Origin of the sequence: Sphingobium wenxiniae, from assembly GCF_007830065.1 — a bacterium.
Taxonomy (GTDB): domain Bacteria; phylum Pseudomonadota; class Alphaproteobacteria; order Sphingomonadales; family Sphingomonadaceae; genus Sphingobium; species Sphingobium wenxiniae.
Map to the genome: position 1 here is coordinate 54,804 of NZ_VLKK01000004.1, position 55,765 is coordinate 110,568.

At 65.0% G+C, this 55,765-nt stretch carries 57 protein-coding genes and 1 pseudogene (2 of these 58 only partly in view); 41 read left to right on the forward strand and 17 right to left on the reverse strand.

Features of this window, described 5'->3' with window-relative positions; all coding sequences use genetic code 11:
- Window positions 1-360: the 5' portion of an alkyl hydroperoxide reductase subunit C gene (gene ahpC, locus IQ35_RS06565; protein ID WP_021245608.1), read on the reverse strand. It extends 204 nt beyond the left edge of the window; 360 of the gene's 564 nt are visible here — the first part of the coding sequence; its start codon is at window positions 358-360; the stop codon falls past the left edge of the window.
- Window positions 361-565: 205 nt separating this feature from the next.
- Between ahpC and IQ35_RS06570 the strand changes: the two genes are divergently transcribed.
- Complete coding sequence (locus IQ35_RS06570; RefSeq protein WP_242003299.1) at window positions 566-1,018, forward strand: hypothetical protein; 453 nt, start codon at window positions 566-568, stop codon at window positions 1,016-1,018.
- Here the strand turns inward: IQ35_RS06570 and IQ35_RS06575 are convergent, their stop codons facing one another.
- Window positions 1,019-1,363: an ArsR/SmtB family transcription factor gene (locus IQ35_RS06575; protein WP_021245606.1), complete on the reverse strand. Its 345-nt coding sequence runs from the start codon at window positions 1,361-1,363 to the stop codon at window positions 1,019-1,021.
- A 288-nt stretch (window positions 1,364-1,651) separates the two neighbouring features.
- Between IQ35_RS06575 and IQ35_RS06580 the strand changes: the two genes are divergently transcribed.
- Complete coding sequence (locus IQ35_RS06580; protein WP_145072325.1) at window positions 1,652-2,776, forward strand: site-specific DNA-methyltransferase; 1,125 nt, start codon at window positions 1,652-1,654, stop codon at window positions 2,774-2,776.
- Between the two features lie 83 nt (window positions 2,777-2,859).
- Entirely contained in the window at window positions 2,860-3,984 is a 1,125-nt protein-coding gene (gene folP / locus IQ35_RS06585; protein WP_145072326.1) for a dihydropteroate synthase, read from the forward strand.
- Here the strand turns inward: folP and IQ35_RS06590 are convergent.
- A complete protein-coding gene (locus IQ35_RS06590; protein ID WP_031291495.1) occupies window positions 3,981-4,601 on the reverse strand; it encodes a hypothetical protein in 621 nt (206 codons plus the stop codon). The two genes, folP and IQ35_RS06590, sit on opposite strands and share 4 nt — an antisense overlap.
- Window positions 4,602-4,692: 91 nt before the next feature.
- Complete coding sequence (locus IQ35_RS06595) at window positions 4,693-6,135, reverse strand: sigma-54-dependent transcriptional regulator (RefSeq protein WP_145072327.1); 1,443 nt, start codon at window positions 6,133-6,135, stop codon at window positions 4,693-4,695.
- A gap of 153 nt (window positions 6,136-6,288) precedes the next feature.
- Here IQ35_RS06595 and IQ35_RS06600 point away from each other — a divergent pair, with 153 nt between their 5' ends.
- From IQ35_RS06600 to IQ35_RS06620, 5 genes are all read left to right on the forward strand, one after another.
- A complete protein-coding gene (locus IQ35_RS06600; protein WP_021245601.1) occupies window positions 6,289-6,414 on the forward strand; it encodes an aa3-type cytochrome c oxidase subunit IV in 126 nt (41 codons plus the stop codon).
- Between the two features lie 26 nt (window positions 6,415-6,440).
- Complete coding sequence (locus IQ35_RS06605) at window positions 6,441-7,562, forward strand: NAD(P) transhydrogenase subunit alpha (protein WP_021245600.1); 1,122 nt, start codon at window positions 6,441-6,443, stop codon at window positions 7,560-7,562.
- Window positions 7,563-7,636: 74 nt separating this feature from the next.
- Window positions 7,637-7,921 carry a proton-translocating transhydrogenase family protein gene (locus tag IQ35_RS06610; RefSeq protein ID WP_021245599.1) on the forward strand — a complete coding sequence of 95 codons (285 nt, stop codon included), beginning with the start codon at window positions 7,637-7,639 and terminating at the stop codon, window positions 7,919-7,921.
- 20 nt (window positions 7,922-7,941) lie between these two features.
- Entirely contained in the window at window positions 7,942-9,375 is a 1,434-nt protein-coding gene (locus IQ35_RS06615; protein ID WP_145072539.1) for an NAD(P)(+) transhydrogenase (Re/Si-specific) subunit beta, read from the forward strand.
- 85 nt (window positions 9,376-9,460) lie between these two features.
- Entirely contained in the window at window positions 9,461-10,168 is a 708-nt protein-coding gene (locus IQ35_RS06620; RefSeq protein ID WP_021245597.1) for an aspartate/glutamate racemase family protein, read from the forward strand.
- A 199-nt stretch (window positions 10,169-10,367) separates the two neighbouring features.
- Here IQ35_RS06620 and IQ35_RS06625 read toward each other — a convergent pair whose 3' ends face one another.
- The 8 genes and pseudogenes from IQ35_RS06625 to IQ35_RS06660 form a co-directional block, all read right to left on the reverse strand.
- Window positions 10,368-10,796, reverse strand: a complete 429-nt coding sequence (locus IQ35_RS06625; protein WP_145072328.1) for a DUF2147 domain-containing protein — start codon at window positions 10,794-10,796, stop codon at window positions 10,368-10,370.
- Between the two features lie 131 nt (window positions 10,797-10,927).
- On the reverse strand, window positions 10,928-11,917 hold the full coding sequence (locus tag IQ35_RS06630) for a type II secretion system F family protein (protein ID WP_021245595.1): 990 nt from the start codon (window positions 11,915-11,917) through the stop codon (window positions 10,928-10,930).
- An 18-nt stretch (window positions 11,918-11,935) separates the two neighbouring features.
- Complete coding sequence (locus IQ35_RS06635) at window positions 11,936-12,934, reverse strand: type II secretion system F family protein (RefSeq protein WP_021245594.1); 999 nt, start codon at window positions 12,932-12,934, stop codon at window positions 11,936-11,938.
- A 53-nt stretch (window positions 12,935-12,987) separates the two neighbouring features.
- Window positions 12,988-14,268, reverse strand: coding sequence for a pilus assembly protein CpaE (locus IQ35_RS06640; RefSeq protein ID WP_145072329.1), 1,281 nt, complete (start codon window positions 14,266-14,268; stop codon window positions 12,988-12,990).
- Window position 14,269: 1 nt separating this feature from the next.
- Window positions 14,270-14,929 carry a CpaD family pilus assembly protein gene (locus tag IQ35_RS06645; RefSeq protein WP_021245592.1) on the reverse strand — a complete coding sequence of 220 codons (660 nt, stop codon included), beginning with the start codon at window positions 14,927-14,929 and terminating at the stop codon, window positions 14,270-14,272.
- A 16-nt stretch (window positions 14,930-14,945) separates the two neighbouring features.
- A complete protein-coding gene (locus IQ35_RS06650; protein WP_059140349.1) occupies window positions 14,946-16,469 on the reverse strand; it encodes a type II and III secretion system protein family protein in 1,524 nt (507 codons plus the stop codon).
- 1 nt (window position 16,470) lies between these two features.
- Window positions 16,471-17,472, reverse strand: coding sequence for a Flp pilus assembly protein CpaB (gene cpaB / locus IQ35_RS06655; RefSeq protein ID WP_031291489.1), 1,002 nt, complete (start codon window positions 17,470-17,472; stop codon window positions 16,471-16,473).
- A 17-nt stretch (window positions 17,473-17,489) separates the two neighbouring features.
- Window positions 17,490-17,997, reverse strand: a pseudogene (locus IQ35_RS06660) (A24 family peptidase).
- Between the two features lie 41 nt (window positions 17,998-18,038).
- Here IQ35_RS06660 and IQ35_RS06665 point away from each other — a divergent pair.
- From IQ35_RS06665 to IQ35_RS06675, 3 genes are read left to right on the forward strand one after another with little or no spacing between them, the layout of a single operon-like run.
- A complete protein-coding gene (locus IQ35_RS06665) occupies window positions 18,039-19,001 on the forward strand; it encodes an alpha/beta hydrolase (protein WP_145072541.1) in 963 nt (320 codons plus the stop codon).
- Window positions 18,998-20,101, forward strand: coding sequence for an NAD(P)/FAD-dependent oxidoreductase (locus IQ35_RS06670; RefSeq protein ID WP_021245587.1), 1,104 nt, complete (start codon window positions 18,998-19,000; stop codon window positions 20,099-20,101). The genes IQ35_RS06665 and IQ35_RS06670 overlap by 4 nt, the downstream gene beginning before the upstream one ends.
- A 23-nt stretch (window positions 20,102-20,124) precedes the next feature.
- Entirely contained in the window at window positions 20,125-20,301 is a 177-nt protein-coding gene (locus tag IQ35_RS06675) for a YegP family protein (protein WP_021245586.1), read from the forward strand.
- Between the two features lie 187 nt (window positions 20,302-20,488).
- Here the strand turns inward: IQ35_RS06675 and rnhA are convergent, their stop codons facing one another.
- From rnhA to ispH, 3 genes are read right to left on the reverse strand one after another with little or no spacing between them, the layout of a single operon-like run.
- The gene (gene rnhA / locus IQ35_RS06680) at window positions 20,489-20,935 is read right to left on the reverse strand and encodes a ribonuclease HI (protein WP_021245585.1); all 447 of its coding nucleotides are present in this window, start codon (window positions 20,933-20,935) and stop codon (window positions 20,489-20,491) included.
- Window positions 20,932-21,909: a homoserine kinase gene (thrB, locus tag IQ35_RS06685; RefSeq protein WP_021245584.1), complete on the reverse strand. Its 978-nt coding sequence runs from the start codon at window positions 21,907-21,909 to the stop codon at window positions 20,932-20,934. The genes rnhA and thrB overlap by 4 nt, the downstream gene beginning before the upstream one ends.
- A gap of 4 nt (window positions 21,910-21,913) precedes the next feature.
- Window positions 21,914-22,873: a 4-hydroxy-3-methylbut-2-enyl diphosphate reductase gene (ispH, locus tag IQ35_RS06690; RefSeq protein ID WP_145072330.1), complete on the reverse strand. Its 960-nt coding sequence runs from the start codon at window positions 22,871-22,873 to the stop codon at window positions 21,914-21,916.
- A gap of 154 nt (window positions 22,874-23,027) precedes the next feature.
- On the opposite strand from ispH, the gene IQ35_RS06695 reads away from it, so the two are divergent.
- The 9 genes from IQ35_RS06695 to tatC all read left to right on the forward strand — a co-directional run bounded on the left by IQ35_RS06695 (window position 23,028) and on the right by tatC (window position 30,500).
- Window positions 23,028-23,636, forward strand: a complete 609-nt coding sequence (locus tag IQ35_RS06695; protein WP_031291482.1) for a hypothetical protein — start codon at window positions 23,028-23,030, stop codon at window positions 23,634-23,636.
- A gap of 123 nt (window positions 23,637-23,759) precedes the next feature.
- Window positions 23,760-25,487, forward strand: a complete 1,728-nt coding sequence (gene argS, locus IQ35_RS06700; protein WP_145072331.1) for an arginine--tRNA ligase — start codon at window positions 23,760-23,762, stop codon at window positions 25,485-25,487.
- Between the two features lie 20 nt (window positions 25,488-25,507).
- A complete protein-coding gene (locus IQ35_RS06705) occupies window positions 25,508-26,227 on the forward strand; it encodes an SPOR domain-containing protein (protein ID WP_021245580.1) in 720 nt (239 codons plus the stop codon).
- Window positions 26,228-26,438: 211 nt separating this feature from the next.
- On the forward strand, window positions 26,439-27,452 hold the full coding sequence (gene nagZ / locus IQ35_RS06710; protein ID WP_021245579.1) for a beta-N-acetylhexosaminidase: 1,014 nt from the start codon (window positions 26,439-26,441) through the stop codon (window positions 27,450-27,452).
- Window positions 27,453-27,657: 205 nt separating this feature from the next.
- Window positions 27,658-28,440, forward strand: a complete 783-nt coding sequence (locus tag IQ35_RS06715) for a segregation and condensation protein A (RefSeq protein WP_145072332.1) — start codon at window positions 27,658-27,660, stop codon at window positions 28,438-28,440.
- Entirely contained in the window at window positions 28,437-29,030 is a 594-nt protein-coding gene (gene scpB, locus IQ35_RS06720; protein ID WP_021245577.1) for an SMC-Scp complex subunit ScpB, read from the forward strand. Before IQ35_RS06715 ends, scpB begins: the two co-directional genes overlap by 4 nt.
- Window positions 29,031-29,058: 28 nt before the next feature.
- Window positions 29,059-29,295, forward strand: coding sequence for a twin-arginine translocase TatA/TatE family subunit (locus IQ35_RS06725; protein ID WP_021245576.1), 237 nt, complete (start codon window positions 29,059-29,061; stop codon window positions 29,293-29,295).
- A 27-nt stretch (window positions 29,296-29,322) separates the two neighbouring features.
- The gene (tatB, locus tag IQ35_RS21435; RefSeq protein WP_242003301.1) at window positions 29,323-29,727 is read left to right on the forward strand and encodes a Sec-independent protein translocase protein TatB; all 405 of its coding nucleotides are present in this window, start codon (window positions 29,323-29,325) and stop codon (window positions 29,725-29,727) included.
- On the forward strand, window positions 29,724-30,500 hold the full coding sequence (gene tatC / locus IQ35_RS06735) for a twin-arginine translocase subunit TatC (protein ID WP_021245574.1): 777 nt from the start codon (window positions 29,724-29,726) through the stop codon (window positions 30,498-30,500). Before tatB ends, tatC begins: the two co-directional genes overlap by 4 nt.
- Before the next feature lie 108 nt (window positions 30,501-30,608).
- Here tatC and IQ35_RS06740 read toward each other — a convergent pair whose 3' ends face one another.
- Window positions 30,609-30,737, reverse strand: a complete 129-nt coding sequence (locus IQ35_RS06740) for an entericidin A/B family lipoprotein (protein WP_021245573.1) — start codon at window positions 30,735-30,737, stop codon at window positions 30,609-30,611.
- A 323-nt stretch (window positions 30,738-31,060) separates the two neighbouring features.
- Window positions 31,061-32,002, reverse strand: coding sequence for a cell wall hydrolase (locus IQ35_RS06745; protein ID WP_145072333.1), 942 nt, complete (start codon window positions 32,000-32,002; stop codon window positions 31,061-31,063).
- 190 nt (window positions 32,003-32,192) lie between these two features.
- Between IQ35_RS06745 and IQ35_RS06750 the strand changes: the two genes are divergently transcribed.
- The 21 genes from IQ35_RS06750 to IQ35_RS06845 form a co-directional block, all read left to right on the forward strand.
- On the forward strand, window positions 32,193-33,188 hold the full coding sequence (locus IQ35_RS06750; protein ID WP_021245571.1) for a cysteine synthase A: 996 nt from the start codon (window positions 32,193-32,195) through the stop codon (window positions 33,186-33,188).
- Between the two features lie 43 nt (window positions 33,189-33,231).
- Entirely contained in the window at window positions 33,232-33,537 is a 306-nt protein-coding gene (locus IQ35_RS06755) for a hypothetical protein (RefSeq protein WP_021245570.1), read from the forward strand.
- A gap of 180 nt (window positions 33,538-33,717) precedes the next feature.
- Window positions 33,718-34,968 carry a Gldg family protein gene (locus IQ35_RS06760; protein WP_242003302.1) on the forward strand — a complete coding sequence of 417 codons (1,251 nt, stop codon included), beginning with the start codon at window positions 33,718-33,720 and terminating at the stop codon, window positions 34,966-34,968.
- A 220-nt stretch (window positions 34,969-35,188) separates the two neighbouring features.
- On the forward strand, window positions 35,189-35,686 hold the full coding sequence (locus tag IQ35_RS06765; RefSeq protein WP_145072334.1) for a division/cell wall cluster transcriptional repressor MraZ: 498 nt from the start codon (window positions 35,189-35,191) through the stop codon (window positions 35,684-35,686).
- Window positions 35,683-36,648, forward strand: a complete 966-nt coding sequence (gene rsmH / locus IQ35_RS06770; RefSeq protein WP_021247402.1) for a 16S rRNA (cytosine(1402)-N(4))-methyltransferase RsmH — start codon at window positions 35,683-35,685, stop codon at window positions 36,646-36,648. The genes IQ35_RS06765 and rsmH overlap by 4 nt, the downstream gene beginning before the upstream one ends.
- Window positions 36,645-37,286, forward strand: a complete 642-nt coding sequence (locus tag IQ35_RS06775) for a hypothetical protein (protein WP_021247401.1) — start codon at window positions 36,645-36,647, stop codon at window positions 37,284-37,286. Before rsmH ends, IQ35_RS06775 begins: the two co-directional genes overlap by 4 nt.
- Complete coding sequence (locus IQ35_RS06780; protein WP_145072335.1) at window positions 37,286-39,001, forward strand: peptidoglycan D,D-transpeptidase FtsI family protein; 1,716 nt, start codon at window positions 37,286-37,288, stop codon at window positions 38,999-39,001. The genes IQ35_RS06775 and IQ35_RS06780 overlap by 1 nt, the downstream gene beginning before the upstream one ends.
- A complete protein-coding gene (locus tag IQ35_RS06785; protein ID WP_021247399.1) occupies window positions 38,998-40,443 on the forward strand; it encodes a UDP-N-acetylmuramoyl-L-alanyl-D-glutamate--2,6-diaminopimelate ligase in 1,446 nt (481 codons plus the stop codon). Before IQ35_RS06780 ends, IQ35_RS06785 begins: the two co-directional genes overlap by 4 nt.
- 94 nt (window positions 40,444-40,537) lie before the next feature.
- On the forward strand, window positions 40,538-41,929 hold the full coding sequence (locus IQ35_RS06790; RefSeq protein WP_145072336.1) for a UDP-N-acetylmuramoyl-tripeptide--D-alanyl-D-alanine ligase: 1,392 nt from the start codon (window positions 40,538-40,540) through the stop codon (window positions 41,927-41,929).
- Window positions 41,929-43,002: a phospho-N-acetylmuramoyl-pentapeptide-transferase gene (gene mraY / locus IQ35_RS06795; protein WP_021247397.1), complete on the forward strand. Its 1,074-nt coding sequence runs from the start codon at window positions 41,929-41,931 to the stop codon at window positions 43,000-43,002. Before IQ35_RS06790 ends, mraY begins: the two co-directional genes overlap by 1 nt.
- Window positions 43,003-43,005: 3 nt before the next feature.
- A complete protein-coding gene (murD, locus tag IQ35_RS06800) occupies window positions 43,006-44,319 on the forward strand; it encodes a UDP-N-acetylmuramoyl-L-alanine--D-glutamate ligase (protein WP_145072337.1) in 1,314 nt (437 codons plus the stop codon).
- A 33-nt stretch (window positions 44,320-44,352) separates the two neighbouring features.
- Window positions 44,353-45,555: an FtsW/RodA/SpoVE family cell cycle protein gene (locus IQ35_RS06805; RefSeq protein WP_145072338.1), complete on the forward strand. Its 1,203-nt coding sequence runs from the start codon at window positions 44,353-44,355 to the stop codon at window positions 45,553-45,555.
- Window positions 45,552-46,718 carry an undecaprenyldiphospho-muramoylpentapeptide beta-N-acetylglucosaminyltransferase gene (murG, locus tag IQ35_RS06810; RefSeq protein ID WP_145072339.1) on the forward strand — a complete coding sequence of 389 codons (1,167 nt, stop codon included), beginning with the start codon at window positions 45,552-45,554 and terminating at the stop codon, window positions 46,716-46,718. The genes IQ35_RS06805 and murG overlap by 4 nt, the downstream gene beginning before the upstream one ends.
- Window positions 46,715-46,846, forward strand: a complete 132-nt coding sequence (locus IQ35_RS21725; RefSeq protein ID WP_260401421.1) for a hypothetical protein — start codon at window positions 46,715-46,717, stop codon at window positions 46,844-46,846. The genes murG and IQ35_RS21725 overlap by 4 nt, the downstream gene beginning before the upstream one ends.
- Window positions 46,843-48,264: a UDP-N-acetylmuramate--L-alanine ligase gene (gene murC / locus IQ35_RS06815; RefSeq protein WP_145072340.1), complete on the forward strand. Its 1,422-nt coding sequence runs from the start codon at window positions 46,843-46,845 to the stop codon at window positions 48,262-48,264. Before IQ35_RS21725 ends, murC begins: the two co-directional genes overlap by 4 nt.
- 144 nt (window positions 48,265-48,408) lie before the next feature.
- The gene (murB, locus tag IQ35_RS06820; protein ID WP_145072341.1) at window positions 48,409-49,323 is read left to right on the forward strand and encodes a UDP-N-acetylmuramate dehydrogenase; all 915 of its coding nucleotides are present in this window, start codon (window positions 48,409-48,411) and stop codon (window positions 49,321-49,323) included.
- On the forward strand, window positions 49,320-50,276 hold the full coding sequence (locus tag IQ35_RS06825) for a D-alanine--D-alanine ligase (RefSeq protein ID WP_145072342.1): 957 nt from the start codon (window positions 49,320-49,322) through the stop codon (window positions 50,274-50,276). Before murB ends, IQ35_RS06825 begins: the two co-directional genes overlap by 4 nt.
- Window positions 50,269-51,198: a cell division protein FtsQ/DivIB gene (locus IQ35_RS06830; protein WP_145072343.1), complete on the forward strand. Its 930-nt coding sequence runs from the start codon at window positions 50,269-50,271 to the stop codon at window positions 51,196-51,198. The genes IQ35_RS06825 and IQ35_RS06830 overlap by 8 nt, the downstream gene beginning before the upstream one ends.
- 6 nt (window positions 51,199-51,204) lie before the next feature.
- Window positions 51,205-52,491 carry a cell division protein FtsA gene (gene ftsA, locus IQ35_RS06835; protein WP_021247389.1) on the forward strand — a complete coding sequence of 429 codons (1,287 nt, stop codon included), beginning with the start codon at window positions 51,205-51,207 and terminating at the stop codon, window positions 52,489-52,491.
- A gap of 111 nt (window positions 52,492-52,602) precedes the next feature.
- Window positions 52,603-54,057 (forward strand): cell division protein FtsZ, encoded by a 1,455-nt coding sequence (gene ftsZ / locus IQ35_RS06840; protein ID WP_145072344.1) that lies wholly within the window; start codon window positions 52,603-52,605, stop codon window positions 54,055-54,057.
- A 254-nt stretch (window positions 54,058-54,311) separates the two neighbouring features.
- Window positions 54,312-55,765 carry the 5' portion of a tetratricopeptide repeat protein gene (locus IQ35_RS06845; protein WP_145072345.1) on the forward strand. It continues 445 nt past the right edge of the window, so the window shows 1,454 of its 1,899 coding nt (coding positions 1-1,454); the start codon lies at window positions 54,312-54,314; the stop codon falls past the right edge of the window.

Consider the following 55,765-nt stretch of genomic DNA (forward strand, 5'->3'; position numbering starts at 1 on the left):
GCGGTCCGCCAGGCCGACGCCTTCGCGCAGCACGCCGAACTGGTTCGACAGGTCGTGATTCTGGTCGCCCAGCATGTAATAGTTGATCTTGCCGATGGCCGGCGAGGTGTCATGCCAGGCCTTGTGACAGAAATGCGTGTCGGTCGACACCGAATAGACTTCCACGCCCATGCCCTGAAGGGTGGGGTAGATGTCGGCCAGATCTTCCAGTTCGGTCGGGCAGACGAAGGTGAAGTCGGCCGGGTAGAAGAAGAAGACGGCCCACTTGCCCTTCACATCGGCATCGGTGACATCGACGAACTTGCCTTCCTTGAATGCGGTTGCCTTGAACGGCTGGAGGGGGGTGTTGATAAGCGCCATGGGCTTTCCAGTTCCTTCTCTTGGGGTTGTCGTGTGAAGCCTATGTAGGGAAGGAGGCGAGTCGGGGGAAATTGGTTTTCTCGGACTTGTAGATAGAGAAAATCGATTACTGCACGGATTATTGATCGACCGGATCATTCCAATCTCGTGAACCAGGAACGATGTGGGGCGTTGCCGCCCTGTTCGCTTTTCGATGGAGAAGAAGATGGTGCGCCTCTATTTCATTCCCGTGGCTTTGGCGATCGCGCTGGCGGGCTGTGCCAAAAGCACGGAAAATGCAGCCGGCAATCAGGCGATCCAGGCGGGCGATGTGGAAACGATCGAGGATGTGGACGCCTTGGGCAACGGCGCGCCCGACGCGGCTCGCCTGCCGACCGACGATTGGGTGGGACGCTGGACGGGACCGGAAGGGCTTTTCCTGGATATCCAGCCTTCGCCCGACGGGAAGCCGGGCCATTATGCCATCGCCAATCAGGATACGCTCGACCGGAAAGAAAATTACAGCGGTCTGGCGGAGGGCGCGACGATCCGTTTCGTTCGCGACGGGCACGATCTGGCGATCCGTCCCGGTAAGGGCAGCGAAACCGGCTTCAAATATCTGGCGGAGAAGCAGGAATGCCTGATAGTCGTTCCGGGGCGGGAAGGCTATTGCCGATAGCTATTCGCCGTCGCCCAGACCCTCCAGCGCGCTGAACCGCTGCGACCAGAGCGCGCCATAGACGGCCATCCATTGAACCACGGGAGCAAGGCCCTTGGCGCGGGCGGTATAATAAGTCTCCCGCCCTGCCCGGCGCGCGGTGACAAGCCTCGCCTGCTTCAACTTGCCAAGATGGCGGGACACCATGGGTTGCGACACGCCCGATATGGCGGTGAGGGCGTGAACGCTTTGCTCCCCTTCGCGCACCAGATATTCGAGCAGGGCGCGCCGGGTGCCATCCGACAGCGCCTTGAACAGGGCGTCGCGAAGGACGGATCGGTCTTCCTGATAGGGAGGGGCAATCATCCGTATTGCATAATCAAAAGGTTATGAATAGGTCAACCCAAAGCCGGTTTTCGATCCGAAGCGGGCGTTAACCAAAAAAAACTTCGTGAACGGGACAGGCTGAGTCTTTTTCGCCACACTACCCGATATGGAGTCCAGTCGGCATTTGCAGACTCAATATCTCGTGGCTACCCTCTTCGTTCTCCATTCCGTTAACCTTTCTATGAGGGTTAACGGATAAGTTACTGATCTTGACGGTAGACTCCTGAGGACTCATCGCTGGGCCTCGAAACCAACGGGGGTTGCTGCATGGGTGTCATGGAACGCGTCGCGACGCGGCGGAAGAAGGCGGTCGCGCCGGTAGAGATTGAGGCGGACCGTCTGCTGCGGGGCGATTGCATCGCGGAAATGGCGAAGCTGCCCGATGGCTGCATCGACATGATCTTCGCCGATCCGCCCTATAACCTGCAACTGGGCGGCGACCTGTTCCGGCCCGAAGGCGGACGCGTGGACGCGGTCGATAATGATTGGGACAAGTTCGACACGCTGGGCGCCTATGACCGCTTTACGAAGGCATGGCTCAAGGAAGCGCGCCGCATCCTGAAACCCAACGGCACCATCTGGGTGATCGGCAGCTATCATAATATCTTCCGGGTCGGCGCGGCCTTGCAGGACGAAGGCTTCTGGATTCTCAACGACATCATCTGGCGCAAGGCGAACCCGATGCCCAATTTCAAGGGCACGCGCTTCACCAACGCGCATGAGACGCTGATCTGGGCCAGCCAGGGCGAGGACAGCAAATATACGTTCAACTACAAAGCGATGAAGACGCTCAATGACGAATTGCAGATGCGCTCGGACTGGGTATTGCCGATCTGCGGCGGGCAGGAGCGGTTGAAGCGCAACGGCACCAAGGCGCATCCGACGCAAAAGCCCGAGGCGCTGCTTTACCGGGTGCTGCTGGCCTGCACCAAACCGGGCGACGTGGTGCTCGATCCCTTCTTCGGCACCGGCACGACGGGCGCGGTCGCCAAGCGCCTGGGCCGCAAATGGATCGGCATCGAGCGTGAGGACAGCTATATCGAGGTCGCGCTGGAGCGGATCGAGGCCGCGCTGCCGCTCGACGAATCTGCGCTCACCATCATGCAGAGCGCGAAGGCCCAGCCCAAGGTGGCGTTCGGCACGTTGGTCGAAACCGGCTATTGCCAGCCCGGCACGGTTCTGACCGATGTGAAGCGCCGCTGGCAGGCGGTGGTGCGCGCGGACGGATCGCTCGCCATCGGCAAGGAAGGCGGATCGATCCACAAGATCGGCGCGAGCCTGCAAGGCGCGCCGAGCTGCAACGGCTGGACCTTCTGGCATCATGAGGTGGACGGCAAGCTGCAACCCATCGACACGCTGCGGCAGACCTATCTGCTGGCGAACGAGCCTTGATTTCTCCGTCCGTTCGGGCTGAGCCTGTCGAAGCCCTGTTGGAAGCGTGGCTCTTCGACAGGCTCAGGGCCAACGGAGTGTAGATGAACCTGTCCCATATTCCCGCCGACGCGCGCTTCACTCTCAAGCCGACATGGTTCGTGCCGTCGCCTATCGGATTGCCCGATGGCGCCGCCGCGCGCATGGGCAATGGGTTGATCTGGTTCCAGGGCTATGAACTGACGGCCCGCCGAGATGGCGCGCGAGCGGTGCGGGTGACGATCCCCGTGGAGGGATTTGCCGATATCGTGGCCCGCCTGCCCGACGCGCTGGCGGAACGGGCGCACAGGCTGGCCGCGCATATCTCTGCTCCGCGCCCGCCGCTGGCGCTTGGCGATCGGACGATCCGTTTCGATGCGCCGCAGGTCATGGCGATCCTGAACGTGACTCCCGACAGCTTTTCCGACGGGGGAAAGCATATCGGCGATCCCCAGGCGGCGGCGGATACGGGCTTCGCCATGGCGGCGGCGGGCGCGGCGCTGGTCGACGTGGGCGGAGAGTCGACCCGTCCCCGCGCCGCAAGACTATGGGAAGGCGATGAGATCGCCCGCATCGTTCCCGTGATCGAACGGCTGGCCGCGGCAGGCGTGCCGGTATCCGTCGATACGCGCAAGGCAGCAGTGATGGAGGCGGCGCTCGCGGCCGGGGCCAAGATCGTCAACGATGTGAGCGCACTGCGGCACGATCCGCGCAGCATGGAAGTCGTCGCGGCGGCGGGATGCCCGGTGATCCTGATGCATGCACCGTCGGCGGGGGATGATCCCCATGATAATCCGGCCGGCTATGCCGATGTCGTGTCGGATGTTTTCGACATGCTGGAAGAACGGGTTGAAGCCTGCGTCGCGGCCGGCATTGGCCGGGAGAGGATCATGGTCGATCCGGGACTTGGCTTTGGCAAGGGGCTGGCCGACAATCTGGCGCTGGTGAATGGATTGGCGGCATTTCAGGGGCTGGGCGTGCCGCTGCTCTTTGCCGGAAGCCGCAAGCGCCTGATCGGTGCGCTCTCCAATGAAGCGCCTGTGTCCGAACGGCTGGGCGGATCGATCGCCCTCGCTTTTCGCGCGGCCCAGCAGGGTGCCCAGATGGTGCGTGTCCATGACGTCAAGGAAAGCGTACAGGCGCTGCATCTCTGGCGCGGGCTGGCCGATGCGGGGCTGAGCGCGGTCTAGTTGGCCGCGTTGGATGCCTGTGCCGGCAGCCTGCCCTCGGGCGTCTCGCTCCTGGGCGCAAAGGACCGCAAACTGTCGAGCAGCTTTTCCGCGATCGCCTGATATTGCTCGCTCAACATTTCGGGATAGACGAAGGTGGCGGTCACGATCGACCCGTCCGGTTGCTTCAACAGGCGCACGGCGACATTGTTGCCCTCCCCGTCATTCGCCGTGCCGCGATATTCATTGTCCCCGATGAAGTCTCCGTCGACGCCTTCCGAACCGCTGCTCACTGCTGCCACGATCTGCTGCAATGTCTGATTCGCGTCGTTCTTCTGCCAGAAGACCCGGACATCCGCGCCCGCGCCCGGATCCTCGTAAACGACGCCGTCCGCGTTGCTGGCCGATGCATCCTTCACCCAGCCTTCCGGGAAGGTCACGGAAAAGCCGCGTTCCGCATTCACATAATTGAGGTTTTCCATGTCTTCCGCCTTCTGGCTGGCCATCGCGCTGGCCGCCGCCGCATTGGCCGCTGCCGCCAGCGCTTCCTGGCTGGGCATGTCCCCCACAGGTTCGGCCCGCCCGCAGGCGACAAGGGCGAGGAAAGGAAGACAGGCGGCAAGGGAAGCGGTTTTCATGCGTCGTTCAAAAGCATAGCCGCCGCCACTTTTCAACGGCGCAGCATGTTTCTTCGCGATGACGCGCCTTCATGCCGGGATGCGCAGGCTTTCAGGCGGCGTTGTCGATGCCCAGTTCGGCCAGTTTCCGGTAGAGGGTCGAACGGCCTATGCCCAGCCGCCGCGCGACTTCCGTCATGCGCCCGCGATAATGGCCGATGGCCAGGCGGATCACGTCCGCCTCGATCTCGGCAAGCTGGCGGACATGGCCGTCGCCTTCGAACAGCGTGATGCCCGCCCCCTCCCGGTGCGACCGGCGGGCGGCGGGGATAAGGACGGACGGCGTCGCATCCCGCGCGCCGATCTGCGCCGCGATCTGGGGAAAGTCCTGCGGCGTCAGGGCATCCCCTTCGCAAAGCACGGCGGCGCGGAACAGGGCGTTTTGAAGCTGGCGCACATTGCCCGGCCATTCATGCTGCATCAGCAGGGCCAGCGCATCGTCGGTCAGGCCCAGGCTCCGCAAGCCCGGCTGGTCCGCGATCCGCGCCAGCAGATGACGGCACAGTGCGGGAACGTCGCCGATGCGCTCGCGCAGCGGAGGGATGGTCAACTGCACGACGTTGAGTCGGTAATAAAGGTCTTCGCGAAAACGCCCCGCTTCGATTTCCTCCAGCAGCCGCTTGTTGGTCGCGGCGATGACGCGCACATCCACATGGACCGGCCGGCGCGCGCCGATCGGCTGCACCTCGCCGTCCTGGAGCACCCGCAGCAGCTTGACCTGCGCGTCGAACGGCATCTCGCTGATTTCGTCGAGGAAGATCGTCCCGGTTTCCGCCGCGACGAACTTGCCGATATGCCGTTCGAACGCGCCGGTGAAGGCCCCGCGTTCGTGTCCGAACAGCTCCGATTCGACAAGATTGGCGGGAATGGCGCCGCAGTTGACGGTCACCATCGGCTGCTTGTGGCGGGGGGAGGCCGCGTGGATGGCGCGCGCCAGGACATCCTTGCCGACGCCGCTTTCGCCTTCGATCAGCACGGGGACGCGCGCGCGGGCCGCCTTTGCCGCGACGGCGAGCGCGGCGCGGAAGCGGGGAGCCGAACCCACGACATCCTCGAAGGAGAGCGGTGCGGTGATCTTCTCCGTCAGCGGACGAAGCTCGCTGTTGATGTCATCTTCGCTCAGCGTGGCGTTGAGCGCCGCCAGAAGCCGTTCGGGCGCGATCGGTTTGGAGAGATAATCGGTGGCGCCCGCGCGCATGGATTCCACCGCGGCCGCGACATTGTCATGCGCTGTCAGTATGAGGATAGGCAAGGCCGGCCGCCGCGCGCGCAATTCCCGAATCAGTTCCGCCGGTTCATAGGACGGGCACCATTGGTCGAGCAGGATCGCATCGAGGCGCATCCCGTCCTGCGTGCCCAGCGTGGCGATGGCGGTTTCCCCGTCATTCACGAAAATCGTGCGCCACCCTGCCCGCGCCGCGAGCGCCGCCACAAGACGGCGCTGCGCCGGTTCATCGTCGATCAGCATCAACATGGGAACGCCGTCGCGCGTCATCCTGCCCCTCATTCCAATACAGGCGGCAAAGCTTAATGCAGGGGAGTAAAGGCGCCCTTAACCTGAAAGATTTTCTTGTTGCATTGCGGGTTGAGGGGCGGGCAGGCAGAGGATAAGAGGTTCGGCGATGACGTCGTCAGGAAGGAAGAGGGCATGGTCCAAGAGGGAAATATCAAAAGCGCGACCGAAACTTATGAAGGGTTCGTGGCCGTCATGAAATGGGGCACGGTCGCTTCTCTGATCGCGGGTGCGATCGTGGTGCTGCTGATCTCGAGTTGAAGGTCGGTTTGCACAGGGGGATGTCCATGAAAATTGCGATAATCAAGGAGCTTGCCGCTGGCGAGCGCAGGGTCGCCGGCACGCCGGAGACCGTGAAGAAGTTCAAGGCCCTTGGCGCTGAGGTGGCGGTCGAAAGCGGTGCGGGGCTGAACGCCTCGATTGCCGACGCCGATTATGCCGCGGCAGGGGGCGTGGTGGGTGATCGCGCCGCGACGGTTGCGGGCGCGGATATCATATTGGGTGTGCAGGCGCCCGATCCGGCGAATCTCTCCGGCGCGAAGCCGGGCGCGTGGATCGCGGCCAGCTTCAATCCTTTTGGCGAGCGTCCCCGCGTGGACGCTTATGCCGCCGCCGGGTTGGAGGCGCTGGCGATGGAGTTCATGCCGCGCATCACGCGCGCGCAGTCGATGGACATATTGTCGTCCCAGTCGAACCTGTCGGGCTACAAGGCGGTGCTCGACGCCGCCGCTGAATATGGCAAGGCTTTCCCGATGATGATGACGGCGGCGGGCACGGTGTCCGCGGCCAAGGTCTTCATCATGGGCGTGGGCGTCGCCGGGCTTCAGGCAATCGCGACCGCTCGCCGTCTGGGCGCGCAGGTGTCGGCGACGGACGTGCGCTCCGCAACCAGAGAACAGATCGAATCGCTCGGGGCCAAGCCGATCTTCGTCGAAAGCGTGAAGGGCATCGAGGGCGAAGGCTCGGGCGGCTATGCCACCGAAATGTCGGAGGAATATCAGAAGGCGCAGGCCGAACTGGTTTCCAGCCACATCGCCAAGCAGGATATCGTCATCACCACGGCGCTGATCCCCGGCCGCGCCGCGCCGCGCCTCATCACCGACGCACAGATCGCGACGATGAAGCCGGGCAGCGTGATCGTCGACCTGGCCGTCGAGCAGGGCGGCAATGTCGAGGGCGCGGTCGCCGGTGAAGTGGTCGAGCGTCACGGCGTCAAGATCGTGGGGCACAGGAATGTGCCCTCGCGGCTGGCGGCGGACACTTCGGCCCTGTTCGCGCGCAACCTTTACAATTTCCTGTCCGCCTTCTGGGACAAGGAAAAGAACGCGCCCGTGCTGGACGAAGAGATCGGCAACGCCATCCGCCTGACGCAGGGCGGCAAGGTCGTGAACGAACGCCTTCTGGGGTGAGGTAATGGCGCGCGGCCGGAGTGCTGCGCGCACCATGTCCCGCGGAAAGGCGGGACGAACGGGGAGTAGGAAAGATGGACTTCATCTCCATCCTGTCGATTTTCGTGCTGGCGTGCTTCGTCGGCTATTATGTGGTGTGGTCGGTGACCCCGGCGCTCCACACGCCGTTGATGGCAGTCACCAATGCCATTTCCTCCGTCATCATCGTCGGCGCGCTGGTCGCGTCGGCGGAAGCGGGCAGCGCGGCCGCCAAATATCTGGGCCTGATCGCGGTGACGCTCGCATCGGTCAACATCTTCGGCGGCTTCGCCGTCACTGAACGGATGTTGGCGATGTACAAGAAGAAGGAGCGCAAATGATGTTGCAGACCGTCATCGCGATGGCCGCGGCAGGCGCTGAAGGCTTCGCCGCTTCGCCCTTCGTCTCGCTCGCCTATCTGATCGCGGGCGTCCTTTTCATCCTCGCGCTGCGGGGTCTGTCCAGCCCGGCTTCGAGCCGTCGGGGCAACCGCATGGGCATGGCGGGCATGGCGATTGCCGTCGCCACCACGCTCTATACCCATGACGTCATCTCCCTGCCGGAGATCGTGGGCGCCATCGCCATCGGCGGCGCGATCGGTTTCGTCATCGCGCGCAAGATCGAGATGACCGCGATGCCGCAGCTCGTGGCGGCGTTCCACTCGCTCGTCGGTCTGGCGGCGGTGCTGGTCGGCGCGGCGGCTTTTCTCAATCCGGGCGCATTCGGCATTCTCGACGCGCTGACCGGCGAGATTCACAATGCCAGCCGGATCGAAATGGGGCTGGGCGTCGCCATCGGCGCGATCACATTCTCCGGCTCGGTCATCGCCTTCCTCAAGCTCAACGGCAACATGTCGGGCAAGCCGATCATGCTGCCCGCACGGCACCTCATCAATTTGGGCACGCTGGCGGCGATTCTGGGGCTGATCGCCTATTTCGTCACCGACCAGAGCCCTTGGATATTCTGGACCGTCACGGCATTGAGCTTCATCATCGGCTTCCTGCTCATCATCCCCATCGGCGGCGCGGACATGCCGGTCGTCGTGTCGATGCTGAACAGCTATTCCGGCTGGGCGGCGGCGGCGATGGGCTTTACGCTGGGCAACACCGCGATGATCATCACCGGCGCGCTGGTGGGGTCTTCGGGTGCGATCCTGTCCTACATCATGTGCAAGGCGATGAATCGCAGCTTCATCAGCGTGATCGCGGGCGGCTTCGGCGCGGAGGCGGCTTCGGCGGGCGGCGGCGCTTCGGCGGTCGACCGGCCCTACAAGCGCGGCAGCGCGGAGGACGCGGCGTTCCTGATGAAGCAGGCGGACAGCGTCATCATCGTGCCGGGCTACGGCATGGCGGTCAGCCAGGCGCAGCACGCGCTCCGCGAAATGGGCGATCTGCTCAAGAAGGAAGGCGTGTCGGTCAAATACGCCATCCATCCGGTCGCGGGCCGTATGCCGGGGCACATGAACGTGCTGCTGGCCGAAGCGAACGTGCCCTATGACGAGGTGTTCGAGCTGGAGGACATCAACAGCGAATTCGGTCAGGCCGACGTCGCCTTCGTCATCGGCGCGAACGACGTGACCAACCCGGCGGCGAAGACCGACAAGTCCTCGCCGATCTATGGCATGCCCATCCTGGACGTCGCCAACGCCAAGTCTGTGCTGTTCGTGAAGCGCTCCATGGGCGGGGCGGGCTATGCCGGCGTCGACAATGAAGTCTTCTATATGGACAACACCATGATGCTGCTGGCCGATGCGAAGAAGATGGTCGAGGAAATCGTCAAGGGGCTTGCCCACTAAGGCAGGCTTCCCGTAACGCTGTGACGGACGGCGGCGCTTCACGCGCCGCCGTCCGTTCGCTTTTGCAAGAGTATGTGACCTGCTTATGCGTAAACTCGGTCTGATCGGTGGTCTCAGCTGGATTTCCACCGCCCGCTATTATGAGATCATCAATCGGACCGTCCATCGCGCGAAGGGCGGGCAGCATAGCGCGCCCCTGCTGATCGAAAGCCTGGACTTCGCCCAGGTTGCGGGCAGCGTGACGCAGGACGATTGGGACAGCGCCGCAGACCATCTGACCGGCGCGGCCCGGCGGCTGGAGCAGGCGGGCGCGCAAAGCCTGCTGATCTGCGCCAATTCCATGCACCGGGTCTATGAGCGCGTGCAGGAAACGGTCAGCATACCGATCATCCACATCGCCGATGTCGTCGGCGCGCGGATGGCGGGCGACAATGTCGAGAAAGCGGCGCTTATCGGCACGCGCAATGTGATGATGGAGAAATTCTACCGGCAGCGGCTGGTGTCCCACGGTGTTTCGCTGCTGCCGCCCGACATGGAACTGGCCGACCGGATCAATCATATCGTCTATGATGAATTGACCGTGGGCAAGGTCAATCGCGAATCCGAACGCTTCATGCGCTCCGAACTGACCGACATCGCCAAGGAGGATGTGCAGGCCGTGGTTCTGGCTTGCACCGAACTGGAACTGATCGTCGATGTGAAGGCCAATGTGCTGCCCATCTACGACTGCACTTCGATTCACGCCAAGGCGGGGGCGGCGTTCATCCTCGGCGAACAGGAACCGGGCAGATAACCGCACGGCTGTAAGACGGCGGAACGTGTGGCCGGTTTGGGTGGTTTTCGGGCGTTGCAGCCTCCCCTCTTCCGTCATGCCAGCGAAAGCTGGCATCTCTCTTCTTCGTAGGTGCGAGATCCCAGCTTTTGCTGGGATGACGGACAATGAAGGTCAGCAAAGGCCGATGACGGTCGTTCAAAGCAAGCGGCGACCTGCCTTATCGCACCGGCGTCCAGACTTGCGCCTTGCAGAAGAAGGCGATGCAGCCCTGCACTTTCAGCGTGCCGTCAGGATTGCGGCTGACCTTGCTGGTGTAGCTCTTGCCGCTTTCGGGGTCGTAGATCGTGCCCTTCCAGAGCGAGCCGGCATCATTGAAGCCGCTCAGCAGCGCCAGCCCCGCCAGCGGCCTGGACCGGAGCGCGGGATCGGGATTTTTAATATCGGTCTGGGGCCGGCCCGGCGTGGGCTTCACGATGCGCTCGATGCGGCCGCACAGATTTTTGCCGCAGGGCACGATCTGGACGATGGCTTTGCCCTCGACCGTGGCCCAGCGGCCAGTGATCGGCTCCGCAGCTAGCGCCGGGATGGCCGTGACAAGGAGCGCGGCGGGCGCAAGAGCGGCGAAAGGGCCGGATCGGGAGAACATCGGGCAACCTCTTCCTGTCTTTCTGTTTCCGGCAGGATAAGACGGGAAGAAAGCGCGCGCCACCGCCAAGAAACGGCGGATGGCGCGGGAAAACGCGGGACGTTACGGCAACGCCCCTTCGGGGAGGAAAATTATTTGAAGGCTTGGCTGATCGAGCAGGCGGCCGGGCCGAGAATCACCACAAACAGCGTCGGCAGGATGAAGAGAATCAGCGGCACGGTCATGATCGCGGGCAGGCGGGCGGCCTTTTCCTCGGCGCGCATCATGCGTTCGTGGCGGAATTCGGCGGACAGGACGCGCAACGCGGAGGCCAGCGGCGTGCCGTATTTTTCCGTCTGGATCATGGTCGTCACCACGCCCTTCACCGCGTCGAGATTGACGCGCGTGGCAAGATTTTCGAAGGCCATGCGGCGGTCCGTCAGGAAGGCCAGCTCAATGGCGGTAAGCTGAAATTCGTCGCCCAGTTCAGGATAGGCCTTGCCCAGTTCGCGCGCTACGCGGCTGAAGGCGGCATCGACCGTCAGGCCCGCTTCGGCGCAGATCACCAGCAGGTCGAGCGCGTCAGGCAACCCCTTGCGGATCGCGGCGGACCGCTTCTGCACCTTGTTGTTGATATAGAGGTCTGGCCCCTTGTAGGAGAGCAGCAAGGCCCCGGCGAACACCATAAACCGCTTGAAACCGCCCCAATCGGGGAAGAAATCCACGCCATAGATCAACAGTGCCGCCATGCCGCCGCAAACGATGGGCAGGACCATGCGGGCGAAGATGACGGCGACGGCCCATTCCTTCGACCGGATGCCCGCCTGCGCCATACGGGTCTGCACGTCGCGCAACTGGTCGTCCTGCAACACCTGAAGGCTGGACAGGAAGGACCGCATCCGATCGGTCGTCTGGTTCTTCTTGACCAGTCTGGCCCGGCGCTTGACAGTCGAGGCGGTAATGCCCGCCTTGAGCTGCTCGCGCCGCGCGTTCAGCGCCTTGACGCGCCTGGTCATCGGATCGCGCACGGTCATGACCGTATAGAGCGCGAAGATCACGGCCATCGTCGCCAACCCGGCAAGCAGCGCGCCGAAGTCGGTGGCTGTCAGGCCGAAGAGGGTGCCGGTCGGGGTCGCTTCCATGATTGCCTTGCTCCCCTGTCAGATCTCGAAGTTGATCATCTGCGCCATGATGAAGGCGCCGATGCCCATCCAGCACATGCCCCCGATGCCGATCACCTGCATCAGCGACAGGCCGAACAAACCCATGGGATCGGATGTGTAAAAGGGGCTCATATAGTCGAAGTTGATATAGCTGATGAGGCCGAAGACGATGAACGGCAGCGCGCCGATGATATAGGCGGATGCCTTGGATTCCGAGGACATGGCCCGAATCTTCAGCTTCATTTGCGCGCGCTGGCGCAGCACGGTCGCAAGGTTCGAGAGCGTTTCGGCGAGGTTGCCGCCGGTTTCGCGCTGGATCGCGAGCGAGATGACGAAGAACTGGAATTCGGCCGTGCCAAGGCGGTCGGCGGTTTCCTGGAGCGCCTGGTCCATCGTCTTGCCGATCTTGATGCGTTCGGTGATGAGCCGGAACTCCTCGCCCACCGGGCCGGGGATTTCCGCCGCCACCACGGCCAGCGTTTCGGCGATGGGAAGGCCCGAGCGCAGGCCGCGCGTCAGAAGCTCCAGCGCGTCGGGGAACTTGGCATTGAACAGGTTGATCCGCTTGTTGATGAGGCGGCCGACCCACCAGTGCGGCAGGCCCAGACCCGCCGCCAGCGATACCATCAGCGCGAATAGCAGCGGAAAGCCGCGCAGCATCATCACCGCGGCCGTGAACAGGAAGATCACGGAGCAGGCCGTCATATACTGGCTGAGCGTCCACTTCCTGCCCGTCATCCGAAGCCGCTTGGTCAGATTTTCCGGGTCGGGGATCAGCGACACCAGCATCTTCATTTCGGTGACGGGCTGGCGGCTGTCGATGACCCGGCGCATCCGCGCTTCCAGCACCGCTTCGGCGGAATCGCTGTGCCGGCCGCGGATCAATGCGATGCGGCGCTTGCGGGCCTTGTCGGGCGACGGGCCGGAAAAGGCCGCCATGACAAGCCCCAGTAGGGTCGCCAGCAGCACCGCCATCAGGATGATCTTGCCGTCCATGTGCTCGCCTGTTCCGTTTCAGCAGGGAATGCGCCGTGCGGCGGCGCGCCGCATCAGTTGTTGAGCGCCGCCTTCGCCCTGCGCGAAGGGATCAGGCCCTTGAGATCGCCGATCTTGCCGAGCAGGGAGTCGCCCTTCTTCTTCCGTCCACCGTCATCCTCTTCGGCTTCGGCGGCGCCGAGTACGTCCTTCACCATGGCGGTACAAGCCGCCCCGACCTTGCTGCCCTTGGCGGCTTCGGCAATCGTCTTGCCGAGCTTGGCGGCCTGCGACGCGGCTTTGAGGTCGAAGGGGATCAGCACGTCGATGGCCCGTTCGATCGACTGTTCGAAATCCTTGCGGCTGATTTCCGGGGAACCGGGATGGACGCGGTTGGCCACCACCAGCACGCGCGCATGGGGCGCGCCGGTCTTGAGCCAGGACAGCAGGCGGATCGTGTCGCGCGCGCCCGCCAGCGTCATTTCAGTGACGATCATCGCCACATTGACGTCGCCCATCAGATGCGGATGCTGGATCATCATGCCGCGCGGCAGATCGATGACGGTGCATTCGAAGGCGGCGTGGAACTCTTCCAGCAACTGATAGAAGGCACCGCCGTCCGTCATCATCGGCATGCTGATCGGCGCTTCGGCCGACAGGATCGCCAGATTGTCGCTGGCCCGGACCATGGCGCGTTCGATGAACAGGCCATCGATGCGGCCGGGATTTTCAATGGCGTCGATCAGGCCGCGCCCTGGCTCCAGGTCCATCGCAAGCGCATTGGTGCCGAAATGGACGTCGAGGTCCAGCAGGGCGGTCGAGCGCTGATGCTGGCTGCTGAGCAGCCACGCCAGCGACGTCGCCAGGCTGGACGCGCCTACGCCGCCGCGCGTACCGATGACGGCGGCCGTCATGTGCGGCCGCTCCACCGTTCCTTCGCGGGGCGCGAAGAACACGGCCTGGGCCTGCGCCAGCGCATCGCGCAGCTGGTCCGCGCCGAAGGGCTTGAGCAGATAGTCCTGAATGCCGCTGGCCAGCAGGTCGCGATAGAGGCGCACATCGTTGACCTGCCCGGCGGCGATCACCACCGTGCCCGGCTCGCACACTTCGGCGAGGCTGTTGATGTCGCTAAGCGGATCACCGCTTTCGGACATGTCGACGAACAGGATTTGCGGCGATGCGGTGATCGACAGGCTTTGCACCGCGTTGCGCATCCCGCCCTTGTTCACCTTTTCCGGTGCCCAGCCCATTTCGGAGGCCACCGCGCGGAGAAGATCGAAGCTGTGATCGTCGCAAACGAAGGCATGGAACGGGTCACGCTGTCCGTTCATGCCGGGTTTCCAGGGTGCGTTCATGTCACTGGCCTCCATATTGGGACTTGAGTCCCCCGGACCCGGTCGGCGCCTTTTCGCGATAAGTCGAAATCGCGCGGTTCGACGTGGCGGTGCGCAGGTCGCTTTCGCTCGCCTGACCGCGCACCAGGTCTTCCGGATTGGCGATCATGGCGGCCATATTGCTGTTCACGCTGCATCCGTAATTGGACGAAACGCCAAGGCCGGGGTCGGCTTCGGGCTTGGACCGCCAATCGGGGCAACCGGGCACGCTGGCCATGGCCCGGCGCACGATCAGCCGGACGCTGCCCTGCGGCGCGGACCCGGCGACGGCCGAGCTGTCTTCGTCGACCAACAGGCCGTAACGTGCAACGACATTGGCGATGCCATCGCGCAGCGCGGCGCTGTAATAGCCGGGATCGCCCGCCAGCGAGACGCGGTCGCCATAGCCGACGCCGATCGATACGAACCATTCATTCAGGCGGCCCGCTTCCGATGCGGAAAGGCCGCCATCCATGCCGCCCTGCACGTCGAACGTGTAGGCCGCGTGGCTCACGACCGGTTGATGGACCGAATCCACGCTGCGATTGGGACCGCTGCGGGCGCGCGCATCGGCTGTGGCCGGGAGAGCCATCAGGGCGATGACGCCGAGGCGGACGATGCTTTTCGTAGAGAGGGAAGTCATGGCTTTCGTCCTTACGTCAGAAGCTGAAACCGGGAGTGGCATCGTCGGCTTTACCCGTGCGGCGGCTCTCGCCGCGTGCGGCCATGGCGGGCATGGGCGCGGCGGCCTGCGGGCCAGGGGCGGGGACCGGGACGTCGGGACCGCGGCTGGGCGCGGGCGCCCGCCCGCCGCTGATCCCGTCGCTGCCCTGTTGCAGGAACAGTCCCTGCGCTTCGTTCGCGGTGCGGAAGGCGTCGGTAGGCAGGCGGATGTCCGATGCGTTGACCGGCTTCACCAGATAGGGCGTCACGACGATCACCAGTTCGGTTTCATTGCGCTGAAACCGGCGCGACTTAAACAGACTGCCGAGGATCGGGATGTTGCCCAAGCCGGGCACTTTGTTGATCGTGTTGCCGGTCTCGTTGTTGAGCAGCCCCGCGATCATGAATGCCTGCCCCGAACCCAGTTCCACCGTGGTTTCGGCGGTGCGCGTCTTGAGTGCGGGCGCATCGATGTCGAGCGAGAAGTCGAGGCTGGATACGGTCGGGCGGACACGCAGCGAGATGCGGCCATCGGCCAGCACGGTCGGCGTGAAAGCCAGTTGGACGCCATATTGCTTCCATTCCAGGCTGTTGCCTTGCGTGCCGTTGCTGACGGTGTAGGGGAACTCGCCGCCTGCCAGGAAGCTGGCAGTCTCGCCCGACAGAGAGGTCAGATTGGGTTGCGCCAGCGTGGTGGCCAGACCGCTCGATTCGGCCAGGTCCAGAACGCCCGCGATATCCATGCCTAAAATTCGGGCGACGCCGCCGATGCTGTAACCCCCATCGAATGCATTGTTGAAGGTCCAGCGGCTCTTGTCGGCGTCGTATTCCGCGAAATTGCGGTTGCCGCCGCCAATGACGCCCAGAGTCTTGCCGCTATTGCCGCTGAGGGCGGCGCCGGCGAAGCTGGTGCCGATCTTGTGCCCCAGATCACGGCTGACTTCGGCGATCTTGACCTGAAGATTGACCTGGAGCGGAGTCGCCATGCGCAGGCGGCTGACCACGGTTACGTCCTTGCCGACAAAAGCCTGTGTCAGGCGTTCGGCTTCAGCGGCGTCTTCCGGCGCGGCGATGGTGCCGGTCAGAAGGACCATGCCGTTCATCTTGTTGACCGCGATGTTCGCGTTCGGCATCGCCAGCGTCAGCATGTCGTCGATGCTGGTCAGGTTGTTGCCCACCCGCACTGTGCCGGAAAACAGCACCTTGCCATTGGTGGCCGTTGCGAAGACGGTGGTTTCACCGGGCTTCTTGGCGATCAGGTAAAGCTGGTTCTGGGACCGGACGTGGACGTCGACCACATCGGGATCGGCGATCACCACGTCCGACATCGGAGCGGACAGGTTGACCACGCGGCTGCCGCCCACCGACAGCAGGATCGCATTATCCTGCATGGAGGAAGGGGCGGCGTTGAGCGCCGTGGTCGGCATGGCCGCCGTCGCCAGCGCGAGGCCGAGGGCGATTGCCGGTGTAGCGATCGGCTTGATCGCCGCGGTCCGGCGGAGCAGGTGCAATCCGTTCATGTCACTTCCCCCCGACCGGAACTTCGGTCACATTGGTGCCGCGCGCCACGCGGATCGTCGGGCCTCTGAAGGCGACCGTCCCGGCGGGCGCGCCATTGGGGTCGACCGCTGTCTGCGGCTTGGCCGGCACGCTGCTGCGCTGGTAACGGGATACGTCGGCGCCTGTGGAAAAAGTGCTGCCGCGATCGATCGGCCGGGCCTGAAGGTTCGCAAGCATCTTCTTTTCAGCGTTCGGGTTCGCGCCGTCGGGCAGATCCTGATCGGTGCCGGCGATGGCCGCGTCCAGTTCAGTGGCGTTGTCGGCAATCGAACGGAGCGAGAGCGACAGGGAACCGACGGTTTGCGCGACCGCGATCTTTTCCGCGATCTTGGGCGTCACTTCCAGCGTGACGTTGGAATAGGTCCGCACAACCGGCTTGCCGTCATCGCCCATGGCGTCCATGCGCTGATCGGTGGCGAGCACGCGCAGGTTGCGCAGGATGGTTTCGGAGACTCTCAGCGGATCGCCCTCGCCGCCGCCCGACACGCTCTGGGTCAGGACCAGGTCGATGCGGTCGCCCGGAAAGACGAAGCCCGCGACCGAGCTTTGCGCGGACACCGGCACCGTCACGGCGCGCATCCCCGGACCCAGCGCAGCGGCCAGGAAACCGCGGTCGCCCGGCTTGATGAGCGAACCCTGCGTCAGCGGTTGGCCCGCCGTTATGGCGTTGCGCACGACACTGCCCGCCAGCTTGGCGGGATCGGCCTCACCCTTCAGATAATAGGCCTGTTCGACCAGATCCTTGGGCCAGGGCTGGAAGCGGAAGCTCTCCGCATCGAGGATGGTCCCAACCGGCATCGCCTTGGTGGCGACCAGCACATGCGGCTGATTGGCTTCGATCGGCATCGATGCGGCATTCACCTGCGGCGCGCCCGAAGAGCTCAATATGCTGCGCGCCAGCAAGGCCGTCGTGATCGCCACGAACAGCGCCCCGACCAACAGCACGATCTTTTTTGCGTCCATGACGAAATTCGCCTCCCTCAAGCGGGTGCACTGCCCCCGGCACCCACCTTGCATCCAGAATGGTTAAAATATCGTTGGCCAAATCAGCCACAGCGCCGACAGCGAAATCGCGACGCCATAGGGGATTTCCGGTTGACCCAGCCGCCGGGTCATGCGGTGATGGACCACGGTAACGATAGTGACCACGCCGCCCAGCACCGCCATGAGGACGATCAGCGACAGGACGGCCTGCCACGGAAACCAGAGCGCCAGCGCGCCCAGCAGCTTGACGTCGCCGCCCCCCATCCAGCCCAGCGCGAACAATCCGGCGAAGATCGCGAAGACGATGGCGGCCGTAAGAAGCTGTCCGGCCATGTCGGGCCAGGGCGACAAGCCGCTCGCGATCCACCACAGCGGCGCGAGCGCGGCCACGGCCAGGTTGAGCCGGTTCGAGATGATGCGCGAACGCAGGTCCGTAACGGCCGCTACGATCAGCAGCACGCCCAGCAGGCACAGCATCGCGACTCTGAAATATTCCCCCATCATGCGTCAAAGGTGTAGACCCTATGGCTTACCAAAGCGTAACCATGCGCCCGATGGATTCACCGACCTCTATTTCCGCGACTTTCGATCGGCGGGCCTGGCCCATGGACGGGCGGCTGGATTACTGGCAGGCGCCCGACCGATGGCCGTTGCGCCGATACCGGCTGGGCGACGGGACGCGCGGGCGGATGCTGTTGCTCAATGGTCGCGGCGACATGATCGAGAAATATCTGGAGGTGATCCAGCATTGGGCCGGCCGGGGCTGGGCCGTCACCGCCTTCGACTGGCGCGGGCAGGGCGGATCGGGACGGCTGACCGAAGATTCGATGACCGGTCATATCGAGGATTTCGGCCAGTGGATCGCGGATCTCGATGCGTTCGCCGCCGAGTGGCGGGCCGAAGGGAACGGGCCGACCGCGATGGTCGCGCACTCCATGGGCGGGCATCTGATGCTGCGGGCGTTGGCCGAAGGAATGGCGGCGCCGGACGCCGCGGTCGCCGTCGCGCCCATGCTGGGGGTGCATAGCGCGCCTTTGCCGCAATGGCTGGCCGTGGGAATCGCCGAACTGATGTGCCGCCTTGGCTTTGCCGGACGCCAGGCATGGACGCAGCAGGAAGAATCGGAGAGGCAGAAGCAGATGCGGCGCAAGCGCCTGACGCACGATCCCGCGCGGTATGCCGACGAACTGTGGTGGCGCGACCATAGCCGCGAAATCGCGCTGGGACCGCCGAGTTGGAACTGGGTGCGGCAGGCTCTGGCGTCGACCCGCGCGCTGGAGGAGAATGACGCGCTGGACCGGCTGGCCGTGCCGCTGCTGATCCTTGCGGCGCGAGATGACGCGCTGGTGTCGACGCCCGTTATCCGGCGCATCGCGGCGCGGATTCCCCATGCGGAGTTGCATGTCTACGGACCGGAAGCCGCGCATGAAATCCTGCGCGAGCTTGACCCGGTGCGGCTCGACGCACTGGCGCGGATCGACGCCTTTCTGGACGAGAATGCGCGTTGACCCGCTTCGATATCGTGATCGTGGGCGGCGGCATTGCCGGGGCCAGTCTGGGCGCCGAACTGGCGGGGAAGGCGTCCGTGCTGATGCTGGAGAAGGAGGATGTGGCGGGCTATCACGCCACGGGCCGTTCGGTCGCCTTCTGGGAGGAAACCTATGGCGGGCCGAAGGTGCAGCCGCTCACGACCGCGTCGGGACCGATGCTGCTGTCACCCGATCCGGATTTTTCCGAGCGGTCCTTTATGTCGCCGCGCCGGACGCTGCATGTCGGGCGGGCGCGGGACAGGGCGGCGCGCGACCGGCTGTTGACTGAATTTGCGGGAAAGGTCGGCCTGGAGCCGGTTGATCCCCGAACGATCGTGCCGGGGCTGCGGGCGGACTGGACATTGGGCGTTCTGGAATCGGCCGTGATGGATATAGACGTCGCCGCCCTGCATCAGGCGTGGTTGCGCCGGTTCCGCCAGTGGGGCGGGGAATTGCGTCTTGGTTCGACGCTGCATGCCGGGCGCAGGCAGGCGGACGGCTGGCGGCTGGAAACCAGTGATGGGTCGCTGGATTGCGGCGTGATCGTCAATGCGGCGGGTGCCTGGGCCGACGAGGTCGCGCGCGTTTGCGGCATGAAGCCGCTGGGCATCACGCCTTTGCTCCGCACGGTGCTGCAATTGCGCGTGCCCGCCCTGCCATCGGCGGACCTGCCGCTGGTGATGGACCTTGCCGCTCGATTTTATTTCAAGCCGGAAGGGGAAGGGCGTGTCTGGCTGACCCCTCACGACGAAGCGCCCTCGCCGCCTTGCGACGCCGTGCCGGATGAACTGGCGGTGGCGCAGGCCATCGCGCGTTTTCAGGAGGCCGTGGACTGGCCCATCGAAGCGGTCGAGCGCAAATGGGCGGGGTTGCGGAGCTTCGCGCCGGATCGCGCGCCGGTCTATGGGTTCGATCCTGACATGCCGGGATTTTTCTGGTTTGCGGGGCAGGGCGGTTTCGGCATCCAGACATCCCCCGCGGCGGCGTTGCTGGGGCGTGCGCTGATGATGGGCGGGGCCATGCCGAAAGCCATTGCCAGCGTTGATCCTTCTCCATATTCTCCGAAGCGGTTTCGGTAGCGCAACAACCGGAGGGTCGAGTCATGGCGCACAAGTTCGTGATCGAGAAGAACAAGGCGGGCGAGTTCGTCGCCAAGTTCAAATATAATAGCGAAACAATCTTCTGGACCGAAGGCTATTCCAGCAAGGCAGGCGCGAAGAACGCCATCGAATCCATCCTCAAGAACGGCCCCGGCGCGGCGGTCGAAGAGGCGGGATAAACCTCTTCCCGCAATGGCCGTGGAGATGTTTTGCGGTCAGGAGCAGACATTTCCCCAAATCCGTCATCCCGGCGAAAGCTCTCTTTCTTGGGGCGCAACCAAGCCGTGAGGGAGATTCCAGCTTTCGCCGGGATGGCGGAAGAAAGAGGGCCTGCGCTACGTCCGCCAACCATCCAATCGCCCGAACCTATTTCCGGAAACTCTCCGCCGCCGCGCAGGCGAGCTGGTCGGCGCGTTCGTTTTCGGGGTGGCCGGCATGGCCCTTCACCCATTGCCACGTGATCTGATGGCGGGCGGCGGCCTTGAGCAGGGCCTGCCAGATTTCAGCATTCTTGACCGGCTTCCTGTCCGCCGTCTTCCAGCCATTCTTCTGCCAGCCGAAAACCCATTTCGTGATGCCGTCCATCACATATTTGCTGTCGGTGTAAAGCGTCACCCGGCAAGGCCGCTTCAGCGCATTGAGTGCCTCCACTGCTGCCATCATCTCCATGCGGTTGTTGGTGGTCTGCGCCTCGCCGCCGGAGATTTCCCTTTCCTTATCGCCAAAGCGCAGCACCGCGCCCCAGCCGCCAGGGCCGGGATTGCCCTTGCACGCGCCGTCGGTGAAGATATCCACCTGGGGGAGATCGCTCATGCGCCCAGCAGGTCCGCCGGGCCGGCGCTGGCGTAGAAGTCGAGGCGGCGCAGGAAGGCGAGCGGGTCCTTGCGCGTCACCAGCGCATCGGCGGGCGTGTTGATCCAGTCATAGGCCCGCGTCAGCAGGAAGCGCAGCGCTGCCCCCCGGCAAAGGACCGGGAAAGCCGCGCGCTCCGCGTCCGACAGGCCGTGGCTCTCTGCGTAGCCCGCGCTCAACGCCGCCGCGCGGTCGCCGTGCCAGACCGCGCCGTCATGGCTGAACACCCAGGCGCTGTGCGTGACCGCCAAGTCATAGGCGCGGATATCGGTGCAACTGAAATAAAAGTCGATGAGGCCCGTCACTACGTCGCCCAGCATCAGCACATTGTCGGGGAACAGATCCGCATGGATGACAGCGCGGGGCAGTTCAGCGGGCCAATACCTATCGAGGAAGGCCAATTCCTCCGCTACGCGCGCGGCAAGGCCGGAAGATATCCGGTCGAGGTCCGCGCCGCATTTGCCCGCCAGATCGTGCCAGCCGGGAAGGTCGAGCGCATTGCGGCGCTGACCCGTGAAGCCCTCCGCCGCGCGGTGCATCGCGCCCAGCGCCGTGCCCGCCGCGCGGGACTGGGCAACGGTCGGCTCGGTGACGGAAATGCCGGTCAGAAATTCTATCAGGCAGGCGGGCCGCCCGGCGAGCTGTTGCAGGCGCGTGCCGTCGCGCGCCGGGATGAAGCGCGGGACCCGGATGCCGCGCGCGCCCAGATGGTCGAGCAGGTCCATGAAGAAGGGCAGGTCCGCCTCATCCACCCGCTTTTCGTAGAGGGTCAGAATATAGCGGTGGCCGCTTCCGTCGGCACCGGTGGTTTCGAGCAGGTAATTGCTGTTCTCCACCCCCTCCGCAATGCCTTTGGCGGAGACGAGGCGCCCGGCGTCATAGCGCGTGAGGAAGGCATCGATATCCTCGGCGGGAACATGGGTGTAGACGGCCATGGGGTTACGCCGCTTCCAGCCCGCGCGGCAGCTTGAAGGCGATATGTTCCTGCGCGGTTTCCACCTGTTCCTCGTGCACATCAAAATGCTCGCCGATCAGATCGACGACTTCGCGCACCAGCACTTCGGGGGCGGAGGCGCCCGCAGTGAGGCCCAGCGTCTTCACGCCGTGCAGCCAGTCGAGGTCGATATCCCCGGCGCGCTGGATCAGCCGGGCGGGCGTGCCTTCCCGCTCGGCGACCTCGACGAGGCGCACCGAATTGGAGCTGTTGGGCGCGCCGATCACATAAAGCGCGTCGCAGCGGGGCGCGATCGCCTTGACCGCCGCCTGCCGGTTCGACGTGGCGTAGCAGATGTCCTCGCCCTTGGGCGGCAGGATCGAAGGGAAGCGGCGCTCCAGCACGGCGACGATGGCGGCGGTGTCGTCCACCGACAGCGTCGTTTGCGTCAGGAAGGCCAGGTTTTCGGGATCGGCGGGCCTGAAGGCTTCGGCATCCTCCACCGTCTCGATCAGTGTCATCGTGCCTTCGGGCACCTGCCCCAGCGTGCCGATGACTTCGGGATGCCCCTTGTGTCCGATGAAGAGGATGTGGCGGTCCGCCTTTACATGGCGTTCGGCCTGGCGGTGCACCTTGCTGACCAGCGGACAGGTGGCGTCGAGGTAGGAAAGGCCGCGCTCCTCCGCCTTGGCGGGCACCGCCTTGGGCACGCCATGAGCGGAAAAGACGACCGGCAGGCCGTCAGGCACCTGATCCAGTTCCTCGACGAAGATCGCGCCCTTCGCCTTCAGGCTGTCCACCACATATTTGTTGTGGACGATTTCATGGCGGACATAGACCGGCGCGCCATATTTCTCGATCGCGCGCTCCACGATCACGATGGCACGGTCCACCCCGGCGCAAAAGCCGCGCGGGGCGGCGATCAGCAGCGTCATCGGCGGACGGGCGGAAGGAGCGTCGGTCATCACCGCACGCCTCTAGGCGAATGTCGCTGCGGATGAAAGCGGCTTCCTTTCGGTTGCGCGGGCGGCGGGGGATGGATAAGGAAGCCGGACGCCTGAGCCAAAGGCCCACGCCAAGGAACCGCCTGTGACATTGCCTCGTATCGCGCTGACCGGAATGATTCTTCTCGCTCTTGCTGGCTGTTCGCGCCGGGGAGAGATCGATGCGACGGGCGGCATCGTCGCCGTGCGTTCGGCCTGTCCGACGGCCGCGATCCCCGCTTATACGGGCGACGTCACGTTGTTCAACCCGGCCCAGAGCCGCGATGCGTCGGCCATCGACGTGGTGGCGAACATCACCGACTTGCGCTCCACCTGCGCGGACGGGGCGCAATTCTATACCGAGGCGACCTTCACCGTGAACGCCCGCCGCAGCGACCCGACCGGCGCGCGGCAGGTGACGCTGCCTTATTTCGCTACCGTGGTCCGGGGCGGCAATGCCGTGATCGCCAAGCGGGTGGGGCAGGTGACGCTGAACTTCGAGCCGGGCCAATATCGCGCCAGCGCGGCGGCGAAGGCCGGTTCCTATGTGGACAAGGGCGCGGCCACGCTGCCCGCTGACATCCAGCGCAGGATCACCGCCAAGCGCAAGGCGGGCGACGAGGACGCGGCGATCGATCCCTTCTCGCAGCCGGACGTGAAGGCGGCGTTGCAGCGAACCAGTTTCGAGCTGCTCGTGGGTTTCAACCTGACCCAGGATCAGCTCAAATATAACGCCACGCGCTGAGAGCGAACCTTTATTGCCGTTCGCCCTGAGCGTGTCGAAGGGCTGCACTTTCTCTGAAGGAAAGACAGGGCTTCGACCGGCTCAGCCCGAACGGGCTTGATGCTTTTCGAGGAAATTTGTCCCGTGTCCCTTTACACCCGTTTCACCGCTCATCTCAATGCCGTGCTCGACGCGCTGGAAGCGGACGGCACGCTGCCCACCGGCCTCAACCGCAAGCCCGTGACGGTGGAGCCGCCGCGCGATGCGTCGCATGGCGACCTTGCCACCAACGCCGCCATGGTGCTGGCCAAACCCGCCGGCACCAATCCGCGCGCTCTGGCGGAGAAGGTCGTGGCGGGCCTTCTGGCGCTGGACGAGGTGGAAAGCGCCGAGATCGCGGGACCGGGATTCATCAACATGCGCCTGACCGATGCGACATGGCGCGCGGAACTGGCCGCGATCCATGCGGAGGCGGCGGATTATGGCCGTTCAGACACGGGCGCGGGCGTCACCGTCAATGTCGAATATGTCTCCGCCAACCCGACTGGTCCCATGCATATGGGGCATTGCCGGGGCGCGGTGGTGGGCGATGCGCTCGCCACGCTGCTGGAGGCGGTGGGGCACAAGGTCATCCGCGAATATTATATCAACGACGCGGGCGGGCAGGTGGACGTGCTCGCGCGGTCGGCCCATGTCCGTTATCGCGAAGCGCTGGGCGAGGATGTGGGGGATATCCCCGAGGGGCTGTATCCCGGCGATTATCTGGTGCCGGTGGGGCAGGCGCTCGCCGCCGAATATGGCGATACCTATGTCAGCGCGCCGGAAAGCGACTGGCTGGTCCTGTTCCGCACCAAAGCTGTCGCCGCGATGATGGAGATGATCCGCGGCGACCTGGCGCTGCTGGGCATCCATCATGACGTTTTTTCGTCCGAGGCGGAATTGCAGGCGGCGGGGAAGCCCGAAGCCGCCGAGAAATGGCTGCGCGATCATGACCTCGTCTATGACGGCGTGCTGGAAGCGCCCAAGGGCGAGACGCCGGAGGATTGGGAGCCGGTCGAGCTGCCGCTGTTCCGCTCGACGAAATTCGGCGACGATCAGGACCGGCCGATCAGGAAGTCCAACGGAAGCTGGACCTATTTCGGCGCGGACATGGCCTATCACTTCCAGAAGGCGCAGACGGCCGACCAGTTGATCGATATCTGGGGCGCGGACCATGCGGGCACGGTGAAGCGCATCCAGGCCGCCGTCGCCGCGCTGACGGAAGGACGGGCGCGTTTCGACGTGAAGCTTATCCAGATGGTCCGCCTGCTGCGCGACGGCGAGCCGGTCAAGATGTCCAAGCGCGCGGGCAATTTCGTGACGCTGGCCGACGTGGTGGGCGAAGTGGGCAAGGATGTGGTCCGCTTCACCATGCTGACGCGCAAGGCCGACGCGCAGATGGACTTCGACTTCGCCAAGGTGGTGGAGGCGTCGAAGGACAATCCGGTCTTCTATGTCCAATATGCCCATGCGCGCATTTCGTCGCTAGGACGGCGGGCGGCGGAGGCGGGGATGGAACTTCCTGCACCCGATCTGTCCCGCCTTGGGACGGAGGAGCTGAATCTGGTGAAGCTCGCCGCCCAGTTTCCGCGCGTGGTGGAGGGGGCCGCGCAGGCGCGTGAACCGCACCGTATTGCCTTCTATCTCAATGATTTGGCTTCCGTTTTCCATGGCTGGTGGAACCTTGGGAACGACAATCCCCATGCGCGCGTCATCCTTATGGATGATCCCGCGACCACTTCGGCGCGGCTTTTCTTGAGCCGCGGAATAGGGCAGATAATCCGTAATGGCCTTGCCCTCATGGGCGTGGCCGCGCTGACAGAGATGCAGTGAGGAAAGCGGAGTTCTGATCGATGGGCGATTATGCGCGGGGCCGGCTGGACCTGGATGACGAGGATCGCCTCCCCTGGCTGGAACCGGCGGTTGAGGAGGAAGAGGAGGAACGCCTCTCGCCGCTTCGGCTGCTGGTGTTCATCCTTGTCGGCCTTGGCCTGATCGGCGCTGTCGTTGCCGGTATCTGGTGGATTCAGAATCGAAGCGGCGGCGCGGGTGGAGAGGGCAAGCTCATCGCTGCGCCCGCCGAAGAGTATAAGCTGGCCGCCAAGGATGCCGATGCCCGGAAATTCGCCGGTGAAGGCGATGCCAGCTTCGCCGCTAGCCAGGGCATGGCGCGCGACGGGCGCATCGATCCCAGCCGCGTGCCCGAAGCGCCGATCACTGCGACCCGTCCGGCGGCGGAGGACCGGCAGGCCCCGTCCGCCAAGCCTACGCAAAGCGTCACGACTCGCGTGACGGATGAAACCGATGCGAAGCCGACGGCGACCGCGCCGAAATCGGGCGGTGCGGGCGGCATGATCCAGCTGGGCGCCTATGGCAGCCAGTCGGGCGCCAGGGATGCATGGAAGCGCCTGTCCAAGCGTTTCGCCTATCTGGAACCGCTCGTCATGTCGGTTGAATCGGCGGAGGTCGGCGGGAGCACGGTCTATCGCCTGCGCGCGGCTGCCGACGGCCAGGCCAACGCGATTTGCGGCAGGCTGAAGGTCGCGGGTGAAAGCTGCATCGTCGTGAACTGAGATTTGGCGGACCGAGCGATTTTCGGGGATTGGGTAGCTTGCAAATCCGCGCTGAATGGCGGGTTTGGGTGGTTGGCTGCCACTCAACGGAGCGAGAGGGACGTCCGCTCATCGCCGAAAACAACCATCGCAGGATCGGGATTGGCAAGCTGCATGATCGCCTTCGTTTACCCCTTCGACACGGCGGGCCGGAGCCGCTACGATCAGGGGTATGAAGCCTGTCATCTTCGGTCTTTCCGGTGAAACCCTTACTCCCGACGAACGCGCCTTCTTCGCGGAGGCGGAGCCTGCGGGCTATATCCTGTTCCGGCGCAATATCGCGGACAAGGCGCAGCTTCACGCGCTGACGGACGATCTGCGGGCGCTGCATGGACGGGACGACCTGCTCGTCATGATCGATCAGGAGGGCGGGCGCGTGGCGCGGATGCAGGCGCCGATCTGGCCCAGCTTTCCGCCCGGCGCGGTGTTCGACCGGCTTTACGATGTCGCGCCGTCCAGCGCCATTGCGGCGGCGCGCGCCAATGCCTCCGCCATCGCGACGACGCTGGCGGAGGGAGGGGTAACGGTGGACGCCTTGCCCCTGCTCGACGTGCGGCACGACGGGGCGAGCGACATCATGGGCGACCGCACGCTGGGCGCGGAGCCGATGCGGGTGGCCGCTTTGGGGCGGGCGGTGCTGGCGGGACTGGCCGACGGCGGCGTGGTCGGCATCGTCAAGCATATGCCCGGCCATGGACGGGCCATGGTGGACAGCCATCATGAACTGCCCGTCGTCACCGCCGATGAGGAGGCTCTCGCGAGCGATCTTGCGCCGTTCCAGGCGCTCAGGAACGCGCCGATGGGGATGACGGCGCATGTCGTCTATACGACGTGGGACGCCGCCCTGCCCGCCAGCCTTTCGCCGACGGTGATCGACCGGATCATCCGCCGGCGCATCGGGTTCGACGGGCTGCTTATGTCCGACGATCTCGACATGAAGGCGCTGAAAGGCGACATTCCGACGCTGGCGGCGGCGGTCGTGGCGGCGGGATGCGATCTGGCGCTCAATTGCTGGGGGCGGATGGAGGATATGGTCGGGATCGCGAAGCTGCTGCCTGACATTTCGGAGGCATCGCGGGAGCGGCTCGACCGGGCGATGGCGTCAGTGAAGCGCCCGGTGAAAGGCCCGCCGCTGGAGGAATTGCTCGCCACGCGGGACGCTCTGCTGGCGCCGGTTCTGGCATAGGGGGCAAGGCGGATGGAAGCGGAGACACGGCGGTTTGAAGACAGGCCGCCCCGCTTGTCTGCGAGAGCGGGAAGCCGGGATAAGGAAGCGCAACCTGCCCTTGGCCTTTCGCATTCGCGCGAGCATGGCGGCCTATCCTTTCAAAATCTCCGCGTCTCCGCGGCTCCGCGCGAACCGGAAAAGTCTACGGCCTAGGGGAACATGGGTGGACGACCTTTTCACGCCCGTCGCCGCGCCACGGCCCGACATGCTGACCGTCAGCTTCGAAAGCTGGGAAGGGCCGCTCGACCTGCTGCTGGCTCTCGCGCGGACGCAGAAGGTCGATCTGCGCGAAATCTCCATCCTGGCGCTGACGGAGCAATATCTCGCCTATATCGATGGCGCGCGGCAGTTGAAGCTGGAATTGGCGGCGGATTATCTGGTGATGGCGGCGTGGCTCGCCTATCTCAAGTCCGCGCTGCTGCTGCCTAGGGAAGCCCAGCCCGAACCTAGCCCCGAAGAACTGGCGCTGCGCCTGCAAGTGCGGCTCCAGCGGCTCCATGCGATGCGGGAGGCAGGGGCGCGGCTGATGGCGCGCGACAGGATCGGCCGCGACGTGTTCGTGCGCGCGAAACCGGAAGGACTGCGCCTCTTCCGTAAGGCGAAGTGGGACGCGAACCTGTTCGATATCCTGCAAGCCTATGGGCAGGCGCGCGCGCGCACGCAGCCGGCGATCCACCGTGTCGCCGTCCGCCCGGTCATGACGCTGGACGAGGCGATCCAGCGGGTCGGCGCGCTGGTGGGGGCGGCGCTCGATTGGACGCGGATCGAATCCTTCCTGCCCGGCGGCATGGACGGGCCGATGGCCAAATCCGCGCTGGCAAGCAGCTTCGTCGCTGCGCTGGAACTGGCGCGGCAGGGACGGCTCGACATCCGGCAGGAGGGGATTTTCGAGCCGATCTTCCTGCGCGCGGCGATCCCTGCCGAAGAAAAGGAAAGATTGCTGTGACAGAGGAGCCGGACGACTTCCTGCGCGCGGTGGAAGCGGCGCTGTTCGTGGCGGAGGGGCCGCTGACGCTGGCCGACCTGCGGCTGCACGTGGGGGAGGCGGGCGATCTGGCCGGCGCGCTCGCGGTGCTGGCGGATCATTATGCGGGGCGCGGCGTCAATCTGGTCGAGCGGGGCGGGCGCTGGCATTTCCAGACTGCCGCCGATCTCGCCCACATCCTGCGGCGGGAGCGGGAGGAGACCCGCAAATTATCGCGCGCGGCCATGGAAACTCTGGCCATTATCGCCTATCATGAGCCGGTGAGCCGCGCGGAGATAGAAGCCATTCGCGGCGTGCAGGTGGCGAAGGGAACGCTGGACGTCTTGATGGAGGCGGGCTGGGTCCGTCCGGCCGGGCGGCGCGAAGTGCCGGGTCGACCGCTCATCTATGTGACGACCTTGGACTTTCTGTCGCATTTCGGCCTTGGCAGCCGTCGCGACCTGCCGGGCATTGACGACCTGCGGGCGGCGGGGTTGCTGGACCCGGTGGATTTGGCGCTCGAAGGACCGGGCAACCAATCCGTAGTGGAAAATGATGAGGAAGATGCCTAGATAGGCCCTCTTTCAGGAGTATTGCATAATGGGTTCCTTTTCGCTGATGCACTGGGTCATCGTGCTCCTGGTTGTCATGCTGCTGTTCGGCAGCGGACGTATTTCCGGGCTGATGGGCGACGTTGCCAAGGGCATCAAGAGCTTCAAGAAGGGTATGGAGGATGACGAGGACGTCAAACCCGCCAAGCCCGCCCAGCGGATCGAAGGACAGCGCGTGCCCGAACAGGATGCGCCAACCGCCACGGAAGAAAAAACCGGCGTCTGATCGTCCTCAGACCTGCGGCAGGCTGGCATGTTCGATATCGGATCGTCCGAACTTCTGCTGATTGTGATCGTTGCGGTGGTCGTGATCGGTCCCAAGGACTTGCCGCGCGCGCTCTACAAGGTGGGGCAGATCGTAGGCAAGGCGCGCGGGATGGCGCGCCATTTCCGCACCGGCATCGACGCCATGGTGCGGGAGGTCGAACTGGAAGAATTGGAAAAGAAATGGGCGGAGCAGAACCGCCGCATCATGGAAGAGCATCCGCCCGAAGCGACCGCCCCGATGGAGCCGCTGCCCCCGCCTGCAAGCCCCGCGGAAGCCGCCGTCCCTGCGGAGGAAAAACCGGCCTCCGCCGCTCATCCAGCGCCGGCCGTTGTTGAAGAAGAAGCCACGTCCATGGACATGCCGGACAGGAAGGGCGACGCGGCGGCATGAAGGATATCGACGATACGAAAGCGCCGCTGCTCGACCATCTGATCGAACTGCGCGGGCGGCTGTTGAAGTGCGTGTGGGCGCTGCTGCTCACAGGCGTGGTCTGCTTCTATTTTTCGGACAAGCTGTTCGCGGTGCTGGTCCATCCGCTCAAGGAAGCCTTTGGCGATGCGGGCGGGCGGCTGGTCTACACCAAACTCTATGAAGCCTTTTTCGTGCAGGTGAAGATCGCGATCTTCGGCGCTTTCTTCCTGTCCTTCCCGATCATCGCAAACCAGCTCTGGGCCTTTGTCGCGCCGGGGCTATATGCGAAGGAGAAGAAGGCGCTGCTGCCCTTCATCATCATGACGCCGGTGCTGTTCGTCATGGGCGCGTCGCTCGCCTATTTCGTAGTGATGCCGACTGCTTTCCACTTTTTCTTGCAATTTCAGGGGAATAGTTCGGGCCTTTCGGTCGAGGCGCTGCCTTCGGCGGGGGATTATCTGACGCTGGTGATGCAGTTCATCCTGGCCTTCGGGATCAGCTTCCTGATGCCGGTGCTGCTGATGCTGCTCAATCGGGCCGGTTTCGTGACGCGGGCGCAACTGATCGGCCTGCGCCGTTATATGATCGTCGCGGCGTTCGTCCTGGCCGCCGTGCTGACGCCGCCGGACGTGGTGTCGCAACTGATGCTCGCAATCCCGCTCCTGCTGCTTTACGAGATCACCATCGTCGCGATCTGGTTCACCGACCGGCGCAGGGCGCAGGAGGAAGTGACGGAGAGCGCTTCGGTTTGATGTTGTGGACCGGCGGTCGCTTGGCAAGTTCCCTTGATCCGGCAAAAAAAGGCCCGCCAAACGCGACGGGCCATGCGAGGGCTGGGGAATCATGAAAAGGGGCTGGATTTAATCCGCAGCGTTTTCCACGGCTTCGCCTGCGCTCTGCACATCGCGGCCTGCGCCTTCCACCGTATTGCAGGCCGCAATCATCAGCGAGCCCGTCAGCAGCAGCGCGGCAAGGATTTTCTTCGTCATTCAACGTCTCCTTGAAAACACTCGGCCCGGTTCCGTCATGCGAACCGGAGACAGGGAGACAACCCCCAGCCGCCCAAAGCGTTCCGCATCGGAAACTATAAGGATTTCGGGATTTATGCCCCTTAAAAGGTCTGAGCCCGGAACGCGTCGGGGGGGAGGAAGCGTTCCGGGCTCATATTTTTTGGATAGCAAGAGCGGGGGGCAAAAGATTTGCTATCCGTAAGACATAACGTCCATCCCGGACCGGGGTTCCGACCCGCTTCAAAAAAAAATCGCATTTTTTTCCTGGGGTTTTTCAGAGGCCTATTTCCCGTTCCCGAAAATCAGACCAGGGGCCTGCCGCTGTTGCGATATTCGGGGCGAATGGTGGATTCGGGCAGGGCGTCGGCAGGCTGCGAAGGAACGGCGGGAACCGCCTGACCGGAGGCCGGGGCCGGGTTGGCAAAGGGAAGGACGAAGGCATCGGCAGGCGCGATCGGTCTGGCCGGCCAGATCCGTCGGGAGGGACCGGACTGCGTCTCGCGGCCGGAATAGGCGATGCGGAAGGCGGCGGGCGTGCCGTTGAAGCCCGGATTGCGGTAGAAGATGTGTGCGCCGATCACCGCCACCGGCTGAAGGCTGGCGGACCAGGGCGGGCGGACGGCCAGCGTATGATAATGCGTGGCAAGGCCGGCGGGGCGATAGACCTGGCCCGCCAGCGCCTGTTCCGCCACGCGCCGCGCCCGCGCCCATGCACGCAGGTCGGGCGCGCGGGCCATGGACCCGTCGCAACTGAAAGTGAACTGGCAGCGATAGTCGGTCCGTTCCGACCCTTCATAGACGACGCCGCATATGCTGTTGGGCCAGAGCGGGCTGCGGACGCGGTTAAGCACCACCTGTGCGACCGCGCGCTGGCCCTCTTCGGGTTCGTTGGCCGCTTCATAATAGATGGCCGATGTCAGGCAATTGAGCGCGCGGTAGCTGTCGAGCGCGGTCAGCCCGCGAAAGGCCATGGCGGGCGCGGCGCTCCCCTGCGCCAGCGTCAGGACGTGTGCGCTGCGTGCCGCCTGCGCGCCGGGGACAGGATCGAACGCCCCTTGCGCGAAGAAGAAGGCGGAACCGGGGAAATTCTGTCCTGATTCCTCCGCCGGATCGGGGAGGGCGGCGGGTGTGTCCAGCAGGTCGAGAGGCGCGGCGGTAATCAGATGCGGCGCACCCAGCACGCCCAGCGCCAGAGCGATAAGCGTGCCATGCAGTTTCCACCTGTTTCCCGCCTTGCGAGGCATTTCCCGTTCCCGAACCTGTCGCTATTCGCGCGCCCAAGCCTATTACCGCAAAGAGTTTGCGATTTCGTGCGCGGATTCGCGCCTGTCCCGCTATGGAGCACTTGCAGGGCGAGAGGTTAAAATCGCCCCTTTACGGACCAGAGCATTCCCTTGCTTGGCAAGGCGGCCTCCGGTCCGCTATGCGCGTGTCATGCTGGTTCAGAAAGATAGCCTCGCCCTTATCGGCAACACGCCCCTGGTGCGCCTTGCCGGACCCTCCGATGAGACGGGCAGCGATATTTACGCCAAATGCGAATTCGCCAATCCCGGCGCTTCGGTGAAGGACCGGGCGGCGCTGTTCATCGTCAACGATGCCGAGGAGAAAGGGCTGCTCAAGCCCGGCGGCACCATCGTCGAGGGGACGGCGGGCAATACCGGCATCGGCTTGGCGCTGGTCGCCAATGCGAAGGGTTACAAGACGATCATCGTCATGCCCGAAACGCAGAGCCGGGAGAAGATGGACACGCTGCGCGCTCTGGGGGCGGAGCTGGTGACGGTGCCCGCCGCGCCCTATTCCAACCCCGGCCATTTCGTGCACACGTCCCGCCGCATCGCGGAGGAGACGGAGAATGCGATCTGGGCCAACCAGTTCGACAATATCGCCAATCGCAAGGCGCATATCGCCGGAACCGCCGAGGAGATCTGGACCCAGATGGACGGGCGGATCGACGGTTTCACCTGCGCGGCGGGAACGGGCGGCACGATCGCGGGCGTCGGGCTGGGGTTGAAGGCGCATGATGAGAGCATCACCATTGCGCTCAGCGATCCGCATGGCGCGGCGCTCTATAATTATTACGCGCATGGCGAGTTGAAGGCGGAGGGCAATTCCGTCGCCGAAGGGATCGGACAGGGCCGCATCACCGCCAATCTGGAAGGCGCGCCCATCGACACGCAATTCCGCATTTCCGATGAGGAGGGGCTGCTCTGGGTCCGCCGCCTGCTGGCCGAGGAAGGGCTGTGCCTGGGCCTGTCGTCGGGCATCAATGTCGCGGGCGCCGTGGCGCTGGCGAAGCAGTTGGGACCGGGCAAGCGGATCGCGACGATCCTGTGCGATACCGGATTTCGTTATCTTTCAACGCTTTACAACCGGGAATGGCTGGAATCTAAGGGCTTGACGATATTCCCCTGGCTCGCGCACAATCAATGACCCGCAATATGGGTCGCAGCTTTTGGTAAAAATTGAGCGGAATATGGCTGAAACTCCCCGCCAACAGGAAGGGTTGCAGCGCGTCCAGATCGGCCTGACAGGGCTGGCGGGCGTGGTGCTGCTGGTCGGCCTTGCGAATATCGTGATCGACAAGGCGCGCATGGACGACGCCGTCGCGCCGCCGCCCGCCGTGCCGACTGTCGATTTGAACGCCGTGTCGCCCAAGGAGCCGCTGGCGGAACTGGGGGTTCAGCCCGCGCCGGAGCAGGCGCCGATCGTGCCGGACCTGCAACCCGATCCCTATCTCCGGAAACCGATGGACCGCGATCCGCAGGTGCAGCCGCACTGACGGATCGGACAGGTTCGTGCGGAGGTGCGGAGTTTCGGGGAGCCGGAAACCGCCATCCAATCTCATTGCGTGCCAAGGACCAGGCGGTGGGACGGGATTCCGGCCTTCGTGGGAGCACGATTCCTCCTAATCAGGACAGCCTCTAATGCCCCCCGAAGCTCCGCGTCTCTGCGCGAAAAAATGGCCCGCCCGTCAAATGCCGATCCGTCCTGCCGGGCGGTGGGGCCTGCATCACGCATGATTGCCGTGGGGCGTGGTCTGCTGATCCTGTGCCTGCCGGGACTGGTGCTGCTGGTCGGCCTGCCCGCCGTGCTGCGCGGAGGGCAGATCGATGCGATGCATTGGGCCTTGCCCGCCGCCGCGATCCTGGCGGGGGCGGGCTGGATATTGGGCCGCGCGCGTTTGGGATTGACGCTGTGGATAGCCTTTGGTGTTGCGGGAAGCGTTGCCCTGTTGAGCGCCCTCGCTGTCGGGCGCGCGCCTCAGGCCATGCCTGTGTTGCTGCTGCTGGTCCTTGTTTGCGGAGCCGGCGCGGGCGGTGCTTTGCTGCGTTCGCGGCTGGAGGTGGCGCTTTGCCTGTTGGCGGCCGTGGTGCTGGCATGGTTTGCGGGACGGACGGCCCCGGTCGAACAGGCCGCGGATCGGCCGGTGCTTGCCGTCATCACGGGTCTGCCCCTGTTCTGGCGCGAGGGGGAGCAGGGACTGGCCGCGCGGTCGGATGCGCCGGTGATCGCGCTGCTGCGCCGCCGCTTCGACGTTCGTCCGCTGGACAGCGCCTCTTCGCCGGACCTGCAAAGGGCGCGGCTGTTGCTGCTTGCCCAGCCGCGCGGGATGAGAGCGGATGCGCTTGCCGTCATCGACCGGTGGGTGCGGCAGGGCGGGCGGGCGGTTGTGCTGGCCGATCCGCTTTTGCGCTGGCCTTCGCCCTTGCCACTGGGGGATCGCCGCCGCGCGCCTCCGGTCAGCCTGTTGCGGCCTCTGCTCGACCACTGGGGCGTGCGGCTGGCTCCGCCCGCCACAATGGGGGAGGAAAGGCATTTCCTGGCCGACGGGTCGTTGCTGACGACGATGGCGGGGTCGCGCTTCGAGTTGAGCGGTGGCCATTGCCGGGCGGCGGCGTCGGGGCTGGTCGCGCAATGCCGGGTAGGGCAGGGGAAGGTCGTGCTGGTCGCGGATGCGGACCTGATCGACGACCGGCTGTGGCTGGCCGATCCCGACCACCCCCTTTCCCCGCAACAGTGGAGCGCCGATACCCCCGCGCTGCTGACGCAATGGCTGGGGCAGTCCTTGCCCGGCGAGCGGCAATGGGTTCGATCGGGAGAGGCGCTGGCGCGAGCGGTGCGCTGGGCGCTGCTGGCCGGGATTTTGTGGGCGGGATTGGGATGGGCGCTGTTCGGACGTGGGAAAAGCGGGATTTGGAGGCGTGGTTGATGACGCTCATATCGCAAAGAGGCAGAAATAGCGCTAAGAAACCAGAACAAAACAGGATTTCCCGACTTTTCCCGACTTTTCCCTTTTCTTGGCGCTCAGGGATTGGTATCTGATTGTCTATTGGGGTTGTCAGGCTTCGTGCACGCTATGCGCTGGATCGCGGTCAGTGATTTAGCGGGCGACAGCCTGCGCCCCGCCAAAAGGGGCAGGCGGTCCACAAGTGTCGGAACTCATTCTCTATACGGGCAACGCGTTCAGCGTCGCGGACGGCAAGGGCCGTTTCGTGCTGCCCCTGGAGATGCGCCGGCAGGTGAAGCTCTCCAGCGCGGGCGAGAACCGTCTCTATATGTCCGTTCATATCGAAAATGGCTGCGCGACGGGCTTTGGCGAGTCGCACCGGCGCTTCCTGTTCGCCGAGGTCGAGGAGTTGGCGCGGGAAGCGCGGGCGCACGGCCGCGACTATAATGCCGATCTGGAACTGGAACGCCGCCTCGGCACGATCGAGGAAGTGAATTTCGACGAAGGCGGCCGCTTCGCCATGCATCCCGATATCAAGCAGGAATATGGCATTTCCGACGCCGTCTTCTTCTATGGCGTGGGCCGCTACATCCAGATGTGGAAACCCGAAGCGCTGATCGACAGCAAGGATCGCCCCGAACTGATCCGCAACAAGGTGCGCCGCTGGCTGGACCAGCGCGACTCGGGGGGCGGCAAATGACCCCCGCCGCCGATCCCGACCGCCATCTCCCCGTCCTGATAACGGAAGTGCTGGCCGCGCTCGCCATCAACCCCGGCGAACGGCATGTCGATGGCACGTTCGGCGCGGGCGGCTATTCCTCGGCCATGGCGGACAAGGGCGCGACCGTCTTCGCCTTCGACCGCGATCCCGATGCGGTGCGCGAAGGGCGGGCGCTCGCCGAGGAGAAGGGCATTGCCCTGATCGAGGGCGAGTTTTCCCGCATGGAGGATTTGCTGGCCGAGCGCGGCGTGACCAGCGTGTCGGGCGTGACGCTCGATATCGGCGTGTCGTCGATGCAGCTCGACCGGGCGGATCGCGGCTTTTCCTTTCAGGCGGACGGGCCGCTGCTCATGACCATGAGCCAGGATGGCATGAGCGCCGCCGATTTCCTAAACAATACCCCGGAACAGGAGATTGCGGACGTGCTTTATCGCTATGGCGAGGAGCCGCGTTCGCGCCGCGTCGCGCGGGCCATTGTCGAGGCGCGGCCGCTGGAGCGCACGGGGCAGCTTGCCGCCGTGGTGCGCCGCGCGTTGGGCCATAAGCCCCATGACAAGAAGGACCCGGCGACCCGCACCTTCCAGGCCATCCGCATCCATGTGAACCGCGAACTGGAGGAGCTGGAGCGCGGGCTGGAGGCGGCCGAGGCGCTGCTGGACGAAGGCGGCCGTCTGGCGGTCGTGACCTTCCACAGCCTTGAGGACCGGATCGTCAAGCAGTTCCTGCGGCAGCGTTCGGGCAACGAAAGCGGCGGATCGCGCCACATGCCCGAACGGCAGGTCAGCGAACGCCCAACCTTCGAGCGGCCCGCCAAGGCGGTGCGTCCCGGACAGGCCGAACTGGCGCGCAATCCCCGCGCCCGTTCCGCCACGCTCCGCAGCGCCGTCCGCACGGGCGCGCCCGCACGTCGTTCCAACACCAGCCGGAGTGGTCGGTCATGATCGCCGTCAAGAGGTTGCAGAGCCTGATCTGGGTGCTCCTCGTCGCTCTGGGGGCGCTGGGCGCCTATCTGGTTTCGCTCAAGGTGGCGACGGAACGCAATGAACTGATGCGCGTCCGGGCGCAGATCGCGCGGGCCAATGGCGACATTCGTTATCTGGAGACGGAATTCAGCGCGCGCGCCAATATGCGGCAGCTTGAGCGTTGGAATCAGGACGATTTCCGTTATGCGACGCCCAACGCCCAGCAATATCTGGCGGGCGAGCGGGCGCTGGCGCATCTGGACGGGGTGCAGCCCAACGGGCCGGACTATGTCGCGCCGCCGGTGATGGTGGCGATGGTGCAGACGCCCGCCGACCTGCCCTCCGCCGCGCAGCCCGCGCCGGCCAGCCCCGCCGCGACGCAGATCCGCAGCGATATCGCCGTCATCCGCGAAGCCCATGCGGCGGACAATGTCGACAAGATCGCCAAGCCCACTCCGGTGGAGAAGGCGAAGCGTGACGCCGACACGTCCCGCCCCAACCCCGTCGCCCGCCGCGCCGAGCGGATGGCGATGCTGGATGCCAAGCTGCTGGACGACAGCACACTGGGCGACCTCAGCGCCAGAGCGGCGCGCGAGCGCAGGAAGGGGCAGCGCTGATGGCGACGATCATCGTTCAGCCTGGAGGCGTCAGAGCCGGGCGGCAGCGGGTCAACCTGACCGCCATCGCCCATAACAGGCTGATGCTGCTGCTGATCCTGTTCCTTGCGATCACCGCGATCCTGATCGGCCGACTCACCTGGGTCGGCTTCTTTGCCGATAGCGGGCGGGGCGGCGACGGGCTGTCGGGCCTGCTGCCCGCGCGCGCCGATATCGTGGACCGCAACGGCGTGCCTCTGGCGCGAACGATGGACGCCTATTCCATTGCCGTTAGTCCGTCGAAGCTGATCGGCGAACCGGCGGAATTGGCGCGCAAGCTGCACGAAATCTTCCCCGATGAGCCGGAAGCGGCATTCTACAAGAAGCTGACCGGCAAGGGATGGGCCTATCTGCGCCGTCGTGCCCTGCCCGAAGAGGTGGCGGCGGTGAACGCGCTGGGCGAGATCGGCATCGAGTTCCCGCGCGAGAAGGAACGGCTCTATCCGCAGCGGACGCTGGCCGCGCATGTGCTGGGCTTTGCGCCCAATGCGGAAGGCGTGGGCGGCATGGGTGTGGAGGCCGCGTTCAACGACCGCCTGGCCGACCCGGCGCTGCGGGGACAGCCTTTCGCCATCTCCATCGACAGCCGGGTGCAGGGCGCGCTGGAAAGCGAGCTTTATGCCCAGATGGTGTCGCAAAATGCGAAGGGTGCGGGCGGCATCATCCTGGACGCCAATACCGGCGAAGTGATCGCCATGGCGTCGATCCCGGTGTTCGATCCGAACAAGCTGCAAAACTACGCGGGCAAGAAATGCTCCGAATCGCCGCTCTGCAACCATATCGTCCAGGCGCGCTACGAGCTGGGTTCGGCCTTCAAGCCGCTCTCCATCGGCGGGGCGATGGACCGGGGCGTCGTGACCTCCATGAGCAAGCGTTATGACGCGACCGCGCCGCTGGCTGTTGCGGGCTTCCGCATCAAGGACGATCACCCGATGGGCGCCTGGATCAATGTGCCGCAGACGCTGGTGCACAGCTCCAACATCGCGACGGCGCGTATCGCGGACGAAATGGGCGCGGAGGCCATGCAGCATCTTTTCCGCGACTTGCAGTTCGATCAGCGCGCGCCCATCGAACTTAAGGAGCGGGCGAAGGGCATCTGGCCATCGAGCTGGGGCCGCATCACGACCATGACCGTATCCTATGGCCATGGCATCGCGGTGACGCCGCTGCATCTGGCGGCCGCCTATGCCGCGCTGGTGAATGGCGGGGTGTGGCGTCCGGCCACGTTGCGGAAGCTGAGGCCCGAAGACGTGCCGGAGGGCCATCGCGTCTTTTCCGCTGCCACCAGCGCGCGGATGCGGCAACTGTTGCGGATGATCGTTTCAGCCGGTACAGGGCGAAGCGCCAACGCCGTGGGCTATCGCGTGGGTGGCAAGACAGGCTCCGCCGAAAAGCCGGAAGAGGGCCGTTATAACAAGACTTCGCTGGTGACGACTTTCGCTTCCGCTTTCCCGATGGACAATCCCCGCTATGTCGTGCTCGCCATGATGGACGAGCCGAAGGGGAACGCGCAGACATTCGGCTTGCGCACGGCCGCGTGGACCGCCGCGCCCGTGGTGAAGCGGGTGGTGGAACGCACCGCGCCGATGCTGGGCATCATGCCCGATCAGCAGCGCGACGTCGATATTTCGGACCTCATGCCGCTGCTCGGCGGAAACAAGGGAGAAAAAGAGTGACGCGCCTCGGGTCGCTGATCGAGGAGCTGGATGTCGAGGTCGGCGAAAACGCCGGCCTCGACACATCTGTTACGGGCTTTGCCATCGACAATCGAAAGGTCGCGCCCGGCACCGTTTTCGGCGCATTCCAGGGTCTGCGCGTCAATGGCGAGGATTATATCCCCGACGCGGTGAAGGCGGGCGCCGTGGCGGTCGTCGCCTCGCCGCAGGCGAAGGTCGAGGGCGCGATTCATATCGCCCATCCCAATCCGCGACGCCTGTTCGCCTTGCTCGCCGCGCGCTATTTCGCGCCGTTCCCCGATGTGACCGTTGCCGTCACCGGGACCAACGGCAAGACATCCACCGTGGAACTGGCGCGGCAGCTCTGGCGGATGCTGGGGCACAAATCCGCTTCCATCGGAACGCTGGGCGTCACCACGTCGGTCGATCAGGTGTCGACGGGCCTGACCACGCCGGACATCGTGACGTTCCTGTCCAATATGTCGGGCCTCAAGCGCGAGGGCATCACGCATGCCGCGTTCGAGGCGTCGAGCCATGGCCTCGCCCAATATCGGACCGAAGGCTTGCCGGTCATGGCGGGGGCCTTCACCAACCTGTCGCGCGATCATCTCGATTATCATGGCGACATGGACAGCTATTTCGAAGCCAAGATGCGGCTGTTCGACGAAATTGTCGCGTCTGATGGCGCGGCGGTCGTGTGGGCGGACGATCTATGGTCCGACAAGGTCATCGAGCGGGTTACGAAGCGGGGGCTTCGTCTGCTGAGCGTCGGGGTGAAGGGGCAGGCGCTGCGTCTTGCCAACCGCACCCCGACCCAGTTGGGCCAAACGATGGATGTCGAGGCGGACGGCAAGGCTTATAAGGTCAATCTGCCGCTGATCGGCGCTTATCAGGCGGCCAATGCCCTGACGGCGGCGGGACTGGTCATCGCGACGGGTGGCGATACGGGGAAGGTGCTGGAACTGCTGAGCCGGGTTCAGCCCGTCCGCGGACGGTTGGAGCGTGCCGTCATCAGCCGGGCGGGCGCGCCGGTCTATGTCGATTATGCCCATACGCCCGACGGCCTGCGCGCCGCCATGGAAGCGCTCCGCCCGCACACGCGCGGCCGGCTGATCGCGCTGTTCGGCGCGGGCGGGGATCGCGATGCGGGCAAGCGGCCGCAAATGGGCAAGGTCGCGACCGAGTTGGCTGACCATGTGATCGTCACGGACGACAATCCGCGCTCCGAAGACCCTTCCGCCATTCGCGCCGCCGTGATGGCGGGCGCGCCGGGCGCGGAGGAGATCGGCGGGCGCCGTGCCGCCATCGCCGCTGCCATCGCGCAGGCTGGTTCCGACGATATCGTGCTGCTGGCGGGCAAGGGGCATGAGCAGGGCCAGATCATCGGCGACCGCGTACTGCCCTTCGACGATGTCGCCGTGGCGCGGGAGTGCGCGGGGTGATGGCTGGAATCCCGGCTCCCGTTCGGTTCGGCCTTGTCGGGAACCGTCATGCGTTTCCGTTTCTCGACTTCGCTCGAAGCGGCCGGAGGCGGTGATGGCCAAGCTCTGGACCTCCCAGGAAATCGCTTCGGCCACGGGCGGCGCCGCGACGGCGCCGTTCGCCGTTTCCGGGGTGGCCTTCGACAGCCGGGAAGTGACGCAGGGCGATTTGTTCGTCGCGATGAAGGGCGAAACGACGGACGGGCACCGCTTCGTGGACAAGGCGTTCGCGCAGGGCGCGGCGGGAGCCGTCGTCAGCGAGGCCGTCGATTATCCGCATGTGCTGGTGCCCGACAGCGCCGCCGCGCTGGAGGCGCTGGGCCGGGCGTCGCGGGCGCGCATGGCGGGCAAAGTGGTCGGCGTCACCGGATCGGTGGGCAAGACCGGCACCAAGGAAGCCTTGTTCCAGGCGCTCGACCGGAACCATCCAGGACAGGTGCATCGTTCGGTCAAGAGCTACAACAACCATGTCGGCGTGCCGCTGAGCCTGTCGCGGATGCCCCGCGACGCAGCCTTCGGCGTGTTCGAGATGGGCATGAACCATGCGGGCGAACTTGCCGCGCTCACCCGACAGGTCCGTCCGCATGTCGCCATCGTCACCGCCATCGCGCCGGCGCATATCGAATTTTTCGGCACCGAAGCCGCCATCGCGGAGGCCAAGGCGGAGATTTTCGAGGGGTTGGAGCCGGGCGGCACGGCGATCATCCCCTATGACAGCCCGCATATCGCCATCCTCTATGAAAAGGCGGAAAAGCACGCCGCGCATATCCTGACTTTCGGCTTCGGCGAGGAAGCGGACGTGCGCGTGCGGGAAAGCGTGCCGGCATCCGGCGGCGGAACACTGGTGACGGCGGTTCTGCCCCATGCCGAATTGTGCTTCACCGTTGCCGCGCCGGGCGAACATTGGGTGTCGAACGCGCTCGCCGTGCTGGCGGCGGTCGAGGCGCTGGGCGGCGATCTGGCGGCGGCGGGGCTTGCGCTGGCGGAGATGCCGGGGCTGCCGGGCCGGGGCGAGCGGCGCATCGTGCCGGTCGCGGGCGGCGAGGCGCTGCTGATCGACGAAAGCTATAACGCCAATCCGCTCAGCATGGCAGCGACGCTCAAGCAGCTGGGCCGGGAAAAGGCGGCGCGGCGCATCGCCGTTCTGGGCGGGATGCGCGAACTGGGCAGCTGCAGCGCCGAGTTGCACGCCGGACTTGCAGAACCGCTCGCCGCCGGACAGGTCGACTATGCGATATTGGTGGGACAGGAGATGACGCCGCTGGCCGACGCGTTGGGGAAGGCATTTCCCTTCGCGCATGTTCCCGACACGGCGGCGGCGACGGACTTGCTGCAATCGGAAATGCGCGCTGGCGACGCGATCCTGGTCAAGGGATCGAATGGCATCGGCCTGTCCCGCCTTGTCGCCGCGCTTGAGGAAACGGCCCTGAACGGGGAAGGGAATTAATGCTCTACTGGCTTGCCCAGACACTGGATTTCGCGGGGATTTTCAACCTCGTTCGCTATCTGAGCTTCCGGGCGGGCGCGTCGATCGCCACGGCCCTGCTGATCGGCCTTGTCATCGGGCCGCGCTTTATCGGCTGGCTGCGCGTGCGTCAGGGCAAAGGCCAGCCGATCCGCGACGACGGCCCGCAAAGCCATCTCGCCAAGCGGGGCACGCCGACCATGGGCGGGCTGATGATCCTCACGTCGATGATCGTGTCGGTGCTGCTGTGGATGAATCTGTCGTCCGTCTACGTGTGGGCTTGCCTGTTCGTGACGCTGGGTTTCGGCGCGATCGGCTTCCTCGATGATTACGACAAGGTGACGAAGGCCAGCCACAAGGGGCTTTCGGGCAAGGTACGCCTGTTGTTCGAGTTCCTGATCGCGGGTTTCGCGGCGTGGATGATCGTCAACCATCATGGCAATACTGCGCTGTACGTGCCCTTCTATAACGGTCCGGCAATTGAGCTGGGACCGTTCTATTTCTTGTTCGCGGCCTTCGTGATCGTGGCGTTCGGCAATGCGGTGAACCTGACCGACGGGCTGGACGGCCTTGCTTCGATGCCGGTCATCATCGCCTCGCTGGCCTTCATGCTGATCGTCTATCTGGTGGGCCGCGCCGACTTCGCCACCTATCTGGGCATCCCGCATGTGCCGGGCGCCGGCGATCTCACCATCCTGTGCGGCGCGATCATCGGGGCGGGCCTTGCCTTCCTCTGGTTCAACGCGCCGCCCGCCGCCGTCTTCATGGGCGATACGGGGAGCCTCGCGCTGGGCGGCACCATCGGCGTGATTGCCGTCACCGCGCATCATGAAATCGTGCTGGGCATCATCGGCGGTCTGTTCGTGGTGGAAGCGATGAGCGTCATCATCCAGGTCTTCTTCTACAAGCGGACCGGCAAACGCGTATTCAAGATGGCGCCGATCCACCATCATTTCGAGCAGTTGGGCTGGGCCGAGCCGACCGTCGTGATCCGTTTCTGGATCATCGCCTTCGTGCTGGCGCTCGCCGGCCTTGCCACGCTGAAGCTGAGATAAGGGATGGGGATCGTCTCGAATGTCTTCGCGGGCAAGCGGTATGCGGTGCTGGGGCTGGCGCGGTCGGGTCTGGCCACGGTCGAGACGCTGGCAGCCAGCGGCGCGATAGTGGTTGCGTGGGACAGCCGGGAGGAAGCGCGCGCAGCCGTCGCCGACAAGGCGGAGCTGGCTGACCCGGCGGAAATCGACCTCAAGGGCTTCGACGGCGTGGTCGTGTCGCCGGGCGTGCCGCTCAACCGTCACCCCATCGCGATGCAGGCGAAGCTGGCGGGCGTGCCGATCATCGGCGACATCGAACTGTTCGCGCTCGCCCGGCCGACGCTGCCGCCGCACAAGGTGGTCGGCATCACCGGCACAAACGGCAAGTCGACCACCACGGCGCTGATCCACCATATCATCGAGCAGGCGGGCTATCCCACGCGGATGGGCGGCAATATCGGCCTGCCGATCCTGGGGCAGGAGCCGCTGGAGCCGAACCTGAAAGGGGTGGGCGTCTATGTGCTCGAACTGTCGAGCTATCAGATCGACCTGACCCACAGCCTCGATTGCGACGTGGCGGTGCTGCTCAACATCACGCCCGATCATCTCGACCGCTATAATGGATTCGAGGGCTATGTGGCGTCCAAGGCGCGCTTGTTTGCGATGCAGTCATCGGACGGTGTTGCGATTATCGATGCTGCTACTGAAGCAAAGCATCAGATTTTGGATGACTGGTCTGGACATGAAGCTATCGAAATCGATAGCGTCAATGTGACAGATCAATCAGCTTGGCCATCGCTCCAGGGTCCGCACAACCTGCAAAATGCCCGGGCGGCGATTGCGTGCTGCCGTACACTTGGCATAGATTTGCCCACGATATTTAACGCCCTCGCCAGCTTCGCCAGCCTGCCCCATCGTATGCAGGCCGTCCGTACGCTGAACGGCGTCCTCTACGTCAACGACAGCAAGGCGACCAATCCCGCCTCGACCGCGCCTGCCTTGGCGGCCTTTCCGCCGGTGAACGGGCGTCCTCGCATTCACTGGATCGTCGGCGGCCTGGCCAAGACCGACAATCTGGACGAGTGTGCGCCCCGGTTCGGCAATGTCGCGCACGCCTATACCATCGGCGAGGCGGGGCATATGTTCGCCGACCTGCTGCGCTCGCATATGGCGGTGGACGACAGCGAGATGCTATCGGCCGCCGTTCGCCGTGCGGCGCGGGTGGCGCAGCCGGGCGATGTGGTGCTGCTGTCGCCCGCCTGTGCGAGTTTCGACCAGTTCCGCGATTTCGAAGCGCGCGGCGATGCCTTCGCCGCTGCCGTCGCGGCGCTGGAATAGGGTCCGGCGGACAGAAGGAAGGGGCGAGCAGGCATGTTCAGGGCAGGGGAATTGGTGAAGGGCTTCAAGTCCCGCACCGTGCCGCGCGAACGGACGGCGCTCGCCATCTGGTTCTGGGAAATCGACCGTGTGCTGCTGTCGCTGATCGTCGCGCTGATGGCCGTCGGGCTGGTCGCGGTCGCCGCTGCCTCGCCGGTCGCCGCCATCGACCGTTCGACCGCCACGATCACGGTCAACTCGCTGGTCTATTTCTATCGCCAGCTCATGTGGGTAGGACTGGGCCTGCCGATCATGCTGGTGATCTCCATGCTTCCCCGCCCGCAGGCGCGGCGTTTCGCGGTCATCATGTGTTTCTTGTTCGTGCTGGCGCTTCTTCTGGTTCCCGTGCTGGGATCGACCGTCAACGGCGCGAAGCGGTGGATCGACCTGCCCGGCTTTCGTTTTCAGCCCTCCGAATTCCTCAAGCCGGTCTATGTGGTGACGATGGCGTGGCTGTTGTCGTTGCGGGGACAGGACCAGACGCTGCCGGTCATTCCGCTGACCGGCGTGGTCACGGCCTTCGTCGCGCTGATCCTGATGCGTCAGCCGGATTTTGGACAGACGGTGATCTTCGCGGCGTGCTGGGGGTGCCTGCTGCTGCTGTCGGGGGTGTCTATGCGCTTCATCGGCACGATGGCCGGGCTGGGCCTGGGCGGGCTGGTGGCGATGTATATGTTCTACGAAAACGGGCGGCAGCGCATCAACGACTTCCTCGGCATCGGCGTCGATCAATCGGTCGGACCGGACCAGACGGACCTTGCCTATCGCACCATCACCCATGGCGGTTTCATGGGTGTGGGTCCGGGCGGCGGGCAGAACAAGTTTCGCCTGCCCGAAGCGCATACCGATTATATCTTCTCGGTGATCGGGGAAGAGTTCGGCCTGCTCGCCTGTATCGCCATCGCGGTGCTGTATCTCGCCATCATCGTTCGCGTGCTCCTGCGCCTGCTGGATGAGGAGGATAATTTCACGATCCTCGCCGCGGCGGGCCTTACCACCCAGTTCGGTTTGCAGGCGATCATCAACATGGGCGTCAACGCCCAGATTTTTCCGTCGAAGGGCATGACGCTGCCCTTTATCAGCTATGGCGGCTCCTCTATGCTGGCGCTTTGTATCGGGGTAGGCCTGTTGCTCGCATTCACGCGGCGCAACCCCTTCATGGGGCGGCATACCGTCGTCAAATGGAGTGGCCGATGAGCATTTCCCGTCACTTCGTCCTCGCCGCCGGCGGGACGGGCGGTCATATGATTCCCGCCCATGCCGTCGCCGAAGAGCTGATGGCGCGGGGCCATCATGTCGCGCTGGTGACGGATGAGCGTGGCGCGAAGATCCCCGGCATCTTCGACAAGGCGCAGGTTCATGTGCTGCCCGCCGGCCGCATGACCAGCAATCCGAAAAGCTGGCCGGGCGCCTTGAAGGCGATCCTCGCCGGACGGGCCATGGCGCGGCGCCTGAATGATACGTTCCGGCCGACCGCCGTGGTGGGCTTTGGCGGCTATCCGGCCATGCCTGCGCTGCTGGGGGCGCTGGCCGATGGCATCCCCACCGCGATCCATGAGCAGAACGCCGTGCTGGGTCGCGTCAACCGCCTGTTGGCGAGCCGGGTCGATGCGATCGCGACCGCTTATCCGGTGGTCGAACGGCTCAAGGACAAATATGCGGCCAAGGTGCACCTGATCGGCAATCCGGTGCGCGAGGAGGTCAAGTTGTTGCGGGACGAGGAATTTCCCGCACTGACCGACGAAAGCGTGTTCCGCGTGCTGGTGATCGGCGGCAGTCAGGGCGCGACCGTCCTGTCGAGCGTCGTGCCGGACGGCCTTGGCATGTTGCCGTTGAGCCTGCGCCGGCGTCTGCAAGTGACGCAGCAATGCCGCGCCGAGGATATAGAGCGCGTCCGCAAGCTCTATGCCGACCTTGAAATCCCCGCCGATCTGGCGACTTATTTCAACGATGTGCCGGAAAAGCTGGGCTGGTCGCATCTCGTCATCGCGCGGGCGGGCGCTTCGACGCTGGCGGAACTGACCTGCGCGGGGCGTCCCGCCATCCTCGTTCCGCTGCCCAGCGCCATGGACGATCACCAGACCGCCAATGCCCGCGAAATGACCGAGGCGGGCGGCGCGCGCACCATAAGGCAGGCGCACTTCACAGCGGTCGAACTCGCCAAGCAGATGCAGAAGATGGCGATGGAGCCGGGCGCTCTCCAGAACGCGGCCAGACGCGCCCGGGCCTGCGGCCGTCCCGATGCCGCGCGCGACATGGCGGACCTGCTGGAAAGCATCGGGTCCGCGCCCATTCTCAACGATCCGGTTCGCGTCGGCCCGACGCCGACCAGCCTCAATTTGCAGGGCGTGCCTGCATGACGGCGCCTCTTTTTCGTCATGCCAGCGAACGCTGGCATCTCACTTCTTCTTTCCCGGTCGCTCTTCAAGAAAAGAGAGATCCCGGCTTCCGCCGGGATGACGGTGATGTTTCGGAGATAAAGGCATGAAGGGTGTCGGCACCGACATCGGCACGATCCATTTCATCGGTATTGGCGGCATAGGCATGTCCGGCATCGCCGAGGTGATGCATAATCTGGGTTACAAGGTTCAGGGGAGCGATGTGGCCGAAGGCTATGTCGTGGAGGGCCTGCGCCAGAAGGGCATTGCCGTGATGATCGGCCATAGGGCGGAAAATCTGGGCGACGCTGCCGTGGTGGTGACCTCCACAGCTATCAAGCGGGGCAATCCCGAAGTCGAACTGGCGCTGGAGAAGCGCGTGCCTGTCATCCGCCGCGCGGAGATGTTGGCGGAATTGATGCGCCTCAGGTCGACGGTCGCGGTCGCGGGGACTCACGGCAAGACCACCACGACCTCCATGATCGCGGCCCTGCTGGACGCTGGCGGGGTCGATCCGACGGTTATCAACGGCGGCATCATCAACAGCTACGGCTCTAACGCGCGTCTGGGCAACAGCGAGTGGATGGTGGTGGAGGCGGACGAAAGCGACGGCAGCTTCCTGCGGCTGGACGGCACCATTGCGGTCGTGACCAATATCGATCCCGAACATCTCGATCATTATGGCGATTTCGACGCGGTGAAGGACGCCTTCGTCGAGTTTGTCGAGAATGTGCCCTTCTACGGCGCGGCCCTGCTGTGCCTCGACCATCCCGAAGTGCAGGCGATCCTGCCGCGCGTGCAGGACCGGCGCATCGTGACCTACGGCTTTTCCGCGCAGGCCGACATTCGCGGCGAAAATGTGCAGCCGATCCCCGGCGGCAACCGTTTCGACGTGCAGATCCGCGAGCGCGACGGCTCCATCCGTCGCATCGAGGGCATCGAAATGCCGATGCCGGGCCGCCATAATGTGCTCAACGCCATGGCCGCCATCGGCGTGGCGCTGCACATGGGCATTGAAGACGCGGTCATCCGCACCGGCTTCGCCAAGTTCGGCGGGGTCAAGCGCCGCTTCACCAAGGTCGGGGAAATCCCGGCCGCCCAAGGCGTCGCGACCGTTATCGACGATTACGGCCACCATCCGGTCGAGATCAAAGCCGTGCTCGCCGCCGCCCGCGAAGGTGCCAAAGGCCGCGTCATCGCCGTGGTCCAGCCGCACCGCTTCACCCGCCTGCGCGACCTGATGGACGAGTTCCAGCAGGCGTTCAACGACGCGGACATTGTCTATGCTGCGCCGGTTTATCCTGCGGGCGAGCAACCGATCGAGGGCGTGGACAGCGCCGCGCTGGTCGAGGGGTTGAAACGCCGGGGCCACCGCGCAGCCTTCACCGTGGAAGGCGCGGACGATCTCGCCCGCCTGATCGCTCCGGACGTGCAGGCCGATGACATAATAATCTGCCTTGGCGCGGGCGACATCACCAAATGGGCGGCGGGCCTTGCGCCGGCCATCGCGGGGAAGGAAGCGGCCTGACATGACGCGCACGCCTTCCCTTCATTCCTGCCGTCATGCTGAACGTGTTTCAGCATCCATTTCTTCTCACGCGACTCCGTTCGCGGCGGCGCGGAGAATCCTGAACCGGGTTCAGAGTGAAGATTATAGCGAGAACGCGCCGTCATGACCGGCATTGCGCCTTTGCCGGAGGAGGCCATGCCTGCCGTGCGCGGCACGCTCAAGGCGCAGGCTCCGCTGGCGCCGCTCGTCTGGTTCAAGGCGGGCGGCGCGGCGCAATGGCTGTTCGAGCCGAAGGACGCCGAAGACCTGGCCGATTTCCTGCGCTTGTCGGACCCGTCCATTCCCGTCATGGCGCTGGGCCTTGGCTCCAACCTGATCGTGCGGGACGGCGGCGTGCCCGGCGTGGTCGTGCGGCTGGGCAAGCCCTTCGCAAAGGTGGAGCAGATGGATGCCGTCACCCTGCGCTGCGGCGGCGGCGCATCGGGCATCCTGGTATCCTCGACCGCGCGCGATGCGGGCATCGGGGGCCTTGAGTTCCTGCGTTCCATCCCCGGCACGGTCGGCGGTTTCGTGCGGATGAACGGCGGGGCCTATGGCCGCGAAACCTGCGACATACTCGTGGAGTGCGAGGTGGTGCTGCGTTCGGGCGAGCGCGTCACGCTGCCGCTCGATGCGCTGGGCTACACCTATCGCCACAGCACGCTGCCCGAAGACGCCGTGGTGGTGAGCGCCCTGTTCCGGGGCGTGTCGGGAGAACCCGCCGCGATCCAGGCGGAGATGGACCGTATTGCCGCCGCGCGCGAGGAAAGCCAGCCTCTCCGCAGCAAGACGGGCGGATCGACTTTCAAGAATCCGGCAGGGCACAAGGCATGGGCGCTGGTCGATGAAGCCGGATGCCGGGGCCTCAAGTTGGGCGGCGCGCAGATTTCGGAAAAGCATACGAATTTCCTCCTCAATCTTGGCGATGCGACCAGCGCCGATATCGAGGCGTTGGGCGAAGAAGTCCGTCGCCGCGTTCGGGAAAAGAGCGGCATCGAATTGGAGTGGGAGATTCAACGCGTGGGTGAGAAGAAGTGAGCCGGGGCCCGTGGCATGTCGCCGTCCTGATGGGCGGCTGGTCGGCGGAGCGCCCCGTCTCGCTCTCGAGCGGGGAGGGCGTCGCCAAGGCACTGGAATCGCGCGGGCATAGGGTGACGCGGATCGACATGGACCGCGATGTCGCGCTGCGCCTTGCCGAAACCAGACCCGATGTCGTGTTCAACGCGCTCCATGGCGTTCCGGGCGAGGACGGCACAGTGCAGGGCATGATGGACCTGATGGGCCTGACCTACACGCATTCGGGCCTTGCCACTTCGGTCATCGCCATCGATAAGCAGCTCACCAAGCAGGCGCTGGTCCCCCACGGCATCCCCATGCCCGGCGGGCAGATGGTGAAGAGCGAAACCCTGTTCGAAGGCGACCCGCTGCCGCGCCCCTATGTGGTGAAGCCGGTCAATGAAGGCAGCTCCGTCGGCGTTGCCATCGTGACGGAGAGCGGCAATTACGGCTCGCCCATCGGCCGCGATGTGGAAGGGCCGTGGTTGCATTTCGACGAACTGCTGGCTGAACCCTATATCCGTGGGCGGGAACTGACGACTGCCGTTCTGGGCGAGGAGTCGTTGCTGGTCACGGAATTGCGGCCCAAGGGCGGCTTCTACGATTTCGACGCCAAATATACCGACGGCATGACCGAGCATGTCTGCCCGGCCGACATTCCCGACGACATCGCGCAGGCGTGCAAGGCGATCTCGCTACGCGCTCATAAACTGCTGGGCTGCAAGGGCGCGTCGCGTTCCGACTTCCGCTGGGACGACTCGCAGGGTATCGAGGGTCTGTTCCTGCTGGAGGTCAACACCCAGCCGGGTATGACGCCGCTCAGCCTCGTGCCCGAACAGGCGGCGAAGCTGGGCATAGACTATGCGGAACTGGTCGAGCTGATCGTGGAGGATGCGCTGAAAACGGGGCCGAAAATGGGGGCGTTGAATGAGTGAGGCACGGATTCGGCGCGGCGGCACGGCGCGGCTGACGCGGACGACCTCCGCGCGCGGCAGGGGGCGGGGCCGCATGGTCAAGCAGCGCTCCTGGATCGACCGCGCCATCGCGGCCCTCCCTATCAGCGAGGCGACGGTGCAGCGCTTGGCGAGCTGGACCATTGTCGGCATAGCGCTGGTGCTGGCGGGCGGCATCGCCATCATGTTCGGCCTGCCCGGCATGGCGCGTCAGGGCGCGGCGGACCTTGCGGCGCGCGCGGGCTTCGAAGTCGAAAAGGTCGAGGTGCGCGGCGTCGAGCGCATGGATGAAATGCCCGTCTATAATATCGCGCTGGGACAGGTGGATCGTTCCATGCTGTCGCTCGACCTGCCCAGGGTGCGCGAGGAGATGTTGAAGCTTGGCTGGGTGAAGGACGCGCGCATTTCACGCCGCCTTCCCGATACGCTGGTGGTCGATATCGTCGAGCGGGAGCCGGTCGCCGTGTGGCAGAATGCGGGCCGCTTGCAACTGATCGACGTGGCGGGCGTGGTGCTCCAGGGCGTGTCGCCCGGCGCGATGCCCGACCTGCCGCTGGTCGTGGGACCGAACGCCAATCTCCAGACGGCGGGCCTTAACCGGCTGATGGAGAATGCGCCTGCCTTGAAGCCCATGCTGGCGGGTGCGACATGGGTCGGCAACCGCCGCTGGGACTTGCGCTTCCAATCGGGCGAGACGCTTTCGCTGCCGGAAGGGGACAAGGATTCCGCCTCGGCGCTGGTGAATTTCGCGCGGATGGACGGCGTCAATCGCCTGCTGGGCCGGGGCATCGTCAAGTTCGACATGCGCGATCCCGACCGTTTCGTGCTCCGCCTGCCGCAGGGGCTGGCGCAGGACAAGCCGGAAGCGGCGGGGGATAAGCCTGCCTCGGACGGAGAGGGATAAGGCGCCATGGCCCAGCCCAAGGTCGAAAAACTTGTCACTGCGATCGATATCGGATCGTGGAAGGTGTCTGCGCTGATCGCGGGGCGTACCGAAACGGGCGAGTTGACGATCCTGGGCACCGGCCAGCGCGAAAGCCGGGGCGTGCGGCGCGGTTTCATCGCCGACATGGAGCGCACCGAACTTGCCGTCCGCGAAACGGTGGAACAGGCTGAGCGCGTCGCGGGCACCAATATCGAGGATGTGTGGGTCAGCTTCTCCGGCGGCAGCCTGGTCAGCGACGTGGTGACGGTCGAGCGCGACATGGGCGGCTATCGCGTGGAACAGACCGACATTGACGACCTGCTCGCCACCGGGCAGCAGGGGATCGACCCGGACGGGCGCGTGGTGCTCCATGCCCAGCCGACCTGCTTCACCATTAACGGCAAGGTGCCGGTCAAGAAGCCGCTGGGGATGCACGCGGACCTGCTGGGCGTCGATATCCATGTGGTGCTGGCGGATGGCGCGCCGCTTGCCAATCTCGACCTTTGCGTGCGTGGCGCTTATCTCAACGTCAATTCGATCGTCGCCTCGCCGATCGCGACGGGCTTTGCCTGTCTGTCGGAGGAGGAGCGCGATCTGGGCGTGGCGCTGGTGGAGCTGGGCGCAGGCGTGACCAACGTATCGCTTTATGCCGGCGGGATGCTGGTGGGATTGCATTCCATTCCTATAGGCGCTTCGGATATCACCGACGATATCGCGTCGGCCTTCGGCATCCGCCGCAGCCAGGCGGAGCGGGTCAAATGCTTCTACGGCTCGGCGATGCAGAACCGCCGCGACTTCCGCGAGATGATCGAGATCGCGACGCCCCATGGCGATGTCGCGATTCCGGGGCAGAATGCGGGGCCGAACGCCGAAGGAGGAAAGATCACGCGCGCCGCTCTGGTCGGCGTGATTTGCGAACGCCTGAACCAGATCATGGTGGAGGTGAACGCCGCGCTGGCGGGCATGGGTTTCAATTCGCCGACAGGGCGCCAGGTCGTGCTGACCGGCGGGGGCGCGGAGATGAAGGGCATTGCCGACTATGCGCAAGGCGCGCTGGGCCGCGCCGTCCGCATCGGCCGCCCGCGCGGGATCGCGGCGCTTCCGGAGGCGCATGGCGGCCCGGCCTTCGCCACGCTGGCGGGGCTGGCGCTCTACGGCGCTTCCAACCCGGTTGATCTAAGGACCATGGCACCCGCGCCGCAGACCGTGCATCGTCTGAGCGCTCCCCAATGGTGGCAGCGCATGATGCGGGCGATGCGGACCAACTATTGACGGAATTGAGTTTAGGAAGAATTTAACTGGTGAAATACGCGCATTTCTGTTGCATTAACCTTTCAGGTCAGTTTCGCTTCACGTCGCCGAAGCTGGAGGGAGCTAGAATTTATGAGTATTGAGATCAGCCCGCCGCATGTGGACGAGTTGAAGCCACGCATCGCGGTGATCGGCGTGGGCGGCGCGGGCGGCAACGCCATCGCGAACATGATCGCCGCCAGTGTCGAGGGCGTGGATTTCATCGTCGCCAATACCGACGCGCAGGCGCTGAACGCCTCTCCGGCGGAACGGCGCATCCAGCTTGGCCCGCAGATCACCGAGGGCCTGGGCGCGGGATCGCGTCCCGAAATCGGCAAGGCGGCGGCGGAAGAAACCATCGCCTCGGTCGAACAGGCGCTGGACGGCGCGCATATGTGCTTCATCGCGGCCGGTATGGGCGGTGGCACCGGCACGGGCGCTGCCCCCGTCATCGCCAAGGCGGCGCGGGACCGCGGCATCCTGACCGTGGGCGTCGTGACCAAGCCCTTCACCTTCGAAGGCAGCCGTCGCATGAAATCGGCGGAATCGGGTATCGATGAACTGCAAAAGCATGTCGATACGCTGATCGTCATTCCGAACCAGAACCTGTTCCTGATCGCGAATCCTAACACCACCTTCAAGGAAGCCTTCCAGATGGCGGACGAGGTGTTGCAGCAGGGCGTGCGCGGCATCACCGACCTGATGGTCATGCCCGGCCTCATCAACCTCGACTTCGCGGACGTCCGCTCCGTGATGGGAGAGATGGGCAAGGCGATGATGGGCACCGGCGAAGCCGAAGGCGATGGCCGCGCGCTCCAGGCGGCGGAAAAGGCGATCGCCAACCCGCTGCTGGACGGGGTGTCGATGCGTGGGGCGAAGGGCGTCATCGTGTCCATCGTCGGCGGCGACGACATGCGCCTGATGGAAGTGGACGAGGCGGCCAACCATATCCGCGAACTGGTGGACCCGGACGCGAACATCATCTGGGGTTCGGCCTTCAACGACAATCTGAACGGCAAGATCCGAGTGTCGGTCGTCGCGACGGGCATCGACAGCGAAGCGAGTCAGGGCGCAGCGCCGCTGACCCAGCCGTTCAGCTTCGCCAACCGCCCATCGGTCGCTGTGCCGTCCGCCGCGCCCAAGCCTGCCGCTTCGCCGCAGGCCGCCGCGTCCAGGCCGGTGGTTGAGGAAGACCCGGAGATGCTGGAACTGGACGTGCCCGAAGCGCCCGCGCCTGCTCCGCTGGTTCCCCCGGTCGAGGAAAAGGCCGCTGCGCCAAAGCCGCTTTCGGCTCCGACCCCGGCTCCGGCGGCGGTCTTTTCCGATGAAGATGCGGAAGAGGACGAATTGCTGCTGGGCGCGGAGAACGCCGAAGCCGCGCCCGCTCAGCCTGCTCCCCCGCCGCAGCCCGCTTCGCGCGTGGCGACCGGCGGCACGCTGTTCGAACGAATGGCGGGCCTGACTCGCGGCGCGGACAAGGCCCCCGCCGCCGATGAAGGCAAGGGAACGGACATCCCCCGCTTCCTCAACCGGCAGAGCAATCAATAGGCGCTATCCGTCTCTCCATGGAGGTTGGCAAGGCTTCGCATCCTTCTCCCCCGGCGGAGAGGGAAAAGACGGACATCTGGCCGCAAAACCGCCGCAGGACGCAGGGTTTGCAAAGGATGCAATCCGGATCGACAAGCTCAGAGGCGCGGGCAATCCGCGCCTCTTTTGCGTGCCGTCGATTGTCTGGCGCGATCCGCCGCGCTTTTTCCCGTCGTCAATTTCCCATTCACGGCGCGATCCGCTAAGGGATATATGTGACACGATATCATCTATGGATTCTGGCGTCCCTCCTACTGGCGGGAACGGCCCATGCCCAGTCCGATCAGGCGCAACTAGTTCGCTCATCCGACGCCGCCGATCTCAATAGTCATTTGTCGCGCCTCGCCGCCAATCCGCGCGACGTGAGTGCCCTGATCGGCGCCGGGGAAGCGGCGCTAGCGCTGGACGATCCCCGCGCCGCCGCCGGTTTCTTTGCTCGCGCCGATGCCGTCCAACCCAGCAATGGCCGAATCAAGGCCGGGCTGGGCCGCGTGATGCTCAAGATGCAGAATCCGGCGGAGGCGCTGCGTCTGTTCGATCAGGCCGCACGAATGGGTTATCCGGACGCCGGCTTCCTTTCCGACCGCGCGCTGGCCCGCGATCTCACCGGGGATCAGGCGGGCGCACAGCGCGACTATCAAACCGCGCTGCATCGCACGCCCGACGATCCCGAACTGATCCGCCGCTATGCCGCGTCGCTTGGCATTTCGGGACAGATCGACGCGGCCGACAAGGTGCTCCAGCCGCTGCTCTACAAGAGCGACCGGGCGGCATGGCGCTATCGGGCCTTCATCCTGGCGATGAACAACAAGCAGGCGGATGCGAAGAAGATCGCGGACGAAACCATGCCCCGCCAACTTGCCAGCGCCATCCTGCCTTATATGCAGAAAATGCCCAATCTAACGGCGGCCCAGAAGGCGGCCGCGGTGCATTTCGGCCATTTCCCCACCAATGTCGGCGCCCGGATCGCGACCGTTACGCCGACCCCGCCCGCCACTGGAGCGAGCCAGGCCGTGCCCGTGGCTCCCGCGCCGGCTCGGCCGGATAGCCGGACACGCGGCGGAACGCAGCGTGGCGCAACAAGAATGGCGCAGGCGACCAATCCGCCCGTTGCGACCCCGTCCGCCGCAACGCCTGTTGTGCCGATGGTCGATCCCTATCGCACGGCGCAGCGCCAGGCCGTTCCGTCCCAACCCTCCGGCGCTGCCGTGACCCGGCCGGCTCCGCAGCCTCAGCCCATGCGGCAGGCGGAAGCTCCATCGCCTGCGCCGGGCTTTGAGTCGGCGGCCGCCCCGCGCGCACCGGAGGCTCCGGCGCAGCAGGCCGTGCGTCAGGCCCAGGTCGCGCCTGCCACTCGATCGACCGGAACCGTGCAGGGGCCGCCTGCGCCGGGATTTGAGACCACCCGAATCGCACCCGCGCCGGCGGCTGCAACATCTCAGCCCAGCCCGCTGAACACCGTGACGCTCGCCCGTGCCTCCGCTCCGGCCGCGCCTCAACCGGCGCAGGGTGCGACGCCGCCGACGGGGCCAGTTGCGCTGCCTGCGGCACAGCCCGCCTCCGCTCCGACGCCGCAGCCCAATCCGGAAGCCACGCGCTCGCTGGCGGACATCATCCGCGCCATCGACGTGCCGGATTCCGAACTGAAGCCCAGCGTCGCGCCAGTCGA

Bases quoted from the DNA above. Each gene is read 5' to 3' on its own strand.
- IQ35_RS06570 (WP_242003299.1), top strand. From the start codon at position 566: ATGGTGCGCCTCTATTTCATTCCCGTGGCTTTGGCGATCGCGCTGGCG.
- IQ35_RS06575 (WP_021245606.1), bottom strand. From the start codon at position 1,363: ATGATTGCCCCTCCCTATCAGGAAGACCGATCCGTCCTTCGCGACGCC.
- IQ35_RS06580 (WP_145072325.1), top strand. From the start codon at position 1,652: ATGGGTGTCATGGAACGCGTCGCGACGCGGCGGAAGAAGGCGGTCGCG.
- folP (WP_145072326.1), top strand. From the start codon at position 2,860: ATGAACCTGTCCCATATTCCCGCCGACGCGCGCTTCACTCTCAAGCCG.
- IQ35_RS06590 (WP_031291495.1), bottom strand. From the start codon at position 4,601: ATGAAAACCGCTTCCCTTGCCGCCTGTCTTCCTTTCCTCGCCCTTGTC.
- IQ35_RS06595 (WP_145072327.1), bottom strand. From the start codon at position 6,135: ATGACGCGCGACGGCGTTCCCATGTTGATGCTGATCGACGATGAACCG.
- IQ35_RS06600 (WP_021245601.1), top strand. From the start codon at position 6,289: ATGGTCCAAGAGGGAAATATCAAAAGCGCGACCGAAACTTATGAAGGG.
- IQ35_RS06605 (WP_021245600.1), top strand. From the start codon at position 6,441: ATGAAAATTGCGATAATCAAGGAGCTTGCCGCTGGCGAGCGCAGGGTC.
- IQ35_RS06610 (WP_021245599.1), top strand. From the start codon at position 7,637: ATGGACTTCATCTCCATCCTGTCGATTTTCGTGCTGGCGTGCTTCGTC.
- IQ35_RS06615 (WP_145072539.1), top strand. From the start codon at position 7,942: ATGGCCGCGGCAGGCGCTGAAGGCTTCGCCGCTTCGCCCTTCGTCTCG.
- IQ35_RS06620 (WP_021245597.1), top strand. From the start codon at position 9,461: ATGCGTAAACTCGGTCTGATCGGTGGTCTCAGCTGGATTTCCACCGCC.
- IQ35_RS06625 (WP_145072328.1), bottom strand. From the start codon at position 10,796: ATGTTCTCCCGATCCGGCCCTTTCGCCGCTCTTGCGCCCGCCGCGCTC.
- IQ35_RS06630 (WP_021245595.1), bottom strand. From the start codon at position 11,917: ATGGAAGCGACCCCGACCGGCACCCTCTTCGGCCTGACAGCCACCGAC.
- IQ35_RS06635 (WP_021245594.1), bottom strand. From the start codon at position 12,934: ATGGACGGCAAGATCATCCTGATGGCGGTGCTGCTGGCGACCCTACTG.
- IQ35_RS06640 (WP_145072329.1), bottom strand. From the start codon at position 14,268: ATGAACGCACCCTGGAAACCCGGCATGAACGGACAGCGTGACCCGTTC.
- IQ35_RS06645 (WP_021245592.1), bottom strand. From the start codon at position 14,929: ATGACTTCCCTCTCTACGAAAAGCATCGTCCGCCTCGGCGTCATCGCC.
- IQ35_RS06650 (WP_059140349.1), bottom strand. From the start codon at position 16,469: ATGAACGGATTGCACCTGCTCCGCCGGACCGCGGCGATCAAGCCGATC.
- cpaB (WP_031291489.1), bottom strand. From the start codon at position 17,472: ATGGACGCAAAAAAGATCGTGCTGTTGGTCGGGGCGCTGTTCGTGGCG.
- IQ35_RS06665 (WP_145072541.1), top strand. From the start codon at position 18,039: ATGCGCCCGATGGATTCACCGACCTCTATTTCCGCGACTTTCGATCGG.
- IQ35_RS06675 (WP_021245586.1), top strand. From the start codon at position 20,125: ATGGCGCACAAGTTCGTGATCGAGAAGAACAAGGCGGGCGAGTTCGTC.
- rnhA (WP_021245585.1), bottom strand. From the start codon at position 20,935: ATGAGCGATCTCCCCCAGGTGGATATCTTCACCGACGGCGCGTGCAAG.
- thrB (WP_021245584.1), bottom strand. From the start codon at position 21,909: ATGGCCGTCTACACCCATGTTCCCGCCGAGGATATCGATGCCTTCCTC.
- ispH (WP_145072330.1), bottom strand. From the start codon at position 22,873: ATGACCGACGCTCCTTCCGCCCGTCCGCCGATGACGCTGCTGATCGCC.
- IQ35_RS06695 (WP_031291482.1), top strand. From the start codon at position 23,028: ATGATTCTTCTCGCTCTTGCTGGCTGTTCGCGCCGGGGAGAGATCGAT.
- IQ35_RS06705 (WP_021245580.1), top strand. From the start codon at position 25,508: ATGGGCGATTATGCGCGGGGCCGGCTGGACCTGGATGACGAGGATCGC.
- nagZ (WP_021245579.1), top strand. From the start codon at position 26,439: ATGAAGCCTGTCATCTTCGGTCTTTCCGGTGAAACCCTTACTCCCGAC.
- IQ35_RS06725 (WP_021245576.1), top strand. From the start codon at position 29,059: ATGGGTTCCTTTTCGCTGATGCACTGGGTCATCGTGCTCCTGGTTGTC.
- tatB (WP_242003301.1), top strand. From the start codon at position 29,323: ATGTTCGATATCGGATCGTCCGAACTTCTGCTGATTGTGATCGTTGCG.
- tatC (WP_021245574.1), top strand. From the start codon at position 29,724: ATGAAGGATATCGACGATACGAAAGCGCCGCTGCTCGACCATCTGATC.
- IQ35_RS06740 (WP_021245573.1), bottom strand. From the start codon at position 30,737: ATGACGAAGAAAATCCTTGCCGCGCTGCTGCTGACGGGCTCGCTGATG.
- IQ35_RS06745 (WP_145072333.1), bottom strand. From the start codon at position 32,002: ATGCCTCGCAAGGCGGGAAACAGGTGGAAACTGCATGGCACGCTTATC.
- IQ35_RS06750 (WP_021245571.1), top strand. From the start codon at position 32,193: ATGCTGGTTCAGAAAGATAGCCTCGCCCTTATCGGCAACACGCCCCTG.
- IQ35_RS06755 (WP_021245570.1), top strand. From the start codon at position 33,232: ATGGCTGAAACTCCCCGCCAACAGGAAGGGTTGCAGCGCGTCCAGATC.
- IQ35_RS06760 (WP_242003302.1), top strand. From the start codon at position 33,718: ATGGCCCGCCCGTCAAATGCCGATCCGTCCTGCCGGGCGGTGGGGCCT.
- rsmH (WP_021247402.1), top strand. From the start codon at position 35,683: ATGACCCCCGCCGCCGATCCCGACCGCCATCTCCCCGTCCTGATAACG.
- IQ35_RS06775 (WP_021247401.1), top strand. From the start codon at position 36,645: ATGATCGCCGTCAAGAGGTTGCAGAGCCTGATCTGGGTGCTCCTCGTC.
- IQ35_RS06780 (WP_145072335.1), top strand. From the start codon at position 37,286: ATGGCGACGATCATCGTTCAGCCTGGAGGCGTCAGAGCCGGGCGGCAG.
- IQ35_RS06790 (WP_145072336.1), top strand. From the start codon at position 40,538: ATGGCCAAGCTCTGGACCTCCCAGGAAATCGCTTCGGCCACGGGCGGC.
- mraY (WP_021247397.1), top strand. From the start codon at position 41,929: ATGCTCTACTGGCTTGCCCAGACACTGGATTTCGCGGGGATTTTCAAC.
- murD (WP_145072337.1), top strand. From the start codon at position 43,006: ATGGGGATCGTCTCGAATGTCTTCGCGGGCAAGCGGTATGCGGTGCTG.
- IQ35_RS06805 (WP_145072338.1), top strand. From the start codon at position 44,353: ATGTTCAGGGCAGGGGAATTGGTGAAGGGCTTCAAGTCCCGCACCGTG.
- murG (WP_145072339.1), top strand. From the start codon at position 45,552: ATGAGCATTTCCCGTCACTTCGTCCTCGCCGCCGGCGGGACGGGCGGT.
- IQ35_RS21725 (WP_260401421.1), top strand. From the start codon at position 46,715: ATGACGGCGCCTCTTTTTCGTCATGCCAGCGAACGCTGGCATCTCACT.
- murC (WP_145072340.1), top strand. From the start codon at position 46,843: ATGAAGGGTGTCGGCACCGACATCGGCACGATCCATTTCATCGGTATT.
- murB (WP_145072341.1), top strand. From the start codon at position 48,409: ATGACCGGCATTGCGCCTTTGCCGGAGGAGGCCATGCCTGCCGTGCGC.
- IQ35_RS06830 (WP_145072343.1), top strand. From the start codon at position 50,269: ATGAGTGAGGCACGGATTCGGCGCGGCGGCACGGCGCGGCTGACGCGG.
- ftsA (WP_021247389.1), top strand. From the start codon at position 51,205: ATGGCCCAGCCCAAGGTCGAAAAACTTGTCACTGCGATCGATATCGGA.
- ftsZ (WP_145072344.1), top strand. From the start codon at position 52,603: ATGAGTATTGAGATCAGCCCGCCGCATGTGGACGAGTTGAAGCCACGC.